Origin of the sequence: Spirillospora sp. CA-108201 (assembly GCF_050936235.1) — a bacterium.
In the GTDB taxonomy this organism is placed as follows: domain Bacteria; phylum Actinomycetota; class Actinomycetes; order Streptosporangiales; family Streptosporangiaceae; genus Spirillospora.
Window position 1 is genome coordinate 2,520,465 of the sequence record NZ_JBNJNE010000001.1, and the last position, 56,161, is coordinate 2,576,625.

The window sequence follows — 56,161 nt, forward strand, 5'->3', positions numbered from 1 at the left end:
GAGCGCCGAGACCTGCCAGTCCGGCCAGGGGGGTGGCCAGGCTCGCCAGTGGGCCGCCGGCCAGCCCGTCGACGACGCGCTGGGGCCAGTCGCGGGCCGCTTCCGACAGCTCACCCTTGCTGATCGCCGGAAGCAGTCCCGCGCGCAGCAGGGACGACTTGCCCGCGCCGGACGCGCCGGTCACCACCAGCGGCCCGGCGCCGACAGGACGCCGCGCCAGGGCGCTGACGAGCCGGGTTGTGAGCGTTTCCCGCCCGTAGAAGATCGGGGCGTCGCTCTGGTGAAAGGGCAGCAGCCCCCGGTACGGGGCGCCGCTCCACCCAGGCTGCGCGGGAGCGGTCTCGTCCCCCGTTCGGGTGCGCTGCTCGATCACCTCGACCAGCCCCATCAGCCTCCGGGTGTCGACGGCCTGCCGGTATCCGAGGTCCACCGCGGCCTGCAGCTCGACGCTCTGCTGGTCGAGGCCCTCACGGATCGTCCCCAACTGGACGCGCAGGTCGCCCAGCAGGAAGGCGAACTCGGTGAACTCCTCGCCCAGCGCGGCCAGCCCTGCGGCCAGCCGCGCCTGCAGATCGTGGTCTCCGGTGCGGATCGCGGCTTCGATCGCGGCACCGACCACGCCGACCTCGCGCAGCACCCGGGCGAGATCGCCCCGGAGTTCCTCCGCCCTCTCTCCACCGTCCTCAAGGACCTGCTGGATCCGGCGCTCCAGTTCCGTCTCCAGATCCTCACGCGACGGCTCCTCCTCTGCGTCCGCGAGCCGCGCTAACCCGTCCTTCACCACATCGGACAGCACGTTGCCGCCGACCGCCGTGACTGCGCCCACCCCTGCCACCGTCAGCGCCGCCGCCCCCAGCCCTGAGGTCAGCAGTGGCCCGAACGCGCCTGCCGACAACACCGCCAGCAGCACCGGGGAGGACAAGCGGCGTCCCTTGTCCCCCGTCGTCCGCGCCAGCTGGACGACCCGCGCCCGTACCCCCTGGCGCATCAGATGCCGCTGGTCGTCCCCAGGCCCCGTCATCCCCACTTCGCGAGTATCGCCCACCGCACACGGCAGCGGACGCTCGCATCGGTGAGCGGCTCGATGCGGCCAAGCGACCTCCGTCCACGCCTCGCCAACTCCTACGGGCCCGCCATCCGACCGGCGGCCAGGCGGCAGCGATTCGGCGTCCGCCCCCTTGACCCGACGCCCTTCCTGCGCGCCGCCCATTTCCCGAGGTCCTCGGTTATAGGGGGCGACGCTCCAGCAACGACCTCCGCAGGTCACTGGGCCGTGGAGGGCCTCCCCGGTTCCCGCCGCCACTATCGGCAGGTTCCGCGCCCCATACGCCGGGGAGACCACGGTCCGTAGCTTCAGGACGGATCGGCGCGGTGAGCCCCCGGGCCAGTGCGCTCAGGGCGCGGGCGCGGGCGCGGGACGGGACTCGCATGCCGCGGATCGGCTGCGCGCCCGCTCCGCGGCGGTGTGACGACATCCCGCCAAGCCCTGCTGACCGTCGCGGCAGTCGCCGACGCTGTGCTGACCGGACCGCACGCACGGGCACAGACCTGACCGAAGGGCCGGCAGAAGCCCACCGTGGTGCTGGTGCACGGGGCGTTCACCGACGCATCCGGCTGGAACGGCGTCGCCGCCCGGCTCATCCCTGACGCTCCGCGCTGGCGCCGAACATCGCGCTGCTCATCGTCTTCCGGTTCATCGCCGGCGGCGAGCAGGGCGCGTTCTTCGGCGCCGGGGCCGTCGTCGCCGCGTACGTGTACGGCCCGGGCAAGGGCGGCAAGGCGTTCGCCACCGTGATGGGAGGCCTGACCGTGGCCACCCCTGCTGACCTGGCTGCCACGCACCGATGACCTGCGCGGCGGCTCCATCAGGAACGAACTGGGCGCCCTGCGTCGGCTGGACGTCTGGACGATGAGCGCCGTCGCGGTGCTCGGCATCTCCAGCATCTTCGCCGTCTACACGTTCATCGGCCCGTTCGTCACCGACGCGGCACTGCGGGACGCCTCGCTCATCCCGATCGCGCTCGCCGCTTTCGCTCCGGACGCCCCGGCCTTGATGGGGGCTCTCAACCTGGCCAACTCGTTGGGCGCGCTCGGTGGCGCGGTCACCATCGGGGCCGGCTGGGGAACCCTGCCCACCGTCCGGGCCGGCTTCGCCCTCACCACGGCTGGTCTGATCCTTTACCTCGTGACCGTCGCCCGGCGGAAGCCGACCGGCGGCCCCGCGTCCAGCCTGAGCCCGGCTCGACCGACGGCGTCGTTGCAGAAGCCGTTTCGACTGGGTGACGGCAGGCTACGACGACGCGTGCGCCCATGGTCAGGGCGAGTACCACGCTGCCGCCTCGACCTCGATATCGCGGCATGGAGGCAGTGAGCCCCGGGTGCGTCCAGTACCGGTTCAGTCTCTTATCTCGTTGGCGATGACGCTGGTGAGGCGGGTGGCGATTTTCCGCAGGGGTGCGGTGTCGTGCTGCACCCGGGCCAGCAGTAGTGCTCCTTCTATTGAGGAGAGGACGAAGACCGCGAGATCTTGGGTGCTGTGGTCGGGGACTCCCCGTTGCCGCAGGCGAGTTGCGATCAGGTCGATCCACTGCTGGTAGCCCTGGGCGCAGGCGGCCCGTACCTGCTCGCTGTCCGCGGCCACGTCCAGGGCGACGTCGGCGATGGGGCAGCCCTCGCGGAACTGTGTCTGTTCCAGGGCGGCACCCAGGAGTTCGGCGATGCCGTGCGCGGCCGTGGCCAGGTCGTCGGACCGTGCCAGGATGGCGTCGAGGGCCAGTCCCAGTTCCTGGCCGGCCTGCACGACGGTCTCGGCGGCGAGTTGTTCCTTGCCGCCGGGGAAATGGAAGTACAGCACCCCCTTGGGCGCGGCCGCTTCGGCGATGATCTGGTTCAGTCCGGTGGCGTGGTAGCCCTGCCGGTGGAACAGGATCCTGGCCGCGTCAAGGATCCGCTGCTTGGTCTCTCCCCGGGCCGCCATCACGCTTCGGCGACCGGCTGGACGTGCGGGCCGGTCTCGGCGCCGGTCACGTCCGAGGCCCGGGCACGGTCGAGTTCGAACTTGTCGTGGGCGCAGAAGATGTTCGCTTCGCCGGTCAGCGCCAGTTCGTTGAGCCGGTCCAGGTTGTGCACGCGGGTGGTTCGATCTGCCTGCAGCAGCGACTGGAACACCGTGAGGAACGGCGGGGAGGAGGGGTCACGCTCCAACTGGCCGTGGTTGAAGTAAGCGTCGCCGGCGTGCACGAGCCAGCGTCGCGACCCGCCATTGCCCTCGCCGCCGGTGTCGATGACGACACCGAGGTGCCCGCGGGTGTGTCCGGCCAGCGGGATGAGCAGGATCGAGGGCGGAATCCCGGGCAGGTCCCGGACGGCCGAGAACCCGAGCCAGTTGTCTCCGACCGTGGAGTGCGGCACCCAGTCCGGGCCGTGTGACCACTGCGCGGATCGGTAGCGGAAACGTTCCTGCACGGTGAGCGGACGGCGTGCGGCGTCGAGTTCGGCGGCCGACAGGTGGACCTTGGCGTTCGGGAAATCCCCAAGTCCTCCCGCGTGGTCGACATCCAGGTGGGTGAGCACGATGTGGCGCACGTCGTCGACCGAGTAGCCGAGCCGTACGACCTGGCGGGCTGCGGTTTCGTCAGGGTCCAGCACCGGCCTGGCGTAGAAACGGAACCTTCGGCCCAGCCTCTCAGGATGCGCGGTGTCGCCGAGCCCGAATCCCGTGTCGACCAGGATGAGGCCGTCGCCGGTCTCGATCAGCAGACAGTGGCACACCTGCCGGGCGAACACCAGGGGACGAGCGGCCCCGCTGACCAGACGCCCGCCCAGAGGCCGGGTGGTCCCGCAGTTCAGATGGTGGATGCGCATTCTTGGAGGCTACTGACCGGTCTATCTAACTACTAGACCAGTCTGTAGATTCACTAGGCCGCTTCTTATTGCATAAGCTTCGCAATAGCTGGTAGCTCGCAATAAGGGGACCGAGTGGACAGTGCGACGCGCCTGGACGGGCGGGCGGCCCGGGAAACCGGGGAGGAGATCGCTGGTCTGTACCGGGCGTGCGACGCCGATCCTCCCTGGTCGGAACCCCCGGTCAGCTCGCCTGCCACCGCGATAGCAGGTGCCGATGCGGACGATCTTGCACGGGAACTGGTCCTGTTTGGCGAGCCGGTAGGCGTAGTGATTCGGGGAATTGCCGGCCGGTGCGAATCTCTGGCGGCGATTGCGCTCTGATGCCTGGAGGATGGCTGCTATGGAACCTGTCGCTGGATGTCTCGCGTGCGATCTTCTTGTCGGGGTCCGTCCTCTTCCCGGAGGTCGTCTGGCGGAGTCGTCGGGTTGGGTCGTCGAGCACTCGGTGGGCCCGCTCGGCCTGGGGACGTTGGTGGTCAAGCCGGTGCGGCACGTCGTCCATGTCGCCGAGTTGAACGTGGTCGAGAGTGCGGCGTTGGGCCCGTTGCTACAGCAGGTGGCCGCAGCGGTGACGAAGGTCCTCCGCCCTGAGCAGGTCTACGTATGCCTCTGGTCCCATGCGAATGCTGTGCCTGGTCACCTGCATTTCGTGGTCCAGCCCGCAGTGAAGGCTGACATGGCCCGGTTCGACGCGTTCGGCCCGGCACTGCAGATGGCGATGTTCCGTGAAGGGGCAGTGCCAGGCGAGACCGAGGTGGAAGCGTTGTGTGAGCAACTCCGAGCGGCCTTGCCCGTCTCGTCCTATGGATCGTGACGTGGGCCCGCGGCCCAGTAGCGCGTTCCTGTACCGGCGGTACGTGAGGCCTCGCGTCCATACCAGGAAGGCGGCTCGGCGATTGCCGTTGGTTTTCGATGCATATGGCCTGGCAGGCCGTTGTGCATGATCTCGCGATGGCAGGCCCACTGTTTTGGCGTTCGCGATAGGGGCGGCCGATGAATCGGGAGATACGGACGACGTCGCCGGTGTGGGGGGCGTGCATCATGCGGCCGCGGCCGCAGTAGATGCCGACGTGGTGGATCGTGGCGGGGTTGCGGAGGTTGGTGGCGGATGTGGGTTCCGGCGTTGTACTGGTCGGCGGCGACCCGGGGTAAACGAATGCCGGCTTGGGCCAAGGCGTATTGGGTGAGGCCGGAGCGGTCGAAGCCTTTGGTGCCGGCTCCATGGGCGGTGCCGTAGCTGGGGCCGGAGGGGCCTCTGCCGCCCCAGGAGTAGGGGGTGCCGAGCCAGCGCAGGGGCTGCGTGGACGGCGGTGGCGCCGCGTCCGGTGGCGGTGGGGGCGGCGAAGTGAGCGGCTCGGCCAAGGACTTTACGGACGTACCAGTCGGCGTGACTGTACTGCCAAATGGCCGGTGGGATGGCGCGTTCGGCTTCGGCGGTGGGCGCGCCGGCCAGTTCTGAGTCGGTTCCTGCGGCCGAGTTGTGGCCGGCGAGCAGGATGACTTCACCTGATTACCGTTACCGGGTCCTTTTACGTGGTCTGCCGCTACCACCGCACACTTCGCCATCTCGATCACCTCGGGCCTCCACGGGCCCGCCACGTGACCTCACCAACACATTCCGTGCCGGGAAGGGCAGACGACCGCCCCCATGACCGCAACTGACAGTTCGTGGCATCCAGGTTGGACTCTCGACGAAGATCTTTTCGCCGTTGCAGGTGTTCGCCGCCGATGCGCGGCAGAAGACGGCTACACCGGAACCCCGGCCGTCGACGTGCCCCTGACACGGCTGATGGACACCACTCTGATCAACAAGAACCGTTACGAGGCTTGCAGGACTGCCCGAGCCCTCGTCCCACCGGCGAGGAATGCGACGAGTACCCCTTCGCTGCAACCCACCAGGGTGCGGCTTTGCATGGCAAGGGAGACTTCAACTGGGAGCTGGTCAAAGACACCGACAACAGCACCGAAGGCGGATACCGCTCATGATGGTTCGACAACTTCCGGATCATTGAGTCGGACCCCTTCTGGGTAGACATCGTCGCATAATCTGAGCATCAGTCGGGCAGGGGTTTCTGCGTTACGCACGGACCCCTGCCCACCCCGCGGAAGAAGGGACTGCGTCATGGCCGTCGGCTCCAGGCATCCGATTTCGATGACCGTCGCCCAGTGGGGAGCCGTGGACGGTTCGACCGACAATGAAATCGACGGCGCGGTCGTGACTGGGAACCCCACTGGCATCGTGGCACTGGCCACCAGCATCCGCGAAGACGCCTGGGACCAGATACTCCATAGCAAGGGCCGCCAGGACTGGCCGCCGCAAGACCAGGAGATCGTCGTTGTGTTGACGCTCACCCAGTGGGCGTTGGCCCACGCGATCGTCGATCGCTGGGCGCAGGTCGCCGAAGAAGTCGGAGACACCGAAAACGCGGACACCACACGGCGAGTACGTGACCGCATCCAAGACGCCATGGCCCAGATGCCTGAGTGGATGCAGACCCGGGACAGCTTCCTCGATACCGATGCCGTTCACGACTTTGGTGACCCCGGACCCGACCCGTCTGCCATGCCGGCGATCGACACCCAAGAGATCATGCTCGATCCGCGAGGACGGGTACCGTCAACAGCGACCGACGCCGCCACATCCAAGGAGCAGGGCCACTCCTAAGCTTGTTCTTTAAGCTGCCTGGCCGCCCGGTGGCGATCTGCGGTGTTTGGCGGACATGGGACGGCCTCCACGTGATCATGTGTCAACGACCAAGAAGACATGTGATCGACCGTGGAGGCCGTGGGTTGAGTCTGCTGGATGAGCGCGCTGGTGTCGATGAGCGCAGCGTGTTGTCCCGGTTCCGGGCGGGTTTCTTCGGGTGCTTGACCGCGCGGGCGGACGTGTTGTTCGAGCTGACGGACGCGGTGCTGTGCGCGGACGGGCCGGTGAAGACGCTGGTGGATCTGACCTTGGTGCCCGAGCACCGGCGCGGGCACGGTGCCCTGCACGACGGGCTCAACTCTGGCCGGATCGACGTGGCGCGGCTGCGTTGGGCGCTGGCGGCGTTGCCGCCGCCTCGGGCGGCGGGCGGGCGGATCGTGCTGGCCGTCGACGTCAGCCCGTGGTTGCGGCCGGACGCGGCGACCTCGCCCGACCGGCTGTTCTGCCACGTCTACGGGCGAGCCAAGAGCCAGTCCCAGTTCATCCCGGGCTGGCCGTACTCGTTCGTCGCGGCGCTGGAGACGGGCCGCACCTCGTGGACGGCGGTGCTGGACGCGGTGCGGCTCGGCCCCGCCGACGACGCCACCGCGGTCACCGCCGCCCAGCTGCGCCAGGTGGTGGAACGCCTGCTCGCAGCCGGGCGGTGGCGTGACGGCGACCCTGACATCCTGATCGTCTGCGACGCCGGCCACGACGTCACCCGGCCGGCGTTCGCCCTGCGTGATCTGCCCGTCGAACTGGTCGGCAGGATCCGTTGCGACCGGGGGCTGCGGCTGCCCGCACCGCCCCGCGACCCGCACTTCATCGGACGGCCGCCACGGCACGGCGGCGAGTTCGCCCTGGCCAACCCGGCGACCTGGCCGCAGCCGCAGCACACCACCACGACCCGGACGGCGCGGTACGGCACCGCGACGGCGATGTCGTGGGACCGGCTGCGTCCACGCCTCACCCACCGCGCCGCCTGGCTCGACCACGAAGGCAGGCTGCCCATCATCGAGGGCACCCTGATCCGGCTGGAGGTCGAGCGCATCCCCGGCACCGGTGACCCCAAACCGGTCTGGCTGTGGTCCTCGGCCACCGGCGCGACCGCCGACCATGCCGACCGGCTCTGGCACGCCTTCCTGCGGCGCTTCGACCTCGAACACACCTTCCGGCTGTTCGAACAGACGCTGGGCTGGACCCGTCCCAAGCTCCGCACCCCCCAGGCCGCCGACCGCTGGACCTGGATCGTCATCGCCGCCCACACCCGACTCCGGCTCGCCCGACGGCTCGCCGACGACCTACGACGACCCTGGGAGAAACCGGCCGAGCCCGGCCGGCTCACCCCCGCCCGTGTCCGCCGCGGGTTTCGGAACATCCGCCCGACCCTCGCCTGCCCGGCCAGCGCACCGAAACCCACCACACCCGGCCCCGGACGACCGCCGGGCTCCACCAACCGCCAGCCCGCCACCATCCACGACGTCGGCAAAACGATCAGACGCGAGACAACCCTCACCGCTCGCTTCGGCCAGGCAGCTTAAAGAACAAGCTAAGCGCGTGTTCGAGAGGTCGATCCGGGTCGGTTCAGGCCAGTCCGGTGGGTGTAAGGGACGAGCAACTCATCGGCCACGATGCCCTTCAGCAGCTTCATAGCCGTCGTCAGCACCGCGGCGTCAATCCGCGTGGTGTCGATCCGGCCGACGCCCCGGACATCGACACGGCCGCCGATACATCCCGGTCCGGGCCGATGACCGGTGCGGCGATCCCGACGATGCCGTTCAGCGCCTCCTACCGGTCGGACGCCGCTGGCATGCGCCGGCTACCGTCCCTCCAAGTGCTGTGGCAAGCGCGGCCTCTCGTCACCGCGGAACGTCTCCAGGTACAGGACGTCGAATCCGTTCGGCAAGGCCAACCCGACGTTCTACCCGGTCACCTCGTGCAACGTCTTTCCACCGCGTGCACAGGAGTCCTGATTCCCATTGAACGGGAATCGTTCGAAGTGCCTCGGGTGTCGTGGTCGCGCCCGACCGGGCCCGCGGGCGACGACAGTGCCCCTGCCCGGCAATCAGGCGACCTGCCATGAACTCGGACATTGAAGCCATCAACACCCGATCCTGGGCGCCGCTCCGCGGCCACTGGTGCGGCGGCAGTTCGCGGCCGCGGTGACGGTCAGCCAGTGTGGCAAACGACACAGACTCAGGGGCAGAGTTCCTGAAATGCTGCCATGCGACCTGTTGGCGCGGTTCATGCTCGGCAATGGACGCCCCCGAAATGATCAGTCGGAGCCCTTCTATGAGCGCCTGAGCAGCGAGGAGTCATTGTCGTGGCGGAACGCAAGCCGGCGGTTCCGTGGCAGCGCGGGCGACTCGTCTTCGGCGGGCTGCTTTCGGTCGCGCTTGGAACCATGACCGTGGTGGCCGGGTTGGGGGGCATCACCGGGCGGCTCGCTCTGCTCGTCACCCTCGCCGGCGTCATCCTCACCCTGGTCATCGATGCGTTCTTCCGTCGCGAGGAGAGCATCCACCACGACGAGAACCAGCTCGCCGAGATCTCCGCCGCACTGGCCATCACCAAATCGCTGGCCGACGCCCCCTCCGAGTGTCAGGCGTTCGTCCGCGAGATCGCGGAGCAGTGGATCCAGATCGACGACCGCAACAGCGCGATCCTGCTGAAACTGCGCGAGGCACGGCAGCGAGCGTTCACCGAGGACATGCGCGACCTCGCCAACGGCGGGTCGTTGCTCGGGCGCCGCCAGGAGTTCCGTCCCGGAATCCTGCTCGAACTGACGAAGATGACCGCCCTCAGCGCGACCGGCAACGATTACTGGTGGACCGGCCGCGATACCACCTATCTCGCGGCAGAACGGTCCGCGGTCACGGATGGCGGCCTGACGCTGCACCGTATCCTGGTCCTGTCGAATTCCGAGATCGACGACGCCTTGCTCGAGGTCCTGCGGGAACAACTGGACGCGGGAATCGTGCTGGACGTGGTCATCCGGGAGGAGGTGTCGCCGCTGGACCAGAGATGCCTGACCGGTGACCGGGCCCTGGTCACTGACAAGGGCGGCATCGTCGGTGTGGTCATCCCGGGAAATGACGCGGATGACGCCGTGGTCGACGCGGGCCATTTCACCATCAACGAGGACAGGATCGAGAACACCCGGGACGTCCTGCAGACCCTCGCCCCCTATCGGACTCCCGCAGCCGACCTCCTGAAAAGACACTCGGAGCTTGACCACGAGTGACGCCGCCGCCGGAGGGGGCCGGCAGACTCCATCGACGCGCGCTGACGAGCACCTGGACTCGCTCCCTCGGGTCGGAGACCCCGCACCTGATCTTGCTCTCATTGAAGACATCTGGACCGATGGAGCCCTGGGGAGCCGATCAGAGAGCCACCGTGGTGGTCGGACTCCTCCGGCCCCGCCGCGACACCCCCAGACGTCAGATCCCCCACACCAGCCCGGCGATTACCGGGTCCGGGCACTTTCGGCCCGCTCGGGGCGGCCTCAATACCGACGAGCTCATCTCACGGGGGGGGCGGCGCTGCTCGGTTGCCGCGCAAAGGCCGGCTGTCCGGAGCCTGCTCGCCAGGGCGATGCGATCCGCAGTGCACCCGCGTCGGCGTTGGCCCCTGCGGCGGACCGGCCAGCCTTGTGGGGCGGTGTTTTGGCAGGCGCGAATGCGATGCCGGCGCTCCTGCGATCGATCGGGTTCCTGGCTAGAGAGCTTCAATAGCTGGGGTTACTGATTTGCAGGTGGGTGTGGGCGAGGAGGCTGTTGAGCAGTGCGGGCCGGTGCTGGATGCGTTTCAGGCGGGTCTTGATCAGCTGCATGAGCTGGTCGATGGTGTGCTTGGTGAGGTTGGCCAGGGACCGTTTCAGGTGTGACCACACGCCCTCGACGGGGTTGAGTTCAGGAGCATGGGGCGGCAGGTGGAAGACGGTGAGCCAGTCCCGGGCGGCCAGGTAGCGGCGCATCCGGGCCGAGCGGTGGGTGTTGAGGTTGTCCCACACGACGACGATCGGCCCGCCGAGTTGCTGGTGAGCGGCATCCAGTAATCGGATGTAGTCGCCCTCGTCGAATCCCTTCCTCTCGTGTTTTCGGCCGCGGTAGGCGTGTGCGCGGTAGATCAGCCGGGGATGCTCGCCGGGCTTGATCGCCACGAGCGCGGCCAGCGAGATCCGGTGGGTGCCGCGGGCGGTGACGCGCACCACCGGTGTGCGTCCGCGTCGTCCCCAGGTGGTGCCTTTGGGCGGCCTCAGCCCCTGGCCGGCTTCGTCTTCGAAGCAGATCCAGGCGCCCAGGTCCGCCGCGGTGCTTCCACCGTCGGCCACACCTCCGCCCGCCACCGGTCAACCCGCTGCTCGTCGCGCTCGGCCGCACGGCGGGTCGGCGTCTGCACGCTCCACCCGATCCGGTGCAGCAGCACGTCCACTCCGGCCGGTGTGTAGGAGACCGAGAACAGATCCCAGATCACCTCGGCGATCCGCGCGAGTGTCCACCGCTGGTCTTCGGTCCAGCCGTGCGCGGCCGGGCCGAGATCCAACGCCTCCTCCAGGAGATTCACCTGGTCATCGGTCAGTTTGCATTTCGCGCCGCCGGCTCCCTTGGACGCCAGCGCCGCCGTACCGCCGCTCTGCCAGGCCCGCCGCCACCGGTTCACCGACATCCGCGACACACGGAACCGCCGCCCGATCTGCGCATCTGACAGCCCCACCTCGAACAGCCGGGCCGCCTCCAGCCGCAGCGCCTCCCGCCGCGCCCGCTCCACAGCGGTCAACCCGCCGCCCTCGCCATACCGCATCCACCAAGGGAAACCCGCCCACACCCGACAGGCCAGTCACCACCAAGACACAGTCGGTAACCCTAACTATTGAAGCTCTCTAGTTCGCGGCTCTTGCCTGCCGAGTTTCGCCGAAGGTTCGTCGGTAGGTGCCGGGTGTGCTGCCGAGGTGTGGCCGGAAGTGGCGGCGCAGGTTGACCGCCGAGGCATCCGGCCGGGTGCGACGTCGCGCGGCATCGGCCGAACGCGCATCAGCGCGTCGGCCTGGCAGAGGGGACGGCATCCGGCAACCCGGAGGAGCCAGTCCTATCCGAGACCGGCCTACCTTTCTCGTCGGAAAGCGGACTCCACACCCTGGTTCAGCAGCGTTCTGTTGATCTGCAACTCACCGACATCGGGAACCAGACACTCCTGCTCTACGGCGTGGAGGTGGCGTGCCCTGCGGCAGTGCTGCTCCTCCTGATCGTGCTCGCGGCTCTCGGCGGACATGCGGTCGCGCGCGGCATGGTGCTCCCGGACCGGGTGCGCGCCGCCCGGCGGATCGCGCTGGCCATGGCGCTGGCCGGACTCGCGCTGACCGGCAGGGCGCTGGTCGGAGTCCTGTCGACGAAGGTCGCCGCGGACGAGACACCCGGCGTGACGCCGCTCTGCTTACGTGGAGCGCGGCGGACGGTACGTGGCGTTCGCGGTGGTCGCGATGGGCCTGAGCGACCACCGCGACCGAAACGCTGCACACCGATTTCGGAAAATCGGTCACCTACCGCCACCGCTACCAGAACCTGCGACTTCTTCCAGCCTCGGGCGGGCGCCTTTTCCTCGTCCCGTTGACCTGGAAACCCGACGCTCGCACAGCCCGGATCTCAACATTCGTTGTCGCGTATGACGGCAACATTCGCCTACAGCTCATCCCGCAGAAGACCAACTGACCAGGCGACCTGAAGGAGAAACCCGGAGACGGTCGACTTCGAGCCGGTGAACGCTCTCATCCTCGGTCGGTGGCCTGGAGTTCGCCGTTTTGTAGGACGTGGATGGCCTTGGCGAGCTGGCCGGTCTTGTGCGGGCAGCTGCGCAGCTAGTGCAGGACGCGTCAGGTCTTGAGCTGGGTGTTGGCCCGCTCGCCGGGGCCGCGCAGCTTGGCAGGAGCACGGTCGGCGTCCTTCTCGGTTCCGGCTTGCCCTTCCCCTTGTACGGAGTGATCAACGGTTCGCCCGCGCCGTGATGGCCCTTGTCGGCCAGCACGATCAACCCCGTCTTGTCCGACTCGCGCAGGATTCCCCGGACCCGTGCGGCCGTCAGGTCGCCGGTCGCGCCGGGCAGGCTCCCCACACCCACACGGTGTCGCCTGTCGGGGTGGCGTGCGACCAGTGGCTTCACCGCTTCTTCCACGTACCGCCAGGCGGTGGTCGCGTGGAGACCTCGAACCCGGCGGCCAGGCCGGCGTAGGTGTTGCCTTCGCGCAGGTAGGCCAGCGCGAGCAGGGCTTGCCGGCCGGGGGCGAGCAGCCGCCGGACCGAGCCGATCACTCCGGCCAGGTGGTTCAGAGTCGAACGCGACACAAGGGCGGCGCGGCGCGGCAGAAGAGCATGCGGTGGAACTGGCAGGCGATGCGGATCTTGGTCGATCGCTTCGCCGCCAGGGGCTTCGCCGTGTTCAAGGACCTCGGCACCCGCCACCGAGGGTGAAAAGGCTTCCATGGAGGTGGGCTGGAGCCGCACCGGAACAGATCGACCAGCTGGTCGCTGACTTGATGACACAGCCGCCAACGGAACGTCGTGCACACCACGGCACCAGCGGATATAAGGGCCGTGCAGAGGTGCGGTGGTGAACGGGACGCATGGCCGCCCCGGCATGGCGGTGAGGACGGGTCGCCAGTCTAATTGACTCCGCGAAAGAAAGCCGAATGTTGACATGGCCGGAATTGACACCTTCTGGCCCCTGCCCTGAGCGCGCCCGATGCGAGACACTTCCTTGTGCACGGAAAGCGAATCCCCCGACGTGGGACGACGTTTGGAGAACCGATGCCGCATATCGCCCTGGGGAACGACGCGTCCGGAATCATCTCGCTGTTCGCCTACCGGCCCGAGACCGCCCGCCCGATGAGCGAGCTGGCCGAGGTGCTGCTGCGCGGTCCGAGTTCGCTGAGCCGCGGCGAGCGGGAACTGATCGCTTCCTACGTCTCCGCCCTCAACGACTGCGAGTTCTGCACCACCTCGCACGCGGCGTTCGCCGCCGCCCAGCTCCCCGAGGGCATCGCGCTGGTCGACCAGGTACGGGCCGATCTCGAGAGCGCGCCGGTCCCGGCGAAGCTGAAGGCCCTGCTGCGGGTGGCCGGCGCGGTCCAGCGGAGTGGGCGCGACGTGCGGCCCGAGGACGTGGCCGCCGCCCGCGCCGAGGGCGCGACCGACGTCGAGGTGCACGACACGGTCCTGATCGCCGCCGCGTTCTGCATGTTCAACCGGTACGTGGACGGTCTCGGCACGACCCTGCCCGACGACCCCGCGGAATACGCGGCGTCCGCCGACGCGATCGTCACCGGCGGATACCTGGCCATACTCGGCCGCCCCGAGGCGCGCGCCGAGACGTGAGGTCGGCCATTGCGCCGGCTCCCGATCAGGTCGAGTCGCCGTCGGCGGCTCGGCCGTATGACCTGCGGCATGCGGCGGTGTCGCCGTGGCTGAACGGTCGGTGGCAGCTGAGGCGGATGCTGACCTCAGTGCCTCGGGTGCCCGCATGGGGTCGTGCAGTGAGCCGTCTTCAGCGTTCGTGATGGGCCGGCCGGCCCATCACAGCGGGGAGGGGACGGGGCGGATGGTGAGAGTGTTGACGTCCACACCCGTCGGCTGATTGATCGCCCACACGATGGCGTCGGCGAGCTGGACGATCCGCCCGCGCGTCTCCTTCAGAGCGGGCAGGGCGTCCCTGATCAGCAGGGCGGGGCCGAGCACGTTCGTCAGCACCATGTCCCGCCACACAGCGGGGTCCCCGTCGGCGACATCGTCCAAGGAGGCGAAGCCCGCATCAGCCACGACAGCGTTCAACCGTCCGAACTCCCGGACCGTGGACTCCACGGCCGTCCGGACGTCTTCGTAGTCGCTCGCATCGCCGGTGAAAGTGCGCAGGCCCGCCGGCGAGCCCATCTCCTTGGCGAAGCGGCGCAGACGATCCTCGCCCCGCCCGGTGACGGCGACCCGGTACCCCTTCCCCAGCAACTGCCGAGCGGTGGCCGCTCCGATACCACTTCCGCCTCCGGTGATGAGGGCGGCAGGAGAGTCGGACACGCGCAGCCTCCCAGAGCACATGGGCAAATCGGTATCACCGACAACGCACACGCTACGCGCGGGCGACTCGCAGGGCGAGTCGGCACAGCCCGGCGCAGTCAACGGGTCTTCACAAGCGGTTGCTGACCGACACGGACCTGGCGGCGGCTGTCGCGCTGCTGCAGGTCGGCGGGTCTGCGTGGGGTGTGCTGCTCCGGGAGCATCGGCGCTGACTGCGGCCTCTTCGCCGTGTTCATGAGGGTGGAGGGGGCCGGGAACGAGCAGAGGCGGCGGTGGCGGGAGTGCCGCGTGGTGGGGTCGCATCGGGTTCGTCGTGTTGGGGAGGGTAGGCCCAGAGGACGGGATCCGTTCGGCGTGACGAGAGGAGGCTGTGATGGGGGTCGTTTCGCCCGGGTTCCATGGGCGGCGGCGCGAGTCCGCGGTTCAGTTGCCGCCCGGGCAGTACCTGACCGAGGACTTTCCCGTTCTCTCGGCCGGTCCGACCCAGCGGATCCCGATGGAGGAGTGGGAGCTCACCGTGACCACGGAGACCGGGCGGCAGCACCGGTGGACGTGGCGGGAGCTGCTGAAGATGCCGTCCGAGACGCCGAGGGTGGACATCCACTGCGTCACCAAGTGGTCCAAGCTCGGCACGGACTGGCAGGGAGTTTCGCTGGACGTCCTGCTGGCCGACGTGGACACCGCGGCCGATTTCGCGCTCGTGTCCTCCTACGGCGGGTACACCACCAACCTGCCGCTTGAGGATCTGCTCGACGGCCAGGCGTGGATCGCCTACCGCTACGGCGGTGAGGAGCTGGAGCCGGAGCACGGGGGCCCGGTGCGGCTCCTGGTACCGCACCTGTACTTCTGGAAGTCGGCGAAATGGTTGCGGGGCATCGACCTGCTGCCCGAGAACGAGCCGGGCTTCTGGGAGACCGCCGGCTATCACGACTACGGGGACCCATGGCGCGAGCAGCGGTACCAGGGCGACTAGCGTGGCGAGTGGCGCGGCTGGCCGAGACGCGCCAGGAGACGGGGACCGCCCGCACGCTCGTGTTCGATGTGCCGGACTGGCCGGGGCATCTGGCCGGCCAGCATGTCGACGTGCGGCTGACCGCGGCGGACGGCTATACCGCGCAGCGCAGCTACTCGCTGTCCGCGCCCGATCGGGTCGAGCTCACCGTGCAGCGGATCCCGGACGGTGAGGTCTCCCCGTATCTCACCGACGTGCTCGGCGTCGGCGATCCGGTCGAGCTCCGGGGCCCGGTGGGCGGCTGGTTCGTGTGGCGGCCCGGTGCGGGACGGGACGTCCTGCTGATCGCGGGCGGTTCGGGCATCGCGCCGCTGATGGCCATGATCCGTGCCCGCCGCCCGGCCGGGAGGGGAACGCGGTTCCGGCTGGTGTACTCCACGCGCACGCCCGGGGACGTGTTCTATGCCGGCGAGCTGCGGCGTCCCGAGCCCGGTCTGGAGGTCACGCACGTCTACACCCGGGTGGCCCCCGACGGCTGGCCCCGCCCGCCCGGCCGGCTGCTGGCGGCCGATCTCGGGGACGGCCCGCCCGACCGCGACTGCTTCGTCTGCGGGCCGACGGGGTTCGTGGAGTCGGCGGCCGACCTGCTGCTCGCCCGCGGTCACGACCCGCGGCGGATCAAGACCGAACGGTTCGGTTGAACGGAGGCTGAGCGAGATGAACGTGCCCCGCCGGGAGGACGCCCCGGGCCCGCGTCCCATGGATCATGTGGACGGCAACGTCCTGGCCGGCCCGCTGAGCGAGCTGTTCGCCGTGGACGTCACGGCCGCCACCGGCCGCTGCGTCAACTGCGGGCTCACCGGCCCGATCGCAGAGCTGCGGGTGTACGACCGGGCGCCCGGCCTGGTCGCCCGCTGCCCCGGGTGCGGCCACGTCCTCCTGCGCTATGTCCGGACGCCGGACTCGGCCTGGATCGACCTGACCGGGACGGTCTCCCTGCGCGTCCGGCTACCGGACGGGGAGGAGCGCGGGTGAGCCTCCAGCGATGACGGAACGCCGAGGGGGGCCGCCCTCCGGATCGTCCGCCGACCGGACCGCGTGGGCGCGCAACCTGCGGACCCCGCTGCGGGCGTTCCTGCGCACCGAGACGGGCGGCGCCGTGGTCCTTCTGGCCGCGACGCTCGCCGCGCTGGTCTGGGCGAACGCGGACGCGTCCTCCTACGAGCGGGTGTGGGAGACGCAGGTGTCCGTCCGGTTCGGCGACGCCGGCCTCTCGCAGGATCTGCGGGACTGGGTCAACAACGGCCTGATGACGGTGTTCTTCTTCGTCGTCGGTCTCGAAGCCCGCCGCGAGTTCGACATGGGAGAGCTCCGCGACCGGCAGCGGTTCGCGCTGCCGCTGGCCGCCGGGGTCGGCGGGATGGCCGTGCCGGTGGCCGTCTACCTCGCCTTCAACGCGGGCGGTCCGACCGCCCACGGCTGGGGCATCGCGATGTCGACCGACACCGCGTTCGCGCTGGGCGTGCTCGCGCTGGTCGGACGGTCCTTCCCCCCGCGGCTGCGCACGTACCTGCTGACGGCCACCGTCGTGGACGACGTCATCGCGCTCGCGGTGATCGCGATCGTCTACAGCGGCGACGTCGCGCTTCCTCCCCTGCTGCTGGCGGTCGGCATCCTCGCCGTGACCGTGCTGGTGCGCGCCCTCGGGGTGCGGCAGATCCCGTTGTACGTCGTGCTGGGCGTCGCCGCGTGGGCGGCGGTCCAGGCCGCCGGGGTGGAGCCGGTGGTCGTCGGCCTGGTCATGGGACTGCTGACGTTCGCCCACCCCGCGGCGCGCGACGACCTGGAACGCGCCACCGAGGTCTTCAGGTTGTTCCGGGAGCAGCCCACGCCGGAGTTCGCCCGGTCCGCGCGGACCGGGGTGGCGGCGGCGATCTCCCCGAACGAGCGGCTCCAGCTGCTGATCCACCCGTGGACGAGCTACGCGGTCGTGCCGCTGTTCGCGCTGGCCAACGCGGGCGTCACGATCACCGCCGGGTTCCTCGGCCGCGCCTTCACCTCGACGGTGACGCTCGGCATCGTGATCGGCTACGTGGCCGGGAAGCCGACCGGGATCCTCGGGGCCTCATGGCTGGTGACCCGGGTGAGCCGGGGCCGGCTGCGTCCGCCGGTCGGCTGGGCCGCGGTCGGCGGCGGCGGCGCGATCGCCGGCATCGGCTTCACCGTGGCCCTGCTGATCGCGACGCTCTCCTTCACCGGTGCGCGGCTGGAGGAGGCCAAGATCGGCGTACTGTCCGCCGCACTGTGCGCCACGGTCGTGACCTGGGTCGTCGTCCGCGCGACCGCCCTGCTGCCGCCGCGCAGGCGGCTGCGCGCGCTGCTCGGGACGGCGGAGAGCATCGTCGACCTGGCCGCACCGGTGGAGCCCGCCCGCGACCATGTCCGCGGTCCCGCGAACGCGCCGGTCACCGTGGTGGAGTACGGCGATTTCGAATGCCCGTACTGCGGGCGGGCGGAGCCGGTCGTCCGGGAGCTGCTCGCCGACCACGGGGACGTCCGGTACGTGTGGCGCCACCTGCCGCTCAACGACATCCACCCCCGGGCGCAGCTCGCCGCCGAGGCCGCCGAGGCGGCCGCCGCGCAGGGCCGGTTCTGGGAGATGCACGACCTGCTGCTCGAACGCCAGGACGCGCTGAGACCCCGGGACCTGCTCCGCCACGCCGGCGACATCGGCCTCGACGTCGACCGTTTCCGTGCCGACCTCCGCCGGCACACCGGTGCCGGGCGGATCGCCGAGGACGTCGACTCGGCCGATCTGAGCGGCGTCTCCGGGACCCCGACCTTCTTCGTCAACGGACGGCGCCACGTCGGCGCCTACGACATCGCCACCCTCACCGCGGCCGTCCGGGGCGCCCGCAAACGCGCAGCGGTCGGCTCCTGACACGGGCGTGTCCAGGTGCCTTCGGCCATGCGGACCACCGCCGGCCTCTCCGTGGAGAACTGATCCTCAACCGCCAGACCGAAGGGTGCGCCGTGATCGTCGTGTACGGAGGACGCCGTCCGTCGGACGCCGAAGGCGAGTTCCCCCCCGCCTCCCTGCCCGTCATCGAGAGACGTCTCGACGACATGCTCACCATGCTGCGTCCCCGTCTGGCCATCGGGTCGGCCGCCGCCGGCACCGATCTGCTCGCCGCCTCCGCGGCTCTGAAGGCCGGGGCCGCCGTGGAGCTTCTCGTGACCTCGGACGCGGAGGAGTTCGTCGCCGCGTCGATCGCCGACAAGGGGGCCGAGTGGACGAACCGCTACCGGGCCCTCGCCGCCGCGCCGCTCGCCGAAGTGATCGAACTCCCCGGCGTCGCCAGTGACGACGAGGGGTTCAGTGAGGTGGTGCATCGAATCCTCTCCCGTGCGGAGGAAGCCCGCCACGACGGCGAGGGCCTCACCGTCGTGATCGTCAGTGCCGGCCGCCGACCCGGCACCGACCACAGCGAGGACATGGCCGACGCCGCCTTCCGCCGGGGCCACCGCGTCGCCCGTGTCAGCCCGTCGACCTAGGTTCGGCTCGGTCGGCGCCTCCGACCAGTTCCCTTCAGTCGAAACCGGCGGAGCGGCTGGCACGCCACATGGTGTGCTCCCGGCTGATCGCCTCCTCGGCGTCGGCCACCTCGGCGGCCCAGGCCGCCTCGTCCCGGACATCGCTCAGCCGGGAGTAGGCGATGGCCAGTTCGTTCGCCGCGAAGGCGTAGGCGCGTTCGAGAGAGCCGGGCTGCTTGACCGCGAGCCAGGCGGCGGCGCCTACGGCGGCGGCGAAAACGCCGGCGAGGTCCAGGGAGAACACGCCGAACGCGCGCAGCACGGCGGCGAGGATCCCCAGGGCCTCGGCGGCGATCAGAACGACACGCCAGAGAAAGGCCCGGCGTCTGTTGTACTCCGACTTGCTCGCGTACCACTCCTGCTGGTCTTTGATGCGACCGGCGAGGTAGGCCCTTCTGCGTTCTTTCAAGGACCGGGTGCGCATGGCCTGGAGTTCTTCGCTGACGGCCGGGTCGGTAGTGGCCTCTATGCTCGTGTTCGGCGCGTCCTGGAGGAGTTCGGCGAGTTGGTCGCGGTAGTACTCGTGCACTTCCCGCTCGGCACGGCCGGTGCCGATTCCGAAGGGAGAGGCTCCGACCGCGTAGCGCCATGCCAAGGTCTTCGCGGACTCGGCGACCGCACGTCCGTCGTACCACTGCGCTTCGGGACGCCGGGACAACAGGTAGAGCTCCACGCAGGCGATGGCGGCGAAGGCGAGCGCTCCGACGACCGCCATGAGGTCCACCGGGCCGCCGCCGATCCGCAGGCTGCACGCCGCGGCGGCCGCGGCGACGACGGCGAGGGCGGGGGCGAGAATCTCGGTCTTCGGACGTGCACAAGAACGCAGCACCGTACGTCAATTCGGCCGGTGCCGACTCTCCGGGCCGAAGACCGTGTCGGCCACCCCGGCGGGCTGGGGGATCGCCGGCTCCGGCCGGAGTCGGGCGAGCATTCAGATGTTCCTGCCATCCGGATGTTGACAGTATCCTGATGCTCCAGGGAGTGCCGGGGAGGTTCGATGGTGCGGTTGACTCGGGTGCAGCAGCAGGCTCGGACGCGGGCCGCCGTGCTCGCGGCGGCCGTGGAGGAGTTCGCCGAGCACGGGTTCGCCGGCGCCAAGGTCGATCGCATCGCCGACCGCGCCGAGCTGACCCGCGGGGCCGTGTATTCGAACTTCGCGAGCAAGCAGGCCCTCTACCTGGCGGTCCTGCTCGACCGCGTACAGCGCTCGGCGGCGGACGGGGAGGACCCGGTCGGGGAGCTCGACCTGACGGACGCGGCAGAGGCCTTCGCCCGTGTCCGGCTCGAACGGCTGCCGCTGGCAGGCGAAACGACCGGCTCCGGCAGGCCTGCGACATGGTCGCTGACCGGGGTGTTCGATGACGCAGCGGGCCGCAGCGCCATGGCCGAGCTCGCGAGGTTGGAGGGTCTGCTGCTGGCTCTCGCCCTGGAGTCGTGCCGGACGAACGCGGGCCGGCGGGTGCGGTTGGCCGAGCTGATACTCACCCTGTTGCACGGGGCGGGCCATCTCGCCGAGACGGCGCCCGGCTTCAGCGACCCGTTCGACGTGGCCCGCGCCTGCCGGCATCTCGCCGAACTCGACGCGGACGATGCCTGGAACCCGCCCCACCTGCCGTACATCGCCGCGCCGCGCCTGTGCCTCGACTCCTGGACGCCGCCCGGGGAGTCGACGGACGCGATCACCGGCCGTCCGGTGGGTTTCGACGATGACGGGGTCATCGTGGTCCTCGGAACGGGACGCCTCTCCGCGGCCGAGGAGGCGGTTCGCGCGGTCAGGGCTGGAGAACCCGTCACCGTGGCGCTGGTGACGGACGACCCCGCCGAGATCGGCGCGCTCGTCCGGCTGAGGATCACCGGCCTCGCCGTGTGCCTGCGGCGGGCGTTCGGGTCGGCGCTCCGTCTGCCCATGCGGCTCGTTCTCGACGAACGGGCCGCGCTCGCGACCGCCGTCGGCGCCGGTACGGCCGAGAACACCGAGGTCGGCGTGCGCGTCCGGGGCGGGAAGATCATCGCTCGGGCCCAGGGCCGGGGCGCCGGGCACGCGGCGGCGACCGCCCCTGCTCTGGCCGAGCCGGCCGAAACGGACGGACGATGACGGACTCCCCCGACTCGGTGCTGCACGTGCTCCGCTGCATCGGACATGCCGAACTGCCCCGCGTGGCCGACGCGGCCGGCCTCACCGAAGCGGAGGTCGAGTCGTGCCTGATCGACCTCGCCGTGGCCGGCTGGGTGACGCGGTCACCTGGAGAGTGGGGCGCATGGTGTCTCACCGAGGCAGGCCGTGCCGAGGACGCCCGAGGGGTCGCCCGCGAGCTCGACTCCACCGGTGCCCGGGGTGCGCTGCTCGCGGTGTACGAGAGGTTCATGGTGCTGAATCCGGAGTTGCTCGAACTCTGCTCGGCATGGCAGCTGCGGGCCGTGGACGGCGTGGCGGCACCGAACGACCACTCCGACCCGGCTTATGACGCCCGGGTCCTGGACCGGTTCGCCGATCTGGACAGGCGCGCCGAGGTCGTCGGCGCGGACCTGTCCGCGCTGCTCCCCCGGTTCGGGCGTTACCGGGTCCGGCTCACCGCTGCGCTCGACCGGGCCCGGTCCGGCGAGCTGGAGCATCTGGCCGACAGCACCACCTCGTATCACGCCGTGTGGTTCCAGCTCCACGAGGACCTGCTCGCCACACTCGGCAGGCCGCGGTGGTGAATCACGCTCCGATGAACTGGATCCATCCCATCGCCGCCCACATCGGAGAGTCCGCGGACGTTCTCGGTGGCAAGGGGCACGGTCTCGTCGTGTTGCGGCGTCTCGGCCTGCCCGTGCCCGCGGGTTTCGTCATCGACGTCAGCGCCTCCCGTGCCTTCCTCCGCGACGGGTGTTTCCCGGAGGGCCTGGACACCGAACTGGCCGCCGCTGTCCACGACTTGGAGGCCGTCACCGGAAGGCGCTTCGGCGGGGGCGAACGGCCCCTGTCGGTCTCGGTCCGGTCCGGTGCCGCCGTGTCGATGCCCGGAATGATGAGCACCGTGCTCAACCTCGGTCTCACCGGCGCTGCGACCGCCGCGCTCGCCGCCGAGACAGGGGCCCCTGCCTTCGCGCAGGAGACGCGCCGACGGTTCCTCAGGAGCTTCGCCGCCGCCTCCGGCGCGGCCGTGGACGAGACGGGTCGGGACGAAGCGCGGTTCAGCGGCGCGACCGTCCCCGACGACGCGATGGGGCAGTTGCGGGCGGCGGTGGCGTCCGTCTTCTCGTCCTGGGGCAGTCCGCGCGCCACCACGTACCGCGAACTGCACGGCATTCCGCACGACCTCGGCACGGCCGTGATCGTCCAAGCCATGGTGTTCGGCAACCGCGACGAGCGCAGCGGCTCGGGTGTCGCCTTCAGCCGCGACCCGAACACCGGCGCCAAGGCCCCGTTCGGTGACGTCCTGTTCGGCAGCCAGGGAGAAGACGTCGTCTCCGGGCATTCCAGCCCCCGGCCGTTGTCCGACCTCGCCGACAGAGAGCCCGCGGTGTGGGAACGACTCCTGGCAGCCCTGCACCGCGTTGAACAGCAGTACCGCGACGTCTGCCACGTCGAGTTCACCTTCGAGTCCGGTGATCTGTGGTGCCTGCAAGTGAGGCCCGGCGGCCTCACGGGCCGCGCGGCCGTTCGCGCGGCGGTCGACCTCGTCGACGAACGGCTCATCGACCGGCGAACGGCCCTGCGGCGGATCTCACCGCGGCATCTGGGCAGCGTCCGCACACCGCGGATGCGTACCGGGGACGGGCTCGACCTTCTCACCCGCGGCCGTGGCGCGTGTCCCGGCGTCGCGGCCGGCCGCGTCGCGGTCACCGCCGACCGGGCGGCCCGCATGGCCGCCGAAGGGCCGGTGATCCTCGTACGCCCCGTCACCTCACCGCTCGACATGCACGGCCTGGCCGCCGCCGCCGGGGTGGTCACCGGCCGCGGCGGGCCCGCGAGCCACGCGGCCGTCGTCGCGCGGGCCATGGGCAAGGCCGCGGTCGTGGACGCGGCCGGCCTCACCGTCGATGCCGCGGCGGAGTGCGTGCGGGTCGGCGAACGCGTCATCCCCGAGGGGACGCTCATCACCATCGACGGCACGGGCGGGGAGATCGTGATCGGTGATCGGGGCGTCGCCGCCGCGATCACCGACGACCATCTGCATCGCCTGCTCGACTGGGCCGACGAGATCTCCGGAGACCGATCGCGCCGCCCGGACGAGGAACGGCTCAGCGCGGCGCATGCCCGTCTATGAGACGGCGCCGCCTGGCGCGCCGGCGACGCTCAGGCGGCCACGAACTCCCGTCAGGTGGCTGGGGCGAGAGTCAAGGCGAGTCTGGCCGCTTCCCCAACACGACGCTGACGTATCCGAACCGGCGGGAGGCGACCGTCGAGCAGCATCGCGCGATCGTGCGCGCCATCGAGGCGCGAGACCAGGATCAGGCGGGCGACCTCTGCGCCCAGCACTTCAGCGATGCCCGCGACATCCGGCTGGCCCAGTCGGAGGACGAGGACCGAGGCCGGGCCCGCGCCGCGTCCGCGCATCCGGCCTGCAAGGCCAGGGCCCGCTCAGGACGGTGACGGCGAGTCGGTCGACCAGATTCTGCGCAGAGGCCGCATTCCTTCCTCGACGAACTCCGCGATCGGGCGGGTGCCTCCGTCGTCGAACCAGGATTCGAGCGCGGCGAAATAGCCGAACGCCAGCGCGTTCGCCGCGACGCGCGCCTGGGCCGGGCTCAGGTCGCGGCCGGTGGCCAGCAGCGGTGCGATCCGCTGTGCCGCGCGGTCCAGTACCGCGCAGGCGGCCATCCGGACGGACGGCTCGGTGAAGAAGTAACGCACCCTGCGCCAGGGACCCCCTCCTCGAAGGCCGTCGGATCCGGGCGTCTCGTACCGCAGGACCGCCTGGAGGAGGCTGCCGACAGGGTCGGCGGGGTCCAGGATGCCCGCGACCGCCTCCGCGCTCATGGCGTCGAACTCGTCGGCGACGAGCAGGCCCTCCTTGGTGCCGAAATAGCGGTACACCGACGACGGCGACACCTCGGCCGCCGCGGCGATCTCCTCGATGGTGACGGCGTCGAACCCCCGCTCGTCGAAGAGGTCGAGAGCCCGTTCCTGGATGGTGTGCATGGCGCTGCGCCGCCACTGTTCGCGAAGCCCTCCCATGCGGCGAGCATAGCAAGTGACTGTCTGAATGACTTTGACTATCAGCCGGCTGTGGCTAGAGTGACCGTCAAACAGAAAGTCACTGTCTCTTATGGCGCGCTCCGAGCCGGATCGCGCGCGAGGCGGGGCTTCGGTAGGACGGGGAGGCCTGAGATGACGGCGCACGCGACCACGGCGCACACGAGACCGCGGCATCGAGCACTGCTACCGGCGTTGTGGGCCGGGCTCGCCCTGACGATCGCCGCCACCGCCTACCCGCTGGGCGACCGCGCCACGAGCCACGTCCTGGCCGATCACGTCCGCGCGTCCTACCCCGCCTACGACGCCGGAGAGATCGACGCCGCCGTCACCGCCTACCTGGCGATCCTGTCCACGGTCGGCGTGCTGGGCGTCCTCGGCTGGCTCGGCACGATGTGGGCGCTCCGGGGGCGCGGGAGCTGGGTGCGCTGGGCCGCGGCCGGCGCCTGGCTGGCGGCCGCCTGCTTCGCGCTCGCCGCACTGACGGTGAAGGACACCTCGGGCGACGTCGGCCTCGCCCCGCCGCTGGCCTGGTCGCAGGTCCTCCCCTGCGCTCCGGGCCTCGTGGCCGTCTGGCTGCTGTGGAGGCCGCGCCGGTGACGGGCGGCGCGGCCTCCAGCGGATCGAGGTGTCAGACGAGGCGTCTGATCTCGCCGTAGGCGCGGTAGAAACCGCCCCGTCCGGAGGTGCGGACGCCTTCCACCGCGTAGCGGGCGCCGGGTTGGCGGATCTCCTTGGGGAACTGCACGTTCCACCCTCGCTCGTAGCCCTCGCTGATGACGCGCACGCGGTGCCGGGAGCCGTCCTGGTAGCACTCCACGATGACGGCGTCACCGGGATGGGAGGTGGTTTCGAGCACCGTCACCGGCTCGGCGGTCGGCAGCGAGGCGGCCACCTTCACATCGACGGGCTTGGGGATCGACCCCTGGTGGGCCGCATGGATGGCCGTCTCGGAGGCGTCGATGCAGACCAGTGATCCGTCGGTGGTGACGATGTAGACCCGCTCGTCCAAGAACTGCATCGAGTAGGCCGAGCCATGCCCCGTGCCGAGTTTCCACAGACGGGTGCCGTCCTCGCCGAAACAGTAGATGGAGGAATGGTTGTCGCCGGCGAACACGTAGCGTCCGTCGGGCGAGGCCGCACAGGAGAACACGGCGGCGTCGCAGCGGTACATCGCTTCGACCTCACCGTTGCCCTTGGCCAGCCGGTAGACGTCGTTGTTGCTGGTCGCGGCGTACACCGATCGGTTCTCCTGCCAGCCGAACAGCACGCCGCCGCCGACCGGCGTCTGCCAGACCGGCCTGCCGTCGGCGGCCGAGTAGCAGGCCACGCCGCGCGAATGGCCGTGAAAGACGGTGTTGCCTCCGGCGTCGCATCGCACCATCCAGGCGGAGTCGCCGTCGACGTCGCGCGACCATTGGTACTCGTCCTCGTGGTCGACGGTGGTGACGCGGCCGTTGCGGTCGGAGACCCCGAGAATGGCGTCGTCGATGTCCAGCCAGTAGATGTCGACGTCGGCGGAGATCTCGTAGGCCACGTGCGGGACCTTGCCGCTCAGGTCGTAGACACGGCCGTCGTCGCAGCCGGCGTAGATCCAGAAGTCGTCGGCGACGATGCACTTCACCCCGTCCGGCAGCCGGTAATGGCCGGTCACGGTGCCGTCGGTGGTGACGGTGTACACGTCGCCGTTCTGGTTGCCGACCCAGCATCGGTCCTCGTCGACGAAGATGCCGAACGCGGCGGCGCCGGTGGCCAGCCGCCAGAGCACCGGCGCCTGGCGCGCGGTCGACCTGCTGCTGACCATGGAGCGCCTGCTGACCGGGCGGGCCTGCCGGACGCCCCGCACCGCCGGCGCGTAGCCCTTCCTGGTCTTCTCCGCGATCTTCTTGGCGGCCGCCGTCCGCGCCTTGTCCTCGGTCGCGAAATCGGACACCTTCGTCTGGCCGGAGGCGCCGATCCTTCCGTAGGTAATGGTGACTCGCGTACCGGAACGGACCACCTCGTAGAACTTGTGAGCGGTCGCGTTGTCTTCGGACAACTCAAGGTACGTGCGGTGCTCCGCCATTCCAGCCTCTCGATCACCTGATGTTGCGAACCCATTGGATCGGACGTCGCCGACAGTACAGATCAGGTACGACAGTTCCTCCGAGGAGGACATCCGCGCCGTCCCGGGTATTGACCCGGCACGGGTATTTCCAGGCGCGGTGGGACCGGCCGAGGTTCGAACAGGAGCCCATACCCGGCCACGTTTCAGAGCCGGTCACGGGAATGCACTGCACGGGCGTCTCCGGAACTGGCGAGCATTCTTACGTCCGGCTCGGCCTCAGCACACGGTCAGGCGCGGTGTTCGGGGGGACGATCGCGCAGTGTGCGCGCCGGAACGCTCCTCGCGGCGCTTACCGGCTCTGCGCTTTCCATCGCTCGTGCATGCTCGCCATCTCCGATGCGGCGAAGCGGGAGAAGTGGCCACCAGCAGGCGCACCCGCCGCGCCGGCACCGACCGCCGCGCCGGAGACGGCCCCAGCGACACGGCGGTCATGCCCGTCGCCCGGTGTCGGGAGGACAGGCACCGACCGCCTGATCGCCCGCGATGCCGTACGTGGGGCACAGCACGACGGCGCGGTCTGTGGCCGAGAGGAGATGCTCGGCCGAGCGCAGCAGGTCCAGCAGCTCCGGCGCGGCGATGGAGTAGAAGGACTGGCGGCCCTCGGCGCGGTAGTCCACCGGTTTGCAGCCGCGCAGGCAGGCCAGATGCTTGGACACCGTCGACTGCGCCAGACCCAGTTCGCGCGTCAGGTCCACCACGCGGGCCTCGCCCAGGGCCAGCCGCTGCACGATCGACAGCCGCACCGGATCGGCCAGCGAGTGGAACAGCGCGGCGGCGGGCGCCAACCCTTCCAGTGAAGTCATTCCACATTCGGAATCAATCGACATGTTGGAATGATAACTGGGCAAGGTGATCGGTCAAGGGCCGCCCCGGCGCAGGAGGCCGGCACCGACGGCGCCGCGGAGCCGCGGGCGGCCACCGGAGGGTGGCCGCCCGCGGCCCGACCGAGTGCTCCCGGAGAGCCGGGTGCGGTCAGACGACGCCGGCTTCGGCCAGCCAGCGCCACAGTTCGTCCTGCTGGACGACCGTGACTCCGAGCTTCTCGGCCTTGCCGGTCTTGGCGGCGCCGACGTTGTCTCCGGTGAGCAGGTAGTCGGTGTTGCTCGAAACGGACGAGGCGGTCGTGGCCGCCGCCTGCTCGACCAGGCGGGTGACGTCCGGTCGGCTGATCTTCGCGCCGGAGCGGGGGTCGGTGAACGCGCCGGTGATGACGACCGACGTGCCCTTGAGCGGCGAGTCGCCCGCGACCGCCGTGTCGACCGGCCGGTCCTCGGCCTGCACGTCGAGGTCCACGCCGCGCTCGCGGAGCGCGGCGATCTCCTCCCGGACCTCCGCGCGGGCGAAGAAGGCGACGATGCTCTCGGCGGCCTTCGGGCCGATGTCGCGGATCGCCACCAGGTCATCGGCGGTCGCCGCCGCGACGTCCTCGATGCGCTCGTATCCGGCCAGGCACAGCCGCTTGGCCGTGCCCTCGGAGGCCATGGGGATCGCCAGCCCGATCAGCGCGCGCCGCAGCCCGACGTTCTTGGAGGAGGCGATCGAGTCGACCATGTTCCGGGCGCTGACCTCGCCCATCCGCTCGTAGCCGAGGAGCTGCTCGGTGGTCAGGTCGTAGAAGTCGCTGCGGCGTCTGAGCACGCCGTCCTCGGCGAGCTTCTCGATCCAGACGTCGCCGACGCCCTCCATGTCGGCCGCCTGGCGCGAGGCCCAGTGCATCAGCCGGCGCGTGGCCTGCGCCGGGCACTGCAGGTTCACGCACCAGCGCTCCTCGCCCGTGCCGCGGACCTCCAGTTCGGAGTCGCACGACGGGCACCGCTCCGGCGGGACGATCTCGACCTCGCTCCCGTCGCGCCGCTCCGGCAGCGAGCGGCCCGCGAACGGGATCACGTCGCCGCGCCGCACGACCGCCACCGTGTCGCCGATCCGCAGATCGCGCTCGCGGATCAGCCGGGGGTTGTGCAGGGTGATGTTCTCCACCGTCACGCCGCCGACGAACACCGGTGCGACCTTCGCGCGCGGCGGAACGCGGCCGATCTTGCCGACCGGCCACTGGACGGCCAGCAGCGTCGTCAGCTTCTCCTCCGGCGGGTACTTGAACGCGATCGCCCCGCGGGGCTCGGCGCTGTTGAAGCCCGCCGCGTCGAACGCCGCCGGCTCGTGCAGCCGCACGACCGCGCCGTCGATGTCGTAGTCCAGATCGTCGCGGCGGCCGCCGATCTCCTCGATCGCGGCGATGACCTCCTCGACGCCGGTGCCCACGTACTGGGCGACCGACTCGAAACCGGCCGGGACCTCGATCGCGTCGCCGGCGCGGTCGGCGCCGAACGCGAAGAACCGCAGCACCCGCCTGGCCTCGACGGCCGCTTCGGGGTCCTTCAGCACCAGCGTTCCGGCGGCTCCCGAACGGGGGTTGGTCAGGATCCGCTCCGGGTGCGCCTCGTTGTAGGCCGCCCACACCGAGCGCAGCATCACCGCCTCGCCGCGGACCTCGACGCGCCCGGGCGCCTCGATCCCGGCCGGCAGCCCCGGGATCACGTGGCGGACCTTCTCGGTCACCAGCTCGCCGACCGCGCCGGTGCCCCGCGTGGCGACGTAGTCGAGCCTCCCGTCGGTGTAGACGACGCTGAGCGAGAGCCCGTCGAGCTTCTCGGACACGCGGAAGACCTGACCGCCGAACCGCTCGCAGAACGTGCGGATCTGCTCCTCGCTCGTCGCCTTCGCCAGCGAGAGCATCGGCCGCGCGTGGCGCACGGTCGGGCCGGTCAGCTCCGCCGGCGCGTTGACCTTGCCGAGCGGGCTGTCGGCCGGTTCGAGGTCCGGGTGCTCGGCGACCAGCGCCGCCAGCTCGTCCTTCAGGGCGTCGTAGTCGGCGTCCGGCAGCGGGCTGTCACCGGCGCCGTAGTACAGATCGTTCAGTCGCCTGACCTCGGCGGTCAGCTCGGCGATGCGCTCTCCAACGTCCACCCCTCGATTAAACGCGATGCCACCGACATCCACCCGCCCCGAAACCCCGCCCCATGCCGGCGCCGAACCGGCCCGGCCCCCGCACGACCGTCTCGCCGGCCCGTTTCGTTCAGACGACCTTGGCGCAGAGGACGCCTCGGCGGAAGTCCCATGTCAGGGAGCCTTTGGGGCACCTGCTCTTGTAATAGCCGGTGTACTGGAGGACGTAGTCGTATTCCTTCGGGAGGTCGCCCTTGCCGCATCTCCACGAGGTCATCAGACCGTACCCGCTGATGGCCGCCATGCCCGGCTTGCTGCCCTGTTTGCCCAGGAAGCAATCGCCGTCCCTGAACTGCCGTTCTACGCAGAGGTAGATCCTGCCCCCGTCGTGGGTGGGGGACTCCCAGTACGACTCTCCGTTGAGCGTCTTGGACTCGCAGGCACTGCCCGTCTTCTCCACGCCGGTGACCTTCAGGTAGGCGTCGCTCTGCGCGCAGGAGACCGTTCGGGGCACGTCCTCAAGCCATTCACCCGGGTTCCAGGGGTCCCCCGACGCGTCCAGGCAGTCGTTGATCGAGATGTCGTCGAACGCCTTCCAGGTGCTGTCGGGGGTCGGAGTCGGCCGGGGTCTGGTTCCCGGGCCCGTGAGGCCGGTCGAGCGGCTCGTCGCCGAGGTCGACGCGGCGGCGTCGTTGCCCGATCCCTTGGTGCCCTTGTCGCCGACGACGGCGATGAACAGGGCCACGAGTACGACGCCCACGACTCCGGCCGCGATCGCGACCGCAGCGGCGGCCTTGGCCGGTGGACGCTGAGCCTGCACCGGCGCGGGTCCGGGGCGCGGCGCCGGGCTGGGCGGCGGAGGCCGGCTCGCGGGCGGCTGACTCCCCTCGTCCCGTGGAGGACGTGCGCCGAGTTCGCCGGTGCCGGCCTTCGTGAAGACCTCGGTCTCGGCCATCCGCATGGCGATCATGGTGGTGAACGGCTTCGGCAGGGGCATGCCCTCGTCCGCGACGAGCGCGGAGCACCGGTCCAGGAACTCTCCGGTCGCCGGGCGGCCCGCCGGGTCCTTCTCCAGGCCCGCCGAGACCAGGGACCTCAACGAGGCCGGGACGCCCGTCAGATCCGGGGCCAGATGGCGGACCCGGTACCCGAGGGCCTCGGGCGGACCCTCTCCGAAGGGGTGGCGGCCGGTCGCGGCGAAGGCCAGCACGGCGGCCAGGCAGAACACGTCGCTGGCCGGTTCGAGGTCGCCGCCCAGGAACTGCTCGGGCGACATGTACCCGGGCGTGCCCACCAGGGTCAGGCTCTGGGTGGGCGCGTCCATCGCGCGCGCTATGCCGAAGTCGATGATCCGCGGCCCGTCCTGGGCCAGCAGCACGTTTCCCGGCTTGAGGTCCCGGTGGATCACGTTGCGCTCGTGGACCGCCCGCAGCCCTTCGGCGAGCCCCGCGCCGAGCGCCGCCACCGAGATCTCGGGCAGCGCGCCGTTCTCCTCGACGGCGTCCTGGAGCGAGGGCCCGGCTATGTACTCCGTGACCAGCCACGGCGGGTCGGCGTCGGCGTCGGCGTCTATCACCTGGGCCGTGTAGAAGCCCCGGATGCGGCGCGCCGCCGCGATCTCCTTCGTGAACCGGCGGCGGAACACCGCGTCGTCGGCGAAGTGGGGGTGGACGACCTTGACCGCGACCAGCCGCCGCCCCTGGGACCGGCCCAGGTAGACCTGTCCCATCCCGCCCGCTCCCAGCCGTGCGAGCAGGCGGTAGGGCCCGACCCGTTCCGGATCGGCGGCCTTGAGCTCCCTGAGTCCCGTGCCGGACATCCCACCTGCCCCCCAGGCTTGCCAAACACCAATGTCTTTTTGAGGACGAGCCCAGCGAGGCCGATCGTCCGGTCGGAGCGCACGCCGCGCGATCCTCGGATGACGCATCTGAGCTGTGGCCATTCTGCGCGGCGGCGGTCAATGATCACACTCCGTTACGGGAAGTCTCCGTCGGACGGCTCGCAGGTCGCCGGGTTCGCCCGGATTGCGGAGGGCGCCGCAACGGCCCGCGCCCTGGATTCGGCGACCGACCTCGCTACGCTGCTCTCCCTGATCCAGCCGGAGGTGAGAGCGCATGACGTCGGTCGACGGTACGGTCCTCGCCGCCATGAGCCGCGCTGACGCGGACGAGCTTTCCGCCGGTCTCGATCCGCTGGAGTGCCCGCCGAGCGTCCTGCAGCTTCTCGCCAGGCACGAGGATCCGCGGCTGCGGGAATTCGGCCTGGTATGCCTGGCCGAGCGACTCGCCGCAGGGCGGGTCGAGGACGGTGCCGAACTGGCCGCGTTCGCCGCGTCATTGCCGGGCACGCTCGACGGTTCGCCGGAGGCGGCGCTGGCCTTGGCGCACCTGCACCTCCGTCTGCGCGCCCACGTCCGGACCCGGCCCTGGCCGCGGTGGCGCGAGGCGGATCTGCCGGCCCGGGTCCAGATCGCCTGGCTGGGCGCCGAGATCGCCGCTCGCCCTGAGACGCTGCGGGACGAGCCCCGCAGCGAACTGCTCTACCAGGCCGTCCGCGAGATCAGCGTGGTTGATGTGGACGAACCCGAAAGCCTCGCCCGGGAGTTGACGAACCGGCCCGATCCTGTGTTGCGGGCAGAGGCCCTGCGGGTCGCTCGCGAGGCCGTGCACGCCGGCCTGCTGGCACCGGAACGAGCCCGGCGGGTCGTGGTGGGGCTCGCCGGATCGATCGCCGGGGAACCGGCCACGAGCGCCGCCGCGGTCGACGTCGCCGTGGCGGCGCTGCGCGAGATGGCGGAGCCCTGGGCCGCCTTGGATCCGCTGCCGCAGGAGCACCTGTACCGGTTTCTCCGAGCCGGGCCCGGCGGAACCGCTGTGGCCGCCGCCGCGATCGAAGCCGCGGCCCGCCACGGGCATCAGGACGTGCTCCGTGACGTGGTCGCCGACCGGACCCGGCCCCCGGAGCTGCGGCGACGTGCGCTGGAGCTGCTCGGAGACCTCGCGGACCGCGACGACATCGGCGACCTGCTGGGCATCGCCGCCACCGACCCGCTGCTGCTGGCCGGGCCTGCTGCCCGGTGCCTACGCGGGCTGCACCGGCGCGGGCACTTCCCCGCGGGCGACGCCGTCCCGGCGTTCGTGGATTTGGCGGTCGCCGACCACTCGGTGCCCGCGGGCGAGGCCGCCACCGTCCTGTTCACGTGCCGGCACGCGGCGCTCCAGGAGCTCACGCGGGCGGCCGAGGACGATCCGCACTGGCCGAGGCGGCTGGAGCTCCTGGTCGCTCTGGCGGCCCAGGGCGCCGGGGACCTGCCGGTGGGTGAGAAGGTCACCGACCTGCTGCGCACCGCGCCGGATCCGCGCCCCTTCCTGCGGGCGGTCCGCGCGTTGCGCCACACGGCCGCCGAGGAGGCCGTCATCGCCGCGCTCCCGCGATCGCCGTCGGCGGCGGTCGAGGCGCTGGAAGCCGTGGGCGGCGCCCGGACGGTCGCGGCGCTGCGCGACGGTCTTGGCCTGGACGGACCGGACGACGACGGCGGCGTGGTCGCCTACCTGCGGCCCGTCCGCCACCGGGCCCTGGAAGTACTGTGGCATCTCACCGAGGACCCCGACCGGCGACGGACGATCCTGGCCCGGCTCGACCCGCGGGATCTGCCTGGCCGGATCGCCGCCGATCTCGGCGGCCCGGACGAACGGGAACTGGCGTTGCTCCAGGCCGGCCTGGATCCGGACGAGCCCGTGGCCGCCCTGAGCAGGCTGGCGCGGACCGCCGGCTCGGGCACCGTGCCGATCATCGCCGATCTCCTGCTGCGGGTCGTGTCCGACCTCGCGGCGTCCTGGGCGCCGGCGGCGTCCGGAGGCGCCGCGGAACCGGCGGTGCCGCAGGAGGCCGTCGCGGCCGTTCGCGACCTCGGCGCCCGCCTCCACGAGAGAGGGAGGATCAGGCCCCGCTGCCTGCTCGACGCCGCGGACGCGCGGGAGGCCGGCGACGCGCTCGTCGCCGGCGTCGCGCTCGATCTGCTGGACCGCCCCGAGCTCACGGCGGCCGAGCGGATGATCCTGCTCGGCCTGCTCCTGCGGACGTCCCATCGCGAGATCCGGCCACGGGTGCATCCGCTGCTGCGCCACCGCGACCGCCATGTCCGCAAGCACGTGATCGCGCTCCTCGCCCGCGACACCGACGGCGAGGACGCGCAGGCGCTGTCGGCGAGCCTGATCCCGCTCACCGCGGCCCCCGACGCGCAGACCGCGCGCCAGGCGCTGCTCGCGCTCGGCCACGCTCGCGCGCGCTGGGCCGCTTCGGCGATCGCCGCCTGCCTCGACCACCCCAACATGAACGTCAAGAAGACGGCCGCGACCGCGCTGATCGACGCCGGGTCCCCCGCGGCCGTGCCGAAGCTGCTTTTCTGGCTCGGCAGGCACGAAAATCCCGGCCTGCGCGACGCGCTCAGCGGCGCGCTGCGGGCGATCCTCGGCGGCGCCTACGCGGCCACCGTCATCGCGATGGCCGACCGCGCCGCCGACGACCGCACCCGCGACCTGCTGCTGACCGGCCTCGACCGCTCGCTGTCCGCCCGTGCGGTCGGCGCTCTGGCCGACCAGGGGTCACCGGCCGGCGCCCGTCTGCTCTCCCTCGTCGCCGCGGGCCGGCTCGCCCTCGGTTCTGGGACGGCCGCGGAACTGGCGGAGCGAATGGCGGCCCGGGGCATCGCGCCGCCGGCCCGCCGCGAACCTCGCACGCGGCCGGACGCCGAACTCGACGCGCTGCTCCGTCGCGGCTGGAACACCGAGATCGCAGAGCGACTCGCGGAGAGGCTCGATCGGGATCCCGGCGAGCCGGCCCCCGAACGGCTGAGCCGGCTCCGGCCGATGCTGGAACGCTGGCTGGAGCTGGCCGCCGCAGGACCGGAGAAGCGCGGCCCGGTCCTGCGGCTCACGCTGCGGCTCTGCCCCCCGCCGTGGACGGCCGACGAGGAAGAGGCCTTCACCCGGTCGGCGCGGACGCTGGTCGCAGGGTTGGCCGACGTCGGCGAGACCTACCGCGACCGCCTCGTCGCGCTGCTTGAGGACACGGTCGCGCGACTGCCCTCCAGCGACGGGCTCGACATCGCCGCGCGGATCCGCGCGCTGCCGCCGGAGGCAGCGGGAGGCCGGTCCTTGCTGGTGCTGCTGCGCGGATGCGGCGCGGTGCTGACCCGCGCCGACCTCGTGCGGGCGCTCGCCGCCGCCCGCGCGGGCGCGAACCCGTGGCGGGCAGAGGAGGAGGCGCTGCGGGAGGCGTTCGGGCAGGCGGGGCCGGTCTCCGCGTCCGCGTCGAGTGGCGGCGCCGAGGCTTCCGAGGACCCCGCCGTGGCCCGATGGCGGGACGACCTCGCCGCGGCGGCCCGCACGCCCGACGCCCTCCGGCGATTCCGCGTCGCGGACCGGCCCGGTCCCGGCGGACGCCCCCCGGGTTCACGTGACCGGCTCACCGCGCTGATCGGCGGCTTCGCCAGGTCCGACGCCGGGGTACGCGACGTTCTGCTGGACTGGATGATCGAGCTCCAGCCACTCGGCGCGCCATCGTGGACCATCGCGGAGGACGCCCGCCGCCCCGCGCCGACCGACCGCGAATCCCGTCCTGGCGGGGCCCGGCCCCGGTCGGCGGATCTGCGCGAGCGCCTGCTGGAGCTGCTGGACGATCCCGCGCGGGACCGGCGCGAAGCCGCGGCCCGCGTCCTGCTGAGCTGGCCCGAACCCCGGTTCCGGCTCACGGCGCTGCGCGCCTTCCTCGCGGGCCGGGTCGACCTCACCGCCTCCGCAGACCTCGCGCATGCCCTGACCCTGATGAGCGAGACCGAACTGCGCGCCGCCGGGGACCTCGGCTCCGGAGACGACGCGGCTCGCGAACGGATCTCCGGCATCGCCGCCCTTCTGGACCCGCCGGACGTGGAACGGCTCATCCCGCTGCTGCTGGCCTGGTGGGAGCACGGCGATCCCTCCCTCCACACGTCGGCCGGGCGGGCCCTGCGCAAGGCGAGCCCCGACGCCTTGGCCGAGGCCCTGGCCGGCCGCCTCGACACCGGGGACTGGGGGCTGCTCGATCTCATCTCCGGTGTCGCGTTGCAGCCCGCCCCCGCGCTGGTCCGGGCGCAGCGGCGGCTGCGCGAGGAGGAACGCCACGACCTCGCGGACAAGATCGTTCTGGCGGACGGGCCGCTGCGCCGTCCGGGCGCCGCCCGGCAGGACTCCGCGGCCCTCGCGGCTCTTCGCACCCGGACCCGGATCCCGGAGTCGGAGCGGCGTCCGGCCCGAGCGGACCTGTTCCACCTGGCCCGCACCGGCGGCCCCGAGCAGATCCGCCGGGCGCTGACCCTGCTCGCCGAACGCCACGACGACGCCCGCGGGCGCAGGCACGGCGCGGACCGGCCGGCGGACCGCGATCCCGAATTCGAAGAGCTGCTCACCGAGTCGCTCGGCCACCCCGAGGCCAGAGTCCGGCTGCACGCCCACCGGATCTCCCGCAGGGTGATAAACCGCGAGGACTACCTGGGGCAGACCTTGCTGCTGCTCGACGACCGGCAACCCGACATCGTGCGGTCGGCCGTCAAGACCCTGTGCCATGCGGCGTGGAAGCCGGCCGTTCCAGCGGTGGTCGACCTGCTCGCGCACTCCCACCCCGCCGTCCGGAGGGCCGCCTCCGACGGGCTCGCCCTCATCGGCGCGCCGGCGATCCCCGCCCTCAGGCACGCCGCCGGAAGGGCACGCCCGGACAGGCGGCGCCTCTACGGCTCCGTACTCGAAACGATCACATCAGCGACGACCGCCGACCTGGAATCCGAGGAACGGCCGCGATGACCGAGGGCCCGGTGCGGCGCGCTGACGGGCCGCACCGGGCGAGGCGTGGTCAGTCCGCGGGCCCCTGCCAGACCTTCAGGCTGAAGGTCATGAACTCGTAGTTCTTGGCCTTGATGGAGACGATGCCGAGGAGCCCGGTCCTGGTGTAGACGCACCAGGTGGTCCCCCGGTCGGGCTGGAAGATCCTCTCCTCGATGTACTTGGTGTTGTTGTGGCAGGTCTCGTAGGTCGCGGGCCGACCGCTCTCGATCGCGCCGAACTTGCCGTCGCCCCGGATGTTCCCGACGAGGAACTCCATGTCGCCGCCCTCGCCCTTCCGGGGGCGCTTCGGGTTCTCGTTGAAGTTGATGGTGTAGCCGCTGGAGATGTCGATCTTGCTGTAGTGGGCGAGCAGGGTGCCGGGCCGCTTCCCGCTCCCGCCCTTGCCGCCGGACCCCGGCGACGCGCTCTTCTTCCCGGAGCCCCCCGTGCCGTTCCCGCCGCTGCCCGACTGGCCGAGCTTGACGACGAGCCCGAGGACGAGAAGCAGCGCGACGAGGCCGCCGAAGACCAGCAGCAGGGTCTTGCCGCAGCCCGAGCCCCCGGAACGCGGAGGCGGAGCGTGCACGACCAGCGGCGGCGGAGTGGCCATGCCGTGCGGAGGCCGAGGGGGCGCGCCTTGGAAAGGGGGTGCAGCCGCACCGTGCGGAGGCTGAGTCGGCCCACCGTGCGGGGGCGGAGTCGGCGCGCCGTACGAGACCTGCGAGGGCGCACCGTACCGAGACTGCTCGGGTGCCCCGTAGTGGGGCTGTTCGGGAGCACCGTACTGGGGTTGTTCGGGGGCGCCCGCCGGGAGCGTGCTGGTGCGCGGCTCGGACAGGATCCGGGTGGCGGCGGGCATCTGCGTATAGGCCCGGAGTTGCTCGGTGACCGGTTCGGGCGGCCAGACCGCGGACTGCGCCGACTGCATGGCGGTGAGCTCGTCCAGCAGCTCGGCGTCGGACGGGCGGTTGGCGGGGTCCTTGTCCAGGCACCGCTCGATGATCGGCCGCAGCGCGTCGGGGCACCGGTCGAGCCGGGGCGCCTCCTGGACGATGCGGAACATGATCGCCTGCGGGTCGCCCTCCCCGAAGGGACTGAGCCCCGTCGCCGCGTAATGGAGCAGGGTGCCGAACGCGAAGATGTCGACCGCGGTGGTGGACGCGTCGCCGCGCACCTGCTCGGGCGCCATGAACTGGGGCGATCCGATGAGGCCGCCGGTGCGGGTGAGCGGTGTCGCGTCGGCCGCGCGGGCGATCCCGAAGTCGATGACCCGCGGGCCGTCGTCGGCCAGCAGCACGTTGGACGGCTTGAGGTCGCGGTGCACGATCCCGGCCCGGTGGATGCTCTGCAGCGCCTCGGCGACCCCCGCCCCCAGCGTGGGCAGCGCCGGCGGCGGCAGCGGCCCCGACTCCGCGACCGACTCCGCGAGCGACGGCCCGGGGACGTGCACGGTGGCCAGCCAGGGCATCGGGCCGTTCAGGTCGGCGTCGATGACCGCGGCCGTGTAGAGGTTCTGCACGCGCTGCGCGGCGGTGACCTCCTGGGCGAACCGGCGGCGGAACTCCTGGTCGTCCGCGAACTCCGGGCGCACGACCTTGATCGCGAGCTTCCGTCCGCTCTGCGTGCCCGCGAGGTAGACCCGCCCCATCCCGCCGGCGCCCAGCCGGGCGAGGATCCGGTACCCGCCGATCTCGGCGGGGTCGCCCTGGGCCAGGGGCTCATACACCTGGTGACGCACGTTTCCTCCGTCAACAATTCCGCTGCGTCTCGTACGCTCGCTACTGCTGCCGCATCCAGCGTTCGCTCTTGCGCCATCCCTCGCGGCAGGCGGCGAGGAAGGCGTCGCGTCCCGCCGGGAACGACCCGCCTCCCTTCACCCCCTCCTGGTAGGACTTCTCGCAGAAGCCCGACGGAGCGTTCTCCCCCATGGTGACGCGCATGCCCGCTGCCATCTGCGCCATCGTCGTGAACGTGTAGCGCTTGCCCTTCGGATCGATCATCACGATCTGCTTGCTGTTGGTCACCTTGGGATCGGAGGGCGTGGCCCGCGGGGTCGGCGCGCTCGTGGTCGGCTCCGCGGCGGGCGGCGTCGACTCAGGGGCGCCCGTGGAGGGCGTGGCCGCGGCGGGCGGCGAGGACGACGCGACGGCCCCCTCCTTCTGGCCGTCGCCGTCGCACGCGGCGGCGCCGACGAGGAGCAGGCCGCTGACGGCCAGGCGGATCGCGATCGTCTTGGTCACGGGGAGCTCCGGGGGATAACGGACGGACACTGAAGAAACACGCGTCTGTGTGACGGCCGCCCGGCGGGGAGGGTTCGCACCATTATCGAGATTCGGAGAGTACTACCGTTCGCTCCCCCCGCGCCGACCTCGGCTCATGATCCCGCGGTCGGCGGGACGCGGTCGGCGGGACGCGGCCGGAGCACCGGGAGTCCGCTCCCTCGAAAACCGGATGCGCGAGTTCGCGCCCGCGGGTTACAAAGCCGGCATGGAAGAGCAGCCGCTGCCGGGTGGCAGGCACGTGGGCGGGGTCCGCATCGGTGACACCGTGCACCGTCCGGCGAATCCGTGGACGCCGGCCGTGCACGCGGTGCTGCGGCACCTGGAGGCGGTCGGGTTCGAAGGCGCGCCCCGGGTGCTGGGATACGACGAGCAGGGGCGCGAGGTCCTGACCTTCCTGCACGGCGACACCATCGGGGAAGGCCACCCCTGGCCCGCGTGGCCTCGTTCGGACGGGGCGCTGCGGCAGGCGGCCGCGTGGATGCGGCGGTTGCACGACGCGACGGCGGCCTTCGTCCCCTCGGAGGACGCCGCCTGGTTCGCGGGGCAGAGCTGGCGGCCCGGGCTGGTCATCGGCCATCATGACGCCTCGCCCTACAACGCGGTGTGGACCGAGACCGACGGTCTGGCCGGGTTCGTCGACTGGGACACCGCCGGGCCCTCGTCGCGCGAGTTCGACCTGGCCCACCTGGCGCTGACCTGGGTTCCGCTCCAGGCCCGGCATGTCGCCGAGTTCCAGGGGTTCACGGCGTTCGAGGACAGGGCCCGCCGGCTGCACGTCCTGCTGGACGGCTACGGCTACGACGGCGACCGCGGGGCCTTCCCCGGCATCGTCGTCGGCCGGGCCCGCCGCCAGTCCGGCATCATCCACCGGCTGGCCGACGCCGGGCAGACGGAGCTGCGGCCGTTCGCCGAGCAGTTGGAGCAGGCCGCGGCCGGGATCGAGGCACTCCCCGCCTCGTTCTGGCGAGCGTAGGAGACCGGCTCCACCGCCGCCCGCCCCCCGGCCGCCGCCACGCATTGTTGGCGTGACCAACGGATCTCTGTATAGTTGGCACTACCAATGTTGGCACTGCCAACAAAGTGGTGATCCTGGAGGCAGAGCATGATCAAGCCGTTTCGCGTCGACGTCCCCCAGTCCGACCTCGACGACCTGACCGACCGGCTCTCCCGCACCCGCTGGCCCAACGAGGTCGCCGGCGCCGGGTGGGACTACGGCTTGCCGCTGGCGCGGCTCAAGGAACTGGCCGAATACTGGCGCACCGGCTACGACTGGCGCGGGCACGAGGCCCGGCTCAACGGGCTTCCGCACTTCACCACCGAGATCGAGGGGCAGAACGTCCACTTCGTCCACGTCAGGTCGCCGAGGCCGGACGCGCTCGCGCTGGTCCTCACCCACGGCTGGCCCGGCTCGTTCCTGGAGTTCCTCGACGTCGTCGAGCCGCTGTCCCGCGACTTCCACCTGGTGATCCCGTCCATCCCGGGCTACGGCTTCTCGGGCCCGACCCACGAACGCGGCTGGGACGTCGTCAGGATCGCGCGGGCCTGGGCCGAACTGATGCGCCGTCTCGGATACGAGCGCTACGGCGCGCAGGGCGGCGACTTCGGGTCGGGCGTCTCGCTGGCGCTCGGCGCCGTGGCGCCCGAGCGGGTCGTCGGGGTGCACGTCAACTACCTGCCGACCCGGCCGGACCCGGACGCCGGCGTCGCACTGTCCGAGGCGGACGAGGCCCGGCTGGACAAGGTCAGGAAGCTGATGGCGAACCGTCCGCCCTTCCAGGCTCTGCAGGCCCTCACCCCGCAGACCATCGGCTACGCGCTGACCGACTCGCCGGTCGGCCAGCTGGCCTGGATCGCCGAGCGCTTCGCGGAGTGGACCGACCCCCGCACGCAGGTCGACGACGACCGGATGCTCACCGACGTCTCGCTGTACTGGCTGACCGCCACCGCGGCCTCCTCGGCGCGGCTGCACCACGACGCTCCGCGGCAGTCCCTTCCCTGCCCCGTGCCCGTCGGCGTGGCGGTCCTCCCGTGCGACATCACGCAGTCGGTGCGGCCGCTGGCCGAGCGGCTGTACGACATCCGGCACTGGTCGGAGTTCGAGCGCGGCGGCCACTTCGCCGCGATGGAGGTGCCGGACCTGTTCGCCGAGGACGTCCGGGACTTCTTCCTCACGCTCGCCGAAGACGACCAGCCGGTCGCCGCCCGATAGGAGGGACCGGCCGGTCTCTCGCCGGTGACCGCATCCGGAGGTCAGGGGGACGAACGGAGGCGTTCTGTGAAGATGTGGTTGCGGTCGGCGCGGCTGCCCGGGGTCCGGCCGCGGCCCCAGCCGACGATGCGGCGGTAGTCGCCGAACGCGCCGGCCAGCGCGCCCTCGTCGGTGTGGGGGGAGCCCGCCGGGGCCGGGCCGGCGAACGGCGCGACGTAGAGGGCGTCCGTCGGGCAGTGCGCCTCGCACAGGAAGCACGTCTGGCAGTCGCTCTGCCGGGCGACGACCGGGACGCCGTCCGGGCCGCGGTCGAACACGTCCGTCGGGCAGACCTTGACGCACACGTCGCAGCGCACGCAGCGGTCCGCGCTCACCACCTCGATCATGCCGTCGCCTCCTCGGGTTCGGCGGCGGTCCAGGGTTCGTCGAGGCCTCCGACGAGGCGCCGGTGCTCGTAGCGCGGCAGCTGCGGAAGACGCTCCAGCCGGTGCATCCCCCGGGACTCGGGACGGGCCAGAGCGGCGCGGTAGCTCCACCGGGCGTGCGCCGCCATCGCCGCCGCCGACCTCGCGCGGAGTCGTTCGCGACCGGTGCCCGCGATGCCCTGGGACGTGATCCGCTCCCAGAGCGCGTCGAGGGAGCCGAGGGAGTCGCGAAGCCGGTCGCGTGTCCGGAAGAGGTTGCGGTCGAGCGGCAGCATCTCGTCCTGCACGGCGCGGATGACCGCCGCCGCGTCGAGCCGTCCGGCGAGCAGGCCCGCGCGGCCGGCCGGGACGGCGTGCGGACGTGCCCGTCCCGCCGCGAACCCGGCGGCGCCGCGGCCGGCCCAGGTGCCCGATGAGATCGCCCACGCCCCGTTGTAGGCGCCGCCCCCGCTGACGGCGCCGGACACCAGTTCCCGTGTCGCGACGTCACCGGCGGCGTAGAGGCCGGGGACGGTCGTCGCGCAGTCGTCGCCGACGATCCGCAGGCCGCCCGTCCCGCGGACCGTGCCCTCCAGCACCATGCGCAGCTCGTAGCGGTCGCGGAACGGGTCGATCCCCGCCTTGTCCAGCGGCAGGAAGTAGTTCGGCTGGGCGTGCCGCATCGCCTCGTGCAGTTGCGGGGGCGCCTTGTCCAGGCGCGCGTACACCTTCTCCCCCGCCGCGAGCCGCTCCGCGACGCGGATCCTGGCACCGAGCGGGTCCGGCACGTCGATCGGGGCGCCGTCCTCGCCGTAGTACGTCGCGAACTGCATCATCAGGCCCTTGGTGTGCGAACCGTGCGCCGGGGAGAACGCGTAGGCGCTGGAGAACTCCATGCCCGACAGCTCGGCGCCCAGTTCGGCGGCCATCAGATGCCCGTCACCGGTGTCGACGTTGGTGCCGAACGCGCCGGAGAGGAACGCGCAGCCGCCGGTGGCGAGGACGACCGCGCCCGCGCGGACGGTCCAGGTCTCCCCGCCTCTCTGGCGCGCGATGCCGGAGGCGCCGGCCGCGACGCCCCAGTCGTCCACGAGCAGCCGCAGCGCGGGATGGTGGTCGAGGATCACCACCCCCGACCTGTGCACGCGGCGCCGCATCCGCTTCATGTACTCGGGCCCCTGGAGGCTGCCCCGCCGCTCGACGCCGTCCTCGTCGACGGGGAACGGGTACCCGAAGGAGGCGAGGTCGTCGACACGGCGGTAGGTCTCGTCCAGGACCCGCGCCATGACGCGGCGGTCGGCGAGCCGGCCGCCCTGCTCGAAGCGCTCGTCGACCGCGCGGGCCCGGGCCCGCGCGTCCGGCGGGACGTACCAGAGGTTGTTTCCGCCCGACGCGGTCGGGCCGCTGGTGCCGCAGTAGCCCTTGTCCGCGAGGACGGCCCGGGCCCCGGCGCCCGCCGCGGCGAGCGCCGCCCACACCCCCGCGGGCCCGCCGCCGAGGACGGGGACGTCGGTGTCCAGCCGGGTCACGGCCTGGCCCCGGGCGCCAGCCAGGAGCCGAGCGTGTAGTCCTTCTTGATGAGCGCCTGCTGGACGAGGAAGGTCTTGGTCCCTTCGAGCAGCTTCAGCCCCTCCGCGGGGAAGGGCTCGTCGGGCAGCTGGTCCTTCAGCGTCGTCTTGATCGAGATGTCGGGGGCGTAGCCGCCGGTCTCGGCCACGTACGCGGTGTAGCCGGGCCAGTCGGCCTTGGCGACCCGCACCGCCCTGGTCTCGGCCTTCTGCCACGCCTGGACGATGTCCTTGTGCCCTGCCAGGTACTTCTCCGTCACCACCGTGACGGACGTGCCGAGCAGGTCGGGATGGTCCCGGGACGCGACGTCGATCGACCTGTAGCCCTTCTGCTCCTGCGCGGCCTGGTCGGCGGAGACCAGGCCGCCCGCGTCGATCGAGTTCTTCTCCAGCGCCGCGATGATCGCCGGCGTGTACATGTGGATGATCTCTTTCGGCTTCACCCCGGCCTGCTCCAGCGCGCCGAGCAGGTAGCGGTGGATGTAGGAACCGGTCTGGACGCCGATCCGCTTGCCCTCCAGGTCCTTGAGGGACGCGGGCCCGCCGTCCTTCCTGGCGACGATCGCGGCGTCCAGCCGGACCGAGTTGAGCGAGAGCAGCCGGGTCGGCAGTCCCTGCCCCCGGCCGATCAGGGCGGGGGTGTCCCCGTACTGGCCGATGTCGAGGGAGCCGCCGGCGAGGGCCTGGTTCAGGTCGGGGCCGTTCGGGAACGTCGCGACCTTGATCTTGGTGATGCCGGCGGCCTTCAGCTCCGGCAGCAGCTCGCCGCGCTCGTCGAGGAACCCGACGGCGCGGGTCAGCTTGTTGCCGACCCCCGACCCGATCACTCCGACGCGGAGCGTCCCGGAGCCGCTGTCGGCCTCGGAGGAGCCGCACGCCGTCGCGGCGAGGACGAGGAGGCCGGCGGCCAGAACTCGGGGAAATCTCACGTTGCTGCCTTTCGCGGGGGTCTGTCGAGTCGTGTGTCAGGAGGTGAGGGGGGTGCCCGACCGGTTGAGCGACGGGCCGATCGCGAGCCTGGCGCCGGGGGTGCGCCCGCGGCCCCAGCCGATCTGCGCGCGGTAGGCGCCGAGCGTCCCGTCGGCGGCGAGCGCCGCCTCGTCCGGGGGCTCTGGCAGCGCGTGCGAGCGCGGGTCGACGAACAGGGCGTCGACCGGGCAGTACGCCTCGCACATGAAGCAGGTCTGGCAGTCGCTCTGCCGGGCGACGACCGGGACGCCGTCCGCGCCGCGGTCGAAGACGTTCGTCGGGCACACGTCCACGCACTTGTCGCAGGCGATGCACCGCTCCCGCGAGACGATCTCGATCACGAGGCCACCGCCACGGCCTCCGGACGCGTCCAGATCTCGTCGAGGCCGCCGGTGACGAGCCGGCGGTGCTGGGCCGGGTCCTGGTCGGGCAGGTCCTGGCGCTTGTGCATGCCCCGCGTCTCGGTGCGGGTGAGCGCGGCGCGGTACATCCAGCGGGCGTGCGCGGTCATCGCGGCGGCCGACCGCGCCCGGACGATCCCGGCGCCCTCCTCGCGGAGCGTCCCGCGCAGGTGCCGCCACGTCCGGTCCAGGACGTCCAGTGCCGGTTCGAGGCGCCCGCCGTGCCGCAGCAGGTTCTTGTCGTAGGGCAGCACCTCGGCCTGGACGGCGGCGACGTAGTCGGCGTGGCCTCCGGTCGCCGGGCCCTCAGGACGGACGCCCGCCTCGCCGAGGGCGTGCACGGTCCGCGCTCCGGCCCGCCCTCCCAGTCCGGCGGCGTACCGGGCGGCGCCCTGCCCGGCCCAGGTGCCGGACGACATCGCCCACGCGGCGTTGTGGCTCCCGCCGCCGGTGAAGCCGCCGCAGATCAACTCGCGGGTGGCGGCGTCGCCCGCCGCGTACAGGCCGGGCACGGTGGTGGAGCAGTCGGCGCCGGCGATCCGGATGCCGCCGGTGCCGCGGACGGTCCCCTCGGCGAGCAGGGTGACGGGGAACAGGTCCGTGAACGGGTCGATGCCCTGCCGGTCGAAGGGGAGGAAGAAGTTCGCCTGCGCGAGCCGCATCGCCCGCTGGTCCTCGGGCGTGGCCCGGTCGATGCGGCACAGGACGGGTTCGGTGAGCAGCGTCCGGGCGATCACCGATCGGCCCCGCTGGCTGCCCGCCCCCTCCAGGACGGTCCCGTCCGCGTGGTAGAAGGTGGCGAACGTGTAGAACGCCGTCTTGGTCACGGACGTGAAGGCCGGGGCGATAGCGTAGGCGTTGGAGAACTCCATGCCGGACAGCTCCGCGCCCGCCTCCGCCGCGAACAGGGCGCCGTCCCCGGTGTTGACGTCGCAGCCCAGAGCCCTGCTGAGGAAGGCGCATCCGCCGGTGGCGAGCACGACCGCGCCCGCCCGGACCCGGAACGGCCGGTCGCCGCGCAGGCGGTACCCGGCGGCGCCGGCGACGGCCCCGGCGCCGTCCGCGAGCAGTTCGGTGACCGGGCTGTGGTCGAGGACCCGCACCCCCGCCCTGCGGACCCGCACGCGCATCCGCCGCATGTACTCGGGGCCTTGCAGGCCGCGCCTGATCTGGCGGCAGTTCGCGTCCACCGGGAACGGGTACCGGGAGATCTCGGCCAGCTCGTTCATGTTCGCGTACGTCTGGTCGAGGACGCGGGCCATCCACCCGCGGTCGGCGAGGTATCCGCCGAGCGCCTCGCGGCCGGCCATGGCCGCCTCCCGGGCCTCCGGCTCCGGCTCGACATACCAGACCCCGGTGCCCGCCGACGCCGTCGCGCCGCTCGTCCCGAGGTAGCCCTTGTCGGCGAGGACGACGTCCGCGCCGGCCTCCGCCGCCTTGATCGCGGCCCACGCGCCGGCGGGTCCGCCGCCCGCGACGAGCACATCGGCGGTCAGGTCGGTCATGATGCCTCCTTGGTAGTCAGACGGTCCGTCGAGCGGAGCTCGTCGGTTGAATGGCGGTGGGTGGGGGCTGGAGGACGGTTCGCACTCCGAGCCCGTCGAGCAGGTCGCGCCGCAGCGCGATGAACCGCGGATCGTCCAGCGACCGCGGCCGGGGGAGGTCCACGGTGTACTCCCGTTCGATCCGGCCGTCCGCGAGCAGCAGCGCGCGGTCGGCGAGCAGGAGCGCCTCCTCGACGTCGTGGGTGACCAGCAGGACCGCCGGCCGGTGCTCGGCCCACAGGTCGGCGACGAGCGCCTGGGCGTTGAGCCTGGTGAGCGCGTCCAGGGCCCCGAACGGCTCGTCGAGCAGGAGCAGGTCGGGCGTCCGCACCAGCGCCCGGGCCAGCGCGACGCGCTGCGACTCGCCGCCGGACAGGGTGAGCGGCCACGCGTCGGCGCGGGCCGTCAGCCCGACCTCGGCCAGGGCCGCCTCGGCCCGCCGACGCAGGTCGCGTCCCCGCAGGCCGAGGACGACGTTGTCCCACACCCGGCTCCAGGGCAGCAGGCGGTGCTCCTGGTAGACGACGGCCCGCCTGCCGGGGACGTCGATCTCGCCGCTGCCCTCGCCGTCCAGCCCGGCCAGCGCGCGCAGCAGCGTGCTCTTCCCGGAGCCGCTCGCGCCGAGCAGCGCGACGAACTCGCCGGGCGCGATGTCGAGGTCCACGCCGTCCAGGACGGCGCGCTCGCCGAACACCCGCCGGAGGCCGCGGACGCGGACGCCGCTCGGGGCGGTCGCCGTCATCGCGCCACCAGCCCCCTCCGCCACGCCAGGGCGCGCCGCTCGATGAGCCGCACCAGCAGGTCCGTCGACACGCCGAGCAGCGCGTAGACCACGAGCACCAGGAAGACCGTGTCCATCTGCAGGAACTGGGTGGCCTGGTTGATGACGAAGCCGATGCCGCTCGCCGTCGCGGACTGCTCCACGACGACGAGCGTCAGCCAGGCGACGCCGAGCGACAGGCGCAGGCCCACGAGGATCTGCGGGAGCGCGCCCGGCAGGATGACCTTCCGGACGAGGCCGAGACGGCCGAGCCCGCAGGTGCGGGCCGACTCCACCAGCCGCTCGTCCACGCCCCGGATGCCGTGGAACACGTTGATGTAGAGCGGGAAGACGACGCCGACCGCGATCAGGCCGACCTTGGACGTCTCGCCGATCCCGAACCAGATGATGAACAGCGGGACCAGCGCGAGGTGGGGAAGCATCCGGACCGCCTGGACCGGTGCGTCGATGACGTCCTCGCTGATCCTGAACAGCCCGGAGAGCAGGCCGAGGACGAGGCCCGCCGGCAGCCCGATCGCCAGTCCCTTCAGCACCCGCGCCAGGGAGACTCCGAGGTTCTGGAACAGCGCGCCCGACGCCGCCATCTCCCAGCCGCGGACGGCGACGTCGCTGAGCGGCGGGGTCGTGCTGCCGAGCCAGCCCGCGCGGGCGCCGGCCTCCCACAGGGCGAGGACGGCGACGATGCCGCTGACCTTGCGGGCCCGGCGCAGCAGGGACAGCAGCGCGGCGCCGGACCGGGCGGCGGCCGCGGGGCGCGCCGCTTCGGGGATCGCCGAGCGGGGCGGATCGAGCAGGTGGGTGGACACGAGGCACCTCCGGAAGAGGAGAACGGAAGGAAGGCGGCAGGGTCCCGGCGCAGGGGGGCGGCCGGTGGAAGAGGGGGCTCGCCGGTCAGTGGCGTCGGCGCACGAAAGAGCGGCTCAACAGGACGCGCTGCACACGCGAAGGAGGTCGACGTGGCGCCTCGCCACCAGGACCTTCGCTGCGTTCATGTCCTCAGCATGCACTCGGCATCCGTCCCTGTGAAGCCCCCAAAAAGTCGCCTTCACCTGCGAAGACAGCCTCCGGAGACTCCTTTTCCCATAAAACCTACCGTTTTACCTGGGAATATCCCGTTGGCGACCCTCTCCGCCGTCCGGCGCCACGGTTACGCAGATCACACCGCCCGGAAACCTCCAGGCGGACGGACCGTGGCGCGCCCTCTACGGAAGGTCGGCCCGGCGCCCCTCACCTGCTCGCGAGCGCGGCGGACACCTGCGGGGCGACCAGGTCCGCCCACGCGCCGAGCACGTCGGCGGCGGCGGGGACCTGTGACTCCAGGAACGCCAGCCCCGGCGTCGGGACGGTCGCGCCCAGCTCCACCAGGAGCGGCCGCAGGTGCACCTCGACCGCCAGGGAGTGCTTGGGGTCGCCCATCACCAGCAGCGGCAGGGCCACCGTCGAGGCGAGGGCGCCGCCGGGGAGGCGGTCGAGGAACAGCTTGAGGAGGCCGGTGTAGGTGGCCTTGTAGGTGGGGCTCGCGACCACCAGGACGTCGGCGCCCGCGACGCGGTCCAGGGCGTCTCGCAGCCATGGCGACGGGGCGGGGCCGAGCAGGTCGGACGGCTGCGCCGACAGGTCGACGACCTGCGCCGCATCCGCGTGCCCGATCCGCTCGGCGACAGCGGCGGCGGCGTCGAGCGCGACCCGCAGCGTGCGGGATCGCGGTCGCGGGTTTCCCACCAGGACAGAGAGGCTCACGGCGACTCCCACTCTCGGACTCGTGGCGCGTGGACGGCCGCCGGAGCGGCGGCTCGTCAGCCCAGTCTGCGGAAGGCGCCGGCGTGGAAGACCAGCGGGGGCACGTCGTGGGCGGCGTCCAGGTCGTGGACGCGGAAGACGACGATGTCGTGGTCGCCCGACCGGACCCGCTGCTCGACGGTGCAGTCGAACCACGCGGGCGCGCCCTCGACCAGCACGCAGCCGCCGGCGGTCGAGCGCCAGGCGACGCCGGCGAACCGGTCGCCGGTGCGGGCGCCGAGGCGCCGCCCGATGTGCTCCTGGTGGGCGCCGAGCACGCTGATGCCGATGCGGGGCAGCCCGCCCAGCAGCGGCCAGGTCGTGGAGGTGTGCGCGACGCACACCGACACCAGCGGCGGCTCCAGCGACACCGGGACGAACGAGCTGGCGGCGATGCCGGCCGGACGGCCGTCCACGAGTCCCGCCACCACCGCGACGCCCGTGGGGTAGGCGCCGTAGACGCGGCGCAGCTCCGGTTCCACGGCCGTCATGCCGGCGTCTCCTTGGGCAGGAACGCGTTGAGCCCGGTGCCGGCGCCCCCGCCGCCGACGACGGAGCGCGAGTCGCCGTAGGTGGGCAGGAACCAGTGGAACGTGAGGGTCACAGTGTGCCTTCCTTCTCCCGGCCCGCCTCGGCCGGCCGGGGGTGGGAACCGGGCTCAGAGCTGGCCGTGACGCGGCGGCGGGGTGCCCGACAGCAGCCAGCGGCCCACGTGCTGCACCTTCCAGCGAGCCGGATCGTGAAGCGTGTGCGTGCGCGCGTCGCGCCAGTAGCGCGACAGGTTCAGCGAGTCGGCCGCGGAGCGCGTCCCGCCCAGCTCGAACAGCGCCGACGACGCCTCCAGCGACGCGCGGGCCGCGGCGGCCTTCGCCACGGCCGTCGCCACCGACGCCCGCGCGGTGGCGTCGCCGGTGGGCTCGCGCTCGGCGGCGTCGACCGCGTCCGCGGCCTCGCGCAGCAGCGCCTCGGCGGCCCGGACGGCGATCTCCACCTCGCCTGCCTGCTGGGCGACCAGCGGGTCCCCGGCCGCGGCCTCGGCCCCGCTCTCGAACCACGGCCGCGCCCGCGCCACGGCGGCGACCGCGGCGCCGAGCGCGCCCCGGGCGATGCCGGCGTCGAGCGCCGCGTGCAGGACCTGGGCGCGGGCGCCGTAGGTGGTCGGCCCGTCGAAGAGGGAGCTGTACGGGACGACCTCGCCGGCGTGCACGCGCACGCCGTCGAGCCGGACCGTTCCACTCGCGGTGGTGCGCTGGCCCATGCCGTCCCAGTCGTCCTCGACCGTGACGCCCTCGGCGTCGCGGCGGATGTAGGCCAGCGCCCTGGGGGCGGCGCCGTTCGGCAGAGGCGCCTCTCCGGCGAGGACGGCCCGGACCACCAGCCGGTCCGCGAAGAGGGCGCCGGTGCTGTAGTACTTCTCGCCGTCGAGGACGTACCCGCCGCCCTCGCGGCGCAGCGTCGTCGCGTCCTCGGCCGCCGTCCGCCCGCCCCGTTCGGACTGCGCGTTGGCGAAGCGCACGCCGGCCAGCGCCTCGGCGAAGTAGCGCGCCCGCTGCTCCTCGGCGCCCTGGCGGCGCAGGGCCTCCAGGAACACGAAGTGGCTGTGCGGGATCTGGGCGATGCTGGCGTCGGCCGCGGCGAGCGTCCGGAACACCTCCGTCAGCGCGGCCACGCTCACCTCCGCCCCGCCGAACCGCGCCGGGACGGTGATGCCGAGCAGCCCCGACGCCGACAGCTCCGCGACCTCGGCGACCGGCGGGCGCCGCTCGCGGTCGCGCTCCGCCGCCTGCTCGGCGAACGAGCCGGCGAGCTCGCGGGCGGCCTCCACGGCCTCCTCGCCGGAGCGGATCACGTGCGCGGTCGTCGTCGGCCCGGTCCGGGGGGAAGCGGGTGCCGTCGTCATGGGTCTCCCTTCGGGGGTCCGGTCCCGTGGCGGAAATGGACGGGTCGCCACGGGACCGGAGTCGATTCAGCGGTAGAGCGAGAACTGCGGGGCGCGCCGGTTCAGCGTCCAGTCCCCGACCTCGCGCGCCTTGCAGGCGACGGGGTCGTGGAGCGTGTGGGTGCGCAGGTTGCGCCAGTGCCGGTCGAAGCCGTAGGCGCTGGTGGTCGCCCGCGCCCCCTGGATCTCGAACAGCCGCGACGCGGCCGCCAGCGCGACCTTCGTCGTCAGGTACTTCGCCTCGTAGACGGCGACGGCGGCCTCGGCGCGCTGCTCCTCGGTGAGCGGCGGGCCGATGTCCAGCGCCGCCTGAAGGGCCTCCCCCGCGCGGTCGGCGAGCAGCGCCGCGGCGCGGATCTCGCTGCGGACCTCCCCCACGGCCTGCAGGACGTAGGGGTCCTCGGTGGCGCTGTCCACGCCCGAGGTCTCCCACGCGGCCGCGCGCAGGCGCGTCCAGTCGAGCGCCTCGTCGAGGGCGCCCTCGGCCGTCCCCGTGTAGAAGTTCGCGAAGGCGAGCTGCCAGTGCGGTGTGACGAGCGTCTGGTAGGCGGTGGGGGCGCGCCCGGCGAGGGGGTCGGGCCCGAGGATCTCCGCGCGTTCGACGCGGGCGCCGTCGAACTCGACGCCGCCGGAGTCGGTGAGGCGCTGGCCGATGTTGTCCCAGTCGCCGAGGGCGCGGAATCCCCGCCGCCCGGCCGGCAGCGAGAGGAACACCAGTTCGCCCTCGTAGGAGGCGGTCACCGAAAGGTGGTCGCCGAGGCTCGCGCCGGACGCGAACGAACGGCGCCCGTCGAGCCGGAACCCGTCCCCGGAGCGGGTCAGGACGAGGTCCGAGCCGCCGCGCGGGTTCTGCACCCCGCCCCAGAAGAGCTTCTCCTGCCCGTTGCGGCGCGACAGCGCGTCGGCCTGCTCCGGCGTGCCGAACAGCTGCGCGACGCGGGTCTGCGCGTAGTGGTAGCCGACGAGGTGGGCGATGGACGTGTCGCCGCGGGCGATCCGGTCGGGTGATCTGGGACGCCTGCGCGTAGGACAGGCCGTCGCCGCCGTACTCGACGGGCTCCTGGACCTGCAGGAGATCGTGCGCGCGCAGGATCTCGACCTCGTTGCGCGGGGTCCGGTTGGCGCGGTCGCGCTCGGCGCCGGTCGGACGCAGCTCGGCGGCGACGAGGTCGGCGCGCCGTAGGGCCGCCGCGAAACGCTCGCCGCGGCCCCGGTGGCCGGTGAAGGTCTGCTGCTCGGTGTTGACGGACATGCCTCTGCCTCTCCTCCTGGGATGCTGACCGGTCGTGGACGCGGGGTCTCGCGACACAGGGCGCTGCAGATCCTCAGCAGGTCGATGTGGCGGCGGCGGACCAGGCGCATGGCCGCGTCAGGCCCCGGTCCGCGCCGGCTCGCCGCGTCCGGCGTCCGCGGCCTCCAGCTCGCGCACCAGCGGCAGCACGCGCTCGGAACCCCGTAGGCGAACCCCACCGGCTCCGCCTTATTCTCAATATTCCCTACAGGCATAGTTAGGATTGTGCGCACCGTCCCGCCGCCGGTCGATGCGGCGTTCGCGACGGGGCGATAAGGGAAACCTGTCACCGGCGGAGGCCCGATGCGGATCGAACAGCTGGAATGCGTCGCGGCCGTCACCCGGCTCGGCTCCATGCGCCGGGCCAGCGAGGCGCTTCACCTGTCCCAGCCCGCGCTCAGCCAGACGATCAGCAACCTCGAACGCGAGCTCGGCGTCACGCTGCTCGACCGCCACCGCGCCGGCGCCCGGGTCAGCGCCGGCGGCCGCGAGCTGCCGCCCTGGATCGCCGAGGTGCTGGACGCGGTGCACCGGCTCCGCGCGGCCGCCGACGACCAGGCCGGATCGCGGCAGATGATCCGCGTCGGCACCGTGAACGCCGCGACCGTCCCGCTCGTCACGCCCGCGATGCGCGAGTTCCGCGCCGCGCACCCCGGGACGCAGGTGGAGCTGGTCACCGCCCAGCAGTCCGACATCCGCGACGCGCTGCGCGGCGGCGGGCTCGACCTCGGCCTCATCAACGCCATCGAGGGCGACGACCCGCCCCCGGACCTCGCGGCCGTCGGACTGCTGCGCGGGCGCGCCGTCGTCTGCTGCCGCACCGACAGCCCGCTCGCCCGGCTGGACGCGGTGCCGAGATGGGCAAGGCCATGGTCGCCGAGGGCCTCGGCGTCCTCCTCGCAGCCGAACGCGCCCGCACCCGCCACCTCCCCCACCACGTCCACGACATGCTCTACCTACTCCGAACCCAGGCCGCCCACCTCCACCCCGCCTGATCGCACGGCGGCCGCCCACCGGGCACCGCTCGCATCGACCAGAGAAATGGGAACTTCGAGGATATTTTGCTTTTTGACGTTAAATGTCAGCCATAAGCTTTTTGTCGGACAATATCGATGCGATCCGAGCCCGGACTTGGACTCGGATTGGCGAGAAATATCTGGTCCATACGATAGATTATCTCCCGCCAAGTGCCGTCGGACACGGCCTCATGTGCTTTCTGGCGGCGTCGAATCAGTTCACAAGGAGCATTTACTCATGACTCATACCGATGCGTCCGCGCCAGTCTGGAGAAAGAGCAGCCGGAGTAGTGACCCCGACCTCGCGGTATGCGTGGAAGTGGCGTCGATCGGCAGCACCCGCGCCATCCGCGACTCCAAGGACCCCGAGGGCCCGCGACTGTCGCTGTCCATGAACTCCTGGCGCACGTTCATGAACACGGTCAAGGCCGACGGCTTCCGGGGCTGAGTGAACGCAGGCGGAGGCGCGGATCCCGCAGCGGGCCGCGCGAGCGGCATCGGTGGCCGCCGCGCCTCCCGCCGATGACGCCGGCACGTCAACCAAGGTCGAAGGCGCCGTTCTTGATCTCCTCCAATATCGTGCGTAAGACGGCCCTGGGAAGGACGATGGTCGTCCCACGAGGATTCTTGGTGTCCCGAATGGCTCCGCACGAGGCGGAAACGGCAATAGAGACGCATCCCGCCTGCTGATCCGCGCCAGACCTGCTGCTCTTGCGCCAGGACGCCTGGTCCCAGTCTCCTTGACCGCCCATTACCTCTTCCGTCCTCGGGAGCATCGCGGTGGTTCTCAGTGGGAGAGGACGGCGGTGTCCGCGAGCCCGATCCCTTGGCGGCCGGATCGGCTGGATTCCGCGACGCTCACGTGATCGCCGACAATTACCGAACATAAACAATCCATGCGGGCACACAAATTTGCTCCCTTACTATACGCGGGGAGCATGGTCATGTCCAGATCCGGAGAATTACACTTTTACGCCCATCGGTGCGCGATGCCGAACTTTACTTCTACCCAACTTGACCAGCATCGAAACAGGCTCCGGTCAGAAGCGCGGAACCTGAGGGCGAGCCACTTACGGTCCCTTGTTCAGTTTCGGCTCAGACCGGAATCGGATAGATATCGCAGTCCGCGCGGGTTCCCTCTTGCGCGGCCGTGGTGGCGGGATGCTGAGGACCGTGCACCCTGCGCATGCCGTCGATGGCCCGTGCCGTCAACGCGTCGGCCTCCTGCTCCTCGCCCGTCGCGCGCAGGTCCAGCCCGAGGTTGAGCATGCAGGCGAGCGAGGTGGGATGCTCCTCTCCGAGGACGCGTCGCACCCGCTCCAGCGTCGCCCGGTCCCTCTCCGCGGCCTCGGAGAAATTGCCGATGGCGTAGTGGTCGCTGGCCAGGTTGATCGCACAGACGATGCTGCGCGGATGGTCGATGCCGAGAACCCTGGTCAGGATCTCCAGCGCCGTCTCGTCCAGCTTCTTGGCCTCTTCGAGCTGCCCGTTCAGGCGGAGGGCGACCGCGAGGTTGATGTTCGCACTCGGCGTGTTGGGGTGGTCGGGGCCGAACATGCGCAGGAAGTTCTGCGCCGTCACGCGCGCGAGGTGGATCGAGTCGCCGAGCCTGCCGATCTGGCGCAGGTTCACCGCGTGGTTCAGCGCGGCGGAGATCGAGCCCGGGTGGTAGCCCCCGTACCGCTCGTTGTAGCGTTCGAGCGCCTCGGTGGAGAGGTGGAGGGCGCGTTCGTGGTCGCCCGCCTTGCGCTCCATGACGGAGAACGACGTCAGACTCTCGGCGAGACCGGCGAAGCTGCTGCCGAACGCGGACTCCAGACGCTGCGCATGCTGCCGCGTGAGATCCCTCGCCACGTCGAAGTGGCCCAGTTCCATCTCGTCCACGGCGATCGCCGCCAAGGACGACAGGGTCCGGCTGTGGTTCTCGCCGAAGATGTTGATCAGGTGCCGGTAGGTCTGCCGATCGAGATCGCACGCCGCCTGGAAATCGCCGTTGAGCCGGAGGCTGATGGCGTAGAGATGAGCCTGCTGCAGCGTCGTCGGGTCGTCGTCGCCGTACATGCGGCGCAGGACCTCGAAGGAGCGCTTGTCGTATTCGAGGGCCTGCTGGAATTGCCCCAGGTAACGCAGGTCGACCGTCACGAAGCGCTGCGCCTCGATCGTGCGCTCGTCGTCCTCACCGTGTTCTTCGGCGCGCAGGTCGCGGACCCGGAGGTGATGGCCGTACGCCTCCTCGAACCGCCCCTGGAGGCGAAGGGCGCGGCCGAGGTGGAGCATGGCCTCCTGAACCTGCTCGTTGCCCTCGCCCAGCATCTCCGTCCAGGTCTTGACCGCGGCTTCGGCCAGTTCGAGGAAGCCCCGGTGGTCGCCCCACTGGAAGAGGAAGTCGATCTCGTTGAGGACGAGCCGGCGCGTCCAGGGGTCGTCGAAGCCGACGACGCCCGAGTAGTGGACGTGGGGCAGCAGGTCGGCGTAGCGCCGCCAGTTGGCCGGCAGCGCCGGGTCGCGCGGGTCGAAGTTGGCCATCAGCTGGTAGCCGCACCGGCGCAGCTCCTCGGCTTCCTCGGGCGGAATCTGCCCGACGAGGACCCGCTGCACCAGCCGGTGCAGCATGATCGTGTTGTGCTTGTGGCTGATCCTGGCCAGCGCGTACCGGTTGATGGCGCGGATCGCACGCCCTCGTCTGACCGGGTCGCCCAGGGCCTCGATCAGTTCGGGAGGGCCGTCGACGTTGCGCGCGCCGGACAGCATCCGCAGCGAGATGGGCTCCGGCGCGAAGAACGCGCAGACCTGGAGCAACCGGAGAGCCGCGGGGTCGCTCGTCCGCAGGCGGTCCAGCGAGACGTTCCACGCCGCGGCGACCGGAAGCTCGTTGGCCACCAGCGCGGCGTCCGACAGCAGCTCGGTCGCCTTCTCGTGCTTCTCCCGGAAGAGCTGCAGATACTCGTCGACCGGCATGCCCGTCTCGGCGAGCCAGACCCCGGCCTGGGCGATCGCCAGCGGAAGGTCGCCGAGTACCTCGGCGAGCTCGTCCGCCTCGGCGTCGGCGAGCTCGGGCCCCCGGAGCCGGATCAACGCCTTGCTCTCCTCCCGGGCGAAGACGTCGACCTCCAGGGAGTTGGCGACCTTCGTCCACTCCTGGTTGCGGGAGGTGACGAGGATCTTGCCCGGACCGTTGGTCGGGAAGAAGTCCCGGACGTCCTGCAACTCCTCGGCGTTGTCGAAGACCAGCAGCCAGTTGCGGTAGGGGCGGCCGAGGCGCAGCGCCTCGCGGACGGCCGGCACCGCGACGTTGACCTCCTGGCTGACCGGCAGGTCGAGCTCGGCGGCCAGTTCGGCGAGGTCCTGCTGGATCTGGCCGGGCCGTTCCGATCTGATCCACCAGATAACGTCATAATCCGCCATATGGCGATAAACATACTCGATGGCTATCTGGGACTTGCCGACTCCGCCCATTCCGTGCAGAGCCTGGGGCAGGACCGCCGTCGTTCCCTGTGAAAGACGCTCATGGAGTCGCTCCAGCAACTCTTCCCGTCCAGTGAAACTGATGTTCTGGGGAGGTACATTTCCCCAGACGGGCGGCGGCTCGTCGGCCTTGCGCCCGACTTTCTCCGGGATATCTCGAACTGTCACACCGACTCCAAGGTGGGGGGCCTTGACAATGTCCTCAGGTCCGGTGAGCGCGTCGAGA

General features: G+C 71.5%; 52 protein-coding genes and 1 pseudogene (2 of these 53 only partly in view). 24 read left to right on the top strand and 29 right to left on the bottom strand.

The annotated features are described in order from the left end of the window. Positions 1 to 1,021: the beginning of an NACHT and WD repeat domain-containing protein gene (locus tag ACQEU6_RS12315; protein WP_499331557.1), read on the bottom strand. The gene continues 3,338 nt to the left of window position 1, outside the view; only the first 1,021 of its 4,359 coding nucleotides appear in the window; it begins with the start codon at positions 1,019 to 1,021; the stop codon falls past the left edge of the window. Positions 1,022 to 1,909: 888 nt separating this feature from the next. Between ACQEU6_RS12315 and ACQEU6_RS12320 the strand changes: the two genes are divergently transcribed. After that, entirely contained in the window at positions 1,910 to 2,371 is a 462-nt protein-coding gene (locus tag ACQEU6_RS12320) for a hypothetical protein (protein ID WP_499331559.1), read from the top strand. 24 nt (positions 2,372 to 2,395) lie between these two features. Here ACQEU6_RS12320 and ACQEU6_RS12325 read toward each other — a convergent pair whose 3' ends face one another. Then, positions 2,396 to 2,977: a TetR/AcrR family transcriptional regulator gene (locus ACQEU6_RS12325; protein ID WP_499331561.1), complete on the bottom strand. Its 582-nt coding sequence runs from the start codon at positions 2,975 to 2,977 to the stop codon at positions 2,396 to 2,398. Further along, entirely contained in the window at positions 2,977 to 3,786 is an 810-nt protein-coding gene (locus tag ACQEU6_RS12330) for an MBL fold metallo-hydrolase (RefSeq protein WP_499331563.1), read from the bottom strand. The genes ACQEU6_RS12325 and ACQEU6_RS12330 overlap by 1 nt, the downstream gene beginning before the upstream one ends. A gap of 192 nt (positions 3,787 to 3,978) precedes the next feature. On the opposite strand from ACQEU6_RS12330, the gene ACQEU6_RS12335 reads away from it, so the two are divergent. Together ACQEU6_RS12335 and ACQEU6_RS12340 are read left to right on the top strand one after the other, a co-directional pair. Beyond that, on the top strand, positions 3,979 to 4,227 hold the full coding sequence (locus ACQEU6_RS12335; protein WP_499331565.1) for a hypothetical protein: 249 nt from the start codon (positions 3,979 to 3,981) through the stop codon (positions 4,225 to 4,227). A gap of 19 nt (positions 4,228 to 4,246) precedes the next feature. Beyond that, positions 4,247 to 4,720, top strand: a complete 474-nt coding sequence (locus tag ACQEU6_RS12340) for a hypothetical protein (protein WP_499331567.1) — start codon at positions 4,247 to 4,249, stop codon at positions 4,718 to 4,720. Here the strand turns inward: ACQEU6_RS12340 and ACQEU6_RS12345 are convergent. Next, complete coding sequence (locus tag ACQEU6_RS12345; RefSeq protein ID WP_499340161.1) at positions 4,708 to 5,472, bottom strand: C40 family peptidase; 765 nt, start codon at positions 5,470 to 5,472, stop codon at positions 4,708 to 4,710. The two genes, ACQEU6_RS12340 and ACQEU6_RS12345, sit on opposite strands and share 13 nt — an antisense overlap. 162 nt (positions 5,473 to 5,634) lie before the next feature. Here ACQEU6_RS12345 and ACQEU6_RS12350 point away from each other — a divergent pair, with 162 nt between their 5' ends. From ACQEU6_RS12350 to ACQEU6_RS12365, 4 genes are all read left to right on the top strand, one after another. Continuing rightward, a complete protein-coding gene (locus ACQEU6_RS12350; protein ID WP_499331569.1) occupies positions 5,635 to 5,892 on the top strand; it encodes a NucA/NucB deoxyribonuclease domain-containing protein in 258 nt (85 codons plus the stop codon). 136 nt (positions 5,893 to 6,028) lie between these two features. Further along, the gene (locus ACQEU6_RS12355; protein WP_499331571.1) at positions 6,029 to 6,571 is read left to right on the top strand and encodes a hypothetical protein; all 543 of its coding nucleotides are present in this window, start codon (positions 6,029 to 6,031) and stop codon (positions 6,569 to 6,571) included. A 77-nt stretch (positions 6,572 to 6,648) separates the two neighbouring features. Beyond that, entirely contained in the window at positions 6,649 to 8,133 is a 1,485-nt protein-coding gene (locus tag ACQEU6_RS12360) for an NF041680 family putative transposase (RefSeq protein WP_499331572.1), read from the top strand. Between the two features lie 782 nt (positions 8,134 to 8,915). Then, the gene (locus ACQEU6_RS12365; protein WP_499331574.1) at positions 8,916 to 9,836 is read left to right on the top strand and encodes a hypothetical protein; all 921 of its coding nucleotides are present in this window, start codon (positions 8,916 to 8,918) and stop codon (positions 9,834 to 9,836) included. Positions 9,837 to 10,319: 483 nt separating this feature from the next. On the opposite strand, the gene ACQEU6_RS12370 is transcribed toward ACQEU6_RS12365, so the two are convergent. Both ACQEU6_RS12370 and ACQEU6_RS12375 read right to left on the bottom strand, forming a co-directional pair. Further along, positions 10,320 to 10,940 (bottom strand): transposase, encoded by a 621-nt coding sequence (locus ACQEU6_RS12370; RefSeq protein ID WP_499331575.1) that lies wholly within the window; start codon positions 10,938 to 10,940, stop codon positions 10,320 to 10,322. Continuing rightward, positions 10,850 to 11,395: a winged helix-turn-helix domain-containing protein gene (locus tag ACQEU6_RS12375; RefSeq protein ID WP_499331577.1), complete on the bottom strand. Its 546-nt coding sequence runs from the start codon at positions 11,393 to 11,395 to the stop codon at positions 10,850 to 10,852. Before ACQEU6_RS12375 ends, ACQEU6_RS12370 begins: the two co-directional genes overlap by 91 nt. A 426-nt stretch (positions 11,396 to 11,821) precedes the next feature. Here ACQEU6_RS12375 and ACQEU6_RS12380 point away from each other — a divergent pair, with 426 nt between their 5' ends. After that, positions 11,822 to 12,202, top strand: coding sequence for a hypothetical protein (locus ACQEU6_RS12380; RefSeq protein WP_499331578.1), 381 nt, complete (start codon positions 11,822 to 11,824; stop codon positions 12,200 to 12,202). A gap of 154 nt (positions 12,203 to 12,356) precedes the next feature. Here the strand turns inward: ACQEU6_RS12380 and ACQEU6_RS12385 are convergent. Next, positions 12,357 to 12,959, bottom strand: a pseudogene (locus ACQEU6_RS12385) (transposase family protein). A gap of 433 nt (positions 12,960 to 13,392) precedes the next feature. On the opposite strand from ACQEU6_RS12385, the gene ACQEU6_RS12390 reads away from it, so the two are divergent. Next, entirely contained in the window at positions 13,393 to 13,959 is a 567-nt protein-coding gene (locus ACQEU6_RS12390) for a carboxymuconolactone decarboxylase family protein (RefSeq protein WP_499331580.1), read from the top strand. 198 nt (positions 13,960 to 14,157) lie between these two features. On the opposite strand, the gene ACQEU6_RS12395 is transcribed toward ACQEU6_RS12390, so the two are convergent. Next, entirely contained in the window at positions 14,158 to 14,652 is a 495-nt protein-coding gene (locus ACQEU6_RS12395; protein WP_499331582.1) for an SDR family oxidoreductase, read from the bottom strand. Positions 14,653 to 15,025: 373 nt separating this feature from the next. Between ACQEU6_RS12395 and ACQEU6_RS12400 the strand changes: the two genes are divergently transcribed. The 5 genes from ACQEU6_RS12400 (at position 15,026) to ACQEU6_RS12420 (ending at position 19,159) form a co-directional block, all read left to right on the top strand. Continuing rightward, a complete protein-coding gene (locus tag ACQEU6_RS12400; protein ID WP_499331583.1) occupies positions 15,026 to 15,625 on the top strand; it encodes a sulfite oxidase-like oxidoreductase in 600 nt (199 codons plus the stop codon). An 8-nt stretch (positions 15,626 to 15,633) separates the two neighbouring features. Further along, complete coding sequence (locus ACQEU6_RS12405; RefSeq protein ID WP_499331584.1) at positions 15,634 to 16,305, top strand: ferredoxin reductase; 672 nt, start codon at positions 15,634 to 15,636, stop codon at positions 16,303 to 16,305. Positions 16,306 to 16,321: 16 nt separating this feature from the next. Beyond that, positions 16,322 to 16,639, top strand: a complete 318-nt coding sequence (locus ACQEU6_RS12410; protein ID WP_499331585.1) for a DUF6510 family protein — start codon at positions 16,322 to 16,324, stop codon at positions 16,637 to 16,639. 10 nt (positions 16,640 to 16,649) lie between these two features. Further along, entirely contained in the window at positions 16,650 to 18,545 is a 1,896-nt protein-coding gene (gene nhaA / locus ACQEU6_RS12415) for a Na+/H+ antiporter NhaA (RefSeq protein WP_499331587.1), read from the top strand. Positions 18,546 to 18,637: 92 nt separating this feature from the next. Continuing rightward, positions 18,638 to 19,159: a hypothetical protein gene (locus tag ACQEU6_RS12420; protein ID WP_499331589.1), complete on the top strand. Its 522-nt coding sequence runs from the start codon at positions 18,638 to 18,640 to the stop codon at positions 19,157 to 19,159. Between the two features lie 34 nt (positions 19,160 to 19,193). Here the strand turns inward: ACQEU6_RS12420 and ACQEU6_RS12425 are convergent, their stop codons facing one another. Continuing rightward, a complete protein-coding gene (locus ACQEU6_RS12425) occupies positions 19,194 to 20,027 on the bottom strand; it encodes a DUF4231 domain-containing protein (protein ID WP_499331590.1) in 834 nt (277 codons plus the stop codon). A 168-nt stretch (positions 20,028 to 20,195) separates the two neighbouring features. Here ACQEU6_RS12425 and ACQEU6_RS12430 point away from each other — a divergent pair, with 168 nt between their 5' ends. From ACQEU6_RS12430 to ACQEU6_RS12445, 4 genes are read left to right on the top strand one after another with little or no spacing between them, the layout of a single operon-like run. Beyond that, complete coding sequence (locus tag ACQEU6_RS12430; RefSeq protein WP_499331592.1) at positions 20,196 to 21,293, top strand: TetR/AcrR family transcriptional regulator; 1,098 nt, start codon at positions 20,196 to 20,198, stop codon at positions 21,291 to 21,293. Further along, positions 21,290 to 21,898, top strand: a complete 609-nt coding sequence (locus ACQEU6_RS12435; protein ID WP_499331594.1) for a transcriptional regulator — start codon at positions 21,290 to 21,292, stop codon at positions 21,896 to 21,898. The genes ACQEU6_RS12430 and ACQEU6_RS12435 overlap by 4 nt, the downstream gene beginning before the upstream one ends. 11 nt (positions 21,899 to 21,909) lie before the next feature. Then, positions 21,910 to 23,451 carry a pyruvate, phosphate dikinase gene (locus ACQEU6_RS12440; protein WP_499331596.1) on the top strand — a complete coding sequence of 514 codons (1,542 nt, stop codon included), beginning with the start codon at positions 21,910 to 21,912 and terminating at the stop codon, positions 23,449 to 23,451. Continuing rightward, positions 23,448 to 23,777, top strand: a complete 330-nt coding sequence (locus tag ACQEU6_RS12445; RefSeq protein WP_499331597.1) for an FCD domain-containing protein — start codon at positions 23,448 to 23,450, stop codon at positions 23,775 to 23,777. Before ACQEU6_RS12440 ends, ACQEU6_RS12445 begins: the two co-directional genes overlap by 4 nt. On the opposite strand, the gene ACQEU6_RS12450 is transcribed toward ACQEU6_RS12445, so the two are convergent. Further along, positions 23,766 to 24,362, bottom strand: a complete 597-nt coding sequence (locus ACQEU6_RS12450; RefSeq protein ID WP_499331599.1) for a TetR/AcrR family transcriptional regulator — start codon at positions 24,360 to 24,362, stop codon at positions 23,766 to 23,768. The two genes, ACQEU6_RS12445 and ACQEU6_RS12450, sit on opposite strands and share 12 nt — an antisense overlap. Before the next feature lie 153 nt (positions 24,363 to 24,515). Between ACQEU6_RS12450 and ACQEU6_RS12455 the strand changes: the two genes are divergently transcribed. Beyond that, entirely contained in the window at positions 24,516 to 24,980 is a 465-nt protein-coding gene (locus ACQEU6_RS12455; protein WP_499331600.1) for a hypothetical protein, read from the top strand. Between the two features lie 31 nt (positions 24,981 to 25,011). Here ACQEU6_RS12455 and ACQEU6_RS12460 read toward each other — a convergent pair whose 3' ends face one another. The 4 genes from ACQEU6_RS12460 to ACQEU6_RS12475 all read right to left on the bottom strand — a co-directional run bounded on the left by ACQEU6_RS12460 (position 25,012) and on the right by ACQEU6_RS12475 (position 31,249). After that, a complete protein-coding gene (locus ACQEU6_RS12460; RefSeq protein WP_499331601.1) occupies positions 25,012 to 26,445 on the bottom strand; it encodes a WGR domain-containing protein in 1,434 nt (477 codons plus the stop codon). 470 nt (positions 26,446 to 26,915) lie between these two features. Beyond that, the gene (locus ACQEU6_RS12465; RefSeq protein WP_499331603.1) at positions 26,916 to 27,314 is read right to left on the bottom strand and encodes an ArsR/SmtB family transcription factor; all 399 of its coding nucleotides are present in this window, start codon (positions 27,312 to 27,314) and stop codon (positions 26,916 to 26,918) included. A 145-nt stretch (positions 27,315 to 27,459) separates the two neighbouring features. Next, on the bottom strand, positions 27,460 to 29,451 hold the full coding sequence (gene ligA, locus ACQEU6_RS12470) for an NAD-dependent DNA ligase LigA (protein ID WP_499331605.1): 1,992 nt from the start codon (positions 29,449 to 29,451) through the stop codon (positions 27,460 to 27,462). Positions 29,452 to 29,560: 109 nt separating this feature from the next. Next, complete coding sequence (locus tag ACQEU6_RS12475; RefSeq protein ID WP_499331606.1) at positions 29,561 to 31,249, bottom strand: serine/threonine-protein kinase; 1,689 nt, start codon at positions 31,247 to 31,249, stop codon at positions 29,561 to 29,563. A gap of 295 nt (positions 31,250 to 31,544) precedes the next feature. On the opposite strand from ACQEU6_RS12475, the gene ACQEU6_RS12480 reads away from it, so the two are divergent. Then, complete coding sequence (locus tag ACQEU6_RS12480; RefSeq protein WP_499331608.1) at positions 31,545 to 36,266, top strand: HEAT repeat domain-containing protein; 4,722 nt, start codon at positions 31,545 to 31,547, stop codon at positions 36,264 to 36,266. Positions 36,267 to 36,315: 49 nt separating this feature from the next. Here the strand turns inward: ACQEU6_RS12480 and ACQEU6_RS12485 are convergent, their stop codons facing one another. Together ACQEU6_RS12485 and ACQEU6_RS12490 are read right to left on the bottom strand one after the other, a co-directional pair. Next, on the bottom strand, positions 36,316 to 38,025 hold the full coding sequence (locus ACQEU6_RS12485) for a serine/threonine-protein kinase (RefSeq protein WP_499331610.1): 1,710 nt from the start codon (positions 38,023 to 38,025) through the stop codon (positions 36,316 to 36,318). Positions 38,026 to 38,065: 40 nt separating this feature from the next. Then, positions 38,066 to 38,527 (bottom strand): hypothetical protein, encoded by a 462-nt coding sequence (locus ACQEU6_RS12490; protein WP_499331611.1) that lies wholly within the window; start codon positions 38,525 to 38,527, stop codon positions 38,066 to 38,068. A 247-nt stretch (positions 38,528 to 38,774) separates the two neighbouring features. Here ACQEU6_RS12490 and ACQEU6_RS12495 point away from each other — a divergent pair, with 247 nt between their 5' ends. Both ACQEU6_RS12495 and ACQEU6_RS12500 read left to right on the top strand, forming a co-directional pair. Continuing rightward, entirely contained in the window at positions 38,775 to 39,542 is a 768-nt protein-coding gene (locus ACQEU6_RS12495) for a phosphotransferase (protein ID WP_499331613.1), read from the top strand. Positions 39,543 to 39,671: 129 nt separating this feature from the next. Then, positions 39,672 to 40,778: an epoxide hydrolase family protein gene (locus tag ACQEU6_RS12500; protein WP_499331615.1), complete on the top strand. Its 1,107-nt coding sequence runs from the start codon at positions 39,672 to 39,674 to the stop codon at positions 40,776 to 40,778. A 41-nt stretch (positions 40,779 to 40,819) separates the two neighbouring features. Here ACQEU6_RS12500 and ACQEU6_RS12505 read toward each other — a convergent pair whose 3' ends face one another. From ACQEU6_RS12505 to ACQEU6_RS12555, 11 genes are all read right to left on the bottom strand, one after another. After that, positions 40,820 to 41,164 (bottom strand): 4Fe-4S dicluster domain-containing protein, encoded by a 345-nt coding sequence (locus tag ACQEU6_RS12505; RefSeq protein ID WP_499331616.1) that lies wholly within the window; start codon positions 41,162 to 41,164, stop codon positions 40,820 to 40,822. Next, positions 41,161 to 42,711 (bottom strand): FAD-binding protein, encoded by a 1,551-nt coding sequence (locus tag ACQEU6_RS12510; RefSeq protein WP_499331617.1) that lies wholly within the window; start codon positions 42,709 to 42,711, stop codon positions 41,161 to 41,163. The genes ACQEU6_RS12505 and ACQEU6_RS12510 overlap by 4 nt, the downstream gene beginning before the upstream one ends. Next, positions 42,708 to 43,679, bottom strand: a complete 972-nt coding sequence (locus tag ACQEU6_RS12515; protein ID WP_499331618.1) for an ABC transporter substrate-binding protein — start codon at positions 43,677 to 43,679, stop codon at positions 42,708 to 42,710. The genes ACQEU6_RS12510 and ACQEU6_RS12515 overlap by 4 nt, the downstream gene beginning before the upstream one ends. Before the next feature lie 36 nt (positions 43,680 to 43,715). Next, the gene (locus ACQEU6_RS12520; RefSeq protein ID WP_499331619.1) at positions 43,716 to 44,060 is read right to left on the bottom strand and encodes a 4Fe-4S binding protein; all 345 of its coding nucleotides are present in this window, start codon (positions 44,058 to 44,060) and stop codon (positions 43,716 to 43,718) included. Then, positions 44,057 to 45,625: an FAD-dependent oxidoreductase gene (locus tag ACQEU6_RS12525; RefSeq protein WP_499331620.1), complete on the bottom strand. Its 1,569-nt coding sequence runs from the start codon at positions 45,623 to 45,625 to the stop codon at positions 44,057 to 44,059. The genes ACQEU6_RS12520 and ACQEU6_RS12525 overlap by 4 nt, the downstream gene beginning before the upstream one ends. Positions 45,626 to 45,641: 16 nt before the next feature. Next, positions 45,642 to 46,406: an ABC transporter ATP-binding protein gene (locus ACQEU6_RS12530; RefSeq protein WP_499331621.1), complete on the bottom strand. Its 765-nt coding sequence runs from the start codon at positions 46,404 to 46,406 to the stop codon at positions 45,642 to 45,644. Further along, a complete protein-coding gene (locus tag ACQEU6_RS12535; protein WP_499331622.1) occupies positions 46,403 to 47,251 on the bottom strand; it encodes an ABC transporter permease in 849 nt (282 codons plus the stop codon). Before ACQEU6_RS12535 ends, ACQEU6_RS12530 begins: the two co-directional genes overlap by 4 nt. Before the next feature lie 421 nt (positions 47,252 to 47,672). Then, entirely contained in the window at positions 47,673 to 48,185 is a 513-nt protein-coding gene (locus ACQEU6_RS12540) for an NADPH-dependent FMN reductase (RefSeq protein WP_499331624.1), read from the bottom strand. A gap of 56 nt (positions 48,186 to 48,241) precedes the next feature. Then, positions 48,242 to 48,715, bottom strand: coding sequence for a flavin reductase family protein (locus ACQEU6_RS12545; protein ID WP_499331625.1), 474 nt, complete (start codon positions 48,713 to 48,715; stop codon positions 48,242 to 48,244). A gap of 167 nt (positions 48,716 to 48,882) precedes the next feature. After that, on the bottom strand, positions 48,883 to 50,124 hold the full coding sequence (locus ACQEU6_RS12550) for an SfnB family sulfur acquisition oxidoreductase (protein ID WP_499331626.1): 1,242 nt from the start codon (positions 50,122 to 50,124) through the stop codon (positions 48,883 to 48,885). 66 nt (positions 50,125 to 50,190) lie between these two features. Beyond that, a complete protein-coding gene (locus ACQEU6_RS12555) occupies positions 50,191 to 51,018 on the bottom strand; it encodes an acyl-CoA dehydrogenase family protein (protein ID WP_499331627.1) in 828 nt (275 codons plus the stop codon). A gap of 118 nt (positions 51,019 to 51,136) precedes the next feature. On the opposite strand from ACQEU6_RS12555, the gene ACQEU6_RS12560 reads away from it, so the two are divergent. Together ACQEU6_RS12560 and ACQEU6_RS12565 are read left to right on the top strand one after the other, a co-directional pair. Further along, the gene (locus ACQEU6_RS12560; protein WP_499331629.1) at positions 51,137 to 51,346 is read left to right on the top strand and encodes a hypothetical protein; all 210 of its coding nucleotides are present in this window, start codon (positions 51,137 to 51,139) and stop codon (positions 51,344 to 51,346) included. Positions 51,347 to 51,757: 411 nt separating this feature from the next. Next, a complete protein-coding gene (locus ACQEU6_RS12565) occupies positions 51,758 to 52,918 on the top strand; it encodes a LysR substrate-binding domain-containing protein (RefSeq protein ID WP_499331630.1) in 1,161 nt (386 codons plus the stop codon). A gap of 88 nt (positions 52,919 to 53,006) precedes the next feature. On the opposite strand, the gene ACQEU6_RS12570 is transcribed toward ACQEU6_RS12565, so the two are convergent. Both ACQEU6_RS12570 and fxsT read right to left on the bottom strand, forming a co-directional pair. Next, entirely contained in the window at positions 53,007 to 53,357 is a 351-nt protein-coding gene (locus tag ACQEU6_RS12570; protein WP_499331632.1) for a DUF397 domain-containing protein, read from the bottom strand. Between the two features lie 208 nt (positions 53,358 to 53,565). Then, a protein-coding gene (gene fxsT, locus ACQEU6_RS12575; protein ID WP_499331634.1) for an FxSxx-COOH system tetratricopeptide repeat protein crosses the window boundary here: on the bottom strand, positions 53,566 to 56,161 show its 3' portion. 1,862 nt of this gene lie beyond the right edge of the window; the window shows 2,596 of its 4,458 coding nt (coding positions 1,863–4,458); its start codon lies beyond the right edge, outside the window — the gene reads right to left on this strand; the stop codon is at positions 53,566 to 53,568.

Excerpts from the sequence above, each read along its gene's own strand:
- ACQEU6_RS12410 (WP_499331585.1), top strand. The coding sequence starts at position 16,322 with ATGAACGTGCCCCGCCGGGAGGACGCCCCGGGCCCGCGTCCCATGGAT.
- ACQEU6_RS12460 (WP_499331601.1), bottom strand. The coding sequence starts at position 26,445 with ATGGCGGAGCACCGCACGTACCTTGAGTTGTCCGAAGACAACGCGACC.
- ACQEU6_RS12545 (WP_499331625.1), bottom strand. The coding sequence starts at position 48,715 with ATGACGGCCGTGGAACCGGAGCTGCGCCGCGTCTACGGCGCCTACCCC.
- ACQEU6_RS12505 (WP_499331616.1), bottom strand. The coding sequence starts at position 41,164 with ATGATCGAGGTGGTGAGCGCGGACCGCTGCGTGCGCTGCGACGTGTGC.
- ACQEU6_RS12455 (WP_499331600.1), top strand. The coding sequence starts at position 24,516 with ATGACGGCGCACGCGACCACGGCGCACACGAGACCGCGGCATCGAGCA.
- ACQEU6_RS12325 (WP_499331561.1), bottom strand. The coding sequence starts at position 2,977 with ATGGCGGCCCGGGGAGAGACCAAGCAGCGGATCCTTGACGCGGCCAGG.
- ACQEU6_RS12560 (WP_499331629.1), top strand. The coding sequence starts at position 51,137 with ATGGACGTGTCGCCGCGGGCGATCCGGTCGGGTGATCTGGGACGCCTG.
- ACQEU6_RS12340 (WP_499331567.1), top strand. The coding sequence starts at position 4,247 with ATGGAACCTGTCGCTGGATGTCTCGCGTGCGATCTTCTTGTCGGGGTC.
- ACQEU6_RS12350 (WP_499331569.1), top strand. The coding sequence starts at position 5,635 with ATGCGCGGCAGAAGACGGCTACACCGGAACCCCGGCCGTCGACGTGCC.
- ACQEU6_RS12465 (WP_499331603.1), bottom strand. The coding sequence starts at position 27,314 with ATGTCGATTGATTCCGAATGTGGAATGACTTCACTGGAAGGGTTGGCG.
- ACQEU6_RS12320 (WP_499331559.1), top strand. The coding sequence starts at position 1,910 with ATGAGCGCCGTCGCGGTGCTCGGCATCTCCAGCATCTTCGCCGTCTAC.
- ACQEU6_RS12400 (WP_499331583.1), top strand. The coding sequence starts at position 15,026 with ATGGGGGTCGTTTCGCCCGGGTTCCATGGGCGGCGGCGCGAGTCCGCG.
- ACQEU6_RS12375 (WP_499331577.1), bottom strand. The coding sequence starts at position 11,395 with ATGCGGTATGGCGAGGGCGGCGGGTTGACCGCTGTGGAGCGGGCGCGG.
- ACQEU6_RS12435 (WP_499331594.1), top strand. The coding sequence starts at position 21,290 with ATGACGGACTCCCCCGACTCGGTGCTGCACGTGCTCCGCTGCATCGGA.
- ACQEU6_RS12445 (WP_499331597.1), top strand. The coding sequence starts at position 23,448 with ATGAGACGGCGCCGCCTGGCGCGCCGGCGACGCTCAGGCGGCCACGAA.
- ACQEU6_RS12530 (WP_499331621.1), bottom strand. The coding sequence starts at position 46,406 with ATGACGGCGACCGCCCCGAGCGGCGTCCGCGTCCGCGGCCTCCGGCGG.
- ACQEU6_RS12345 (WP_499340161.1), bottom strand. The coding sequence starts at position 5,472 with ATGGCGAAGTGTGCGGTGGTAGCGGCAGACCACGTAAAAGGACCCGGT.
- ACQEU6_RS12495 (WP_499331613.1), top strand. The coding sequence starts at position 38,775 with ATGGAAGAGCAGCCGCTGCCGGGTGGCAGGCACGTGGGCGGGGTCCGC.
- ACQEU6_RS12360 (WP_499331572.1), top strand. The coding sequence starts at position 6,649 with ATGTGTCAACGACCAAGAAGACATGTGATCGACCGTGGAGGCCGTGGG.
- ACQEU6_RS12355 (WP_499331571.1), top strand. The coding sequence starts at position 6,029 with ATGGCCGTCGGCTCCAGGCATCCGATTTCGATGACCGTCGCCCAGTGG.
- nhaA (WP_499331587.1), top strand. The coding sequence starts at position 16,650 with ATGACGGAACGCCGAGGGGGGCCGCCCTCCGGATCGTCCGCCGACCGG.
- ACQEU6_RS12525 (WP_499331620.1), bottom strand. The coding sequence starts at position 45,625 with ATGACCGACCTGACCGCCGATGTGCTCGTCGCGGGCGGCGGACCCGCC.
- ACQEU6_RS12450 (WP_499331599.1), bottom strand. The coding sequence starts at position 24,362 with ATGGGAGGGCTTCGCGAACAGTGGCGGCGCAGCGCCATGCACACCATC.
- ACQEU6_RS12550 (WP_499331626.1), bottom strand. The coding sequence starts at position 50,124 with ATGACGACGGCACCCGCTTCCCCCCGGACCGGGCCGACGACGACCGCG.
- ACQEU6_RS12390 (WP_499331580.1), top strand. The coding sequence starts at position 13,393 with ATGCCGCATATCGCCCTGGGGAACGACGCGTCCGGAATCATCTCGCTG.
- ACQEU6_RS12565 (WP_499331630.1), top strand. The coding sequence starts at position 51,758 with ATGCGGATCGAACAGCTGGAATGCGTCGCGGCCGTCACCCGGCTCGGC.
- ACQEU6_RS12570 (WP_499331632.1), bottom strand. The coding sequence starts at position 53,357 with ATGTTCGGTAATTGTCGGCGATCACGTGAGCGTCGCGGAATCCAGCCG.
- ACQEU6_RS12500 (WP_499331615.1), top strand. The coding sequence starts at position 39,672 with ATGATCAAGCCGTTTCGCGTCGACGTCCCCCAGTCCGACCTCGACGAC.
- ACQEU6_RS12480 (WP_499331608.1), top strand. The coding sequence starts at position 31,545 with ATGACGTCGGTCGACGGTACGGTCCTCGCCGCCATGAGCCGCGCTGAC.
- ACQEU6_RS12440 (WP_499331596.1), top strand. The coding sequence starts at position 21,910 with ATGAACTGGATCCATCCCATCGCCGCCCACATCGGAGAGTCCGCGGAC.
- ACQEU6_RS12430 (WP_499331592.1), top strand. The coding sequence starts at position 20,196 with ATGGTGCGGTTGACTCGGGTGCAGCAGCAGGCTCGGACGCGGGCCGCC.
- ACQEU6_RS12475 (WP_499331606.1), bottom strand. The coding sequence starts at position 31,249 with ATGTCCGGCACGGGACTCAGGGAGCTCAAGGCCGCCGATCCGGAACGG.